Annotated in this window: 63 protein-coding genes and 1 pseudogene (2 of these 64 cut by a window edge); 17 read left to right on the top strand and 47 right to left on the bottom strand. The window is 33.5% G+C overall.

All coding sequences use genetic code 11. The features are described from left to right. Positions 1–118 carry the 3' portion of a 23S rRNA pseudouridine(2604) synthase RluF gene (locus AT726_RS08300; protein ID WP_237297041.1) on the top strand. It extends 455 nt beyond the left edge of the window, so the window shows 118 of its 573 coding nt (coding positions 456–573); its start codon lies beyond the left edge, outside the window; its stop codon occupies positions 116–118. Between the two features lie 30 nt (positions 119–148). Here the strand turns inward: AT726_RS08300 and AT726_RS08295 are convergent, their stop codons facing one another. From AT726_RS08295 to AT726_RS08275, 5 genes are all read right to left on the bottom strand, one after another. Next, a complete protein-coding gene (locus AT726_RS08295) occupies positions 149–580 on the bottom strand; it encodes a relaxase/mobilization nuclease domain-containing protein (protein ID WP_158508543.1) in 432 nt (143 codons plus the stop codon). 106 nt (positions 581–686) lie between these two features. After that, positions 687–1,376: a DNA alkylation repair protein gene (locus tag AT726_RS08290; RefSeq protein ID WP_055243274.1), complete on the bottom strand. Its 690-nt coding sequence runs from the start codon at positions 1,374–1,376 to the stop codon at positions 687–689. After that, positions 1,366–1,839: a methylated-DNA--[protein]-cysteine S-methyltransferase gene (locus tag AT726_RS08285; RefSeq protein WP_068759379.1), complete on the bottom strand. Its 474-nt coding sequence runs from the start codon at positions 1,837–1,839 to the stop codon at positions 1,366–1,368. The genes AT726_RS08290 and AT726_RS08285 overlap by 11 nt, the downstream gene beginning before the upstream one ends. Positions 1,840–1,851: 12 nt before the next feature. Further along, the gene (locus AT726_RS08280; protein WP_055243276.1) at positions 1,852–2,487 is read right to left on the bottom strand and encodes a pentapeptide repeat-containing protein; all 636 of its coding nucleotides are present in this window, start codon (positions 2,485–2,487) and stop codon (positions 1,852–1,854) included. Positions 2,488–3,163: 676 nt separating this feature from the next. Then, the gene (locus tag AT726_RS08275; RefSeq protein WP_055277472.1) at positions 3,164–3,841 is read right to left on the bottom strand and encodes a hypothetical protein; all 678 of its coding nucleotides are present in this window, start codon (positions 3,839–3,841) and stop codon (positions 3,164–3,166) included. 183 nt (positions 3,842–4,024) lie between these two features. Between AT726_RS08275 and AT726_RS08270 the strand changes: the two genes are divergently transcribed. Then, positions 4,025–4,519: a GNAT family N-acetyltransferase gene (locus AT726_RS08270; protein WP_055277469.1), complete on the top strand. Its 495-nt coding sequence runs from the start codon at positions 4,025–4,027 to the stop codon at positions 4,517–4,519. 287 nt (positions 4,520–4,806) lie between these two features. Here the strand turns inward: AT726_RS08270 and AT726_RS08265 are convergent, their stop codons facing one another. Then, a complete protein-coding gene (locus AT726_RS08265; protein ID WP_237297245.1) occupies positions 4,807–5,262 on the bottom strand; it encodes a LysR substrate-binding domain-containing protein in 456 nt (151 codons plus the stop codon). A gap of 90 nt (positions 5,263–5,352) precedes the next feature. On the opposite strand from AT726_RS08265, the gene AT726_RS08255 reads away from it, so the two are divergent. Then, a protein-coding gene (locus AT726_RS08255; RefSeq protein WP_144436946.1) for an IS3 family transposase occupies positions 5,353–6,485 on the top strand; the annotation gives its coding sequence in 2 pieces (ribosomal slippage) (positions 5,353–5,614 and positions 5,614–6,485; 1,134 coding nt in all). Here AT726_RS08255 and AT726_RS08250 read toward each other — a convergent pair. Next, on the bottom strand, positions 6,482–6,928 hold the full coding sequence (locus tag AT726_RS08250; protein ID WP_237297040.1) for a LysR family transcriptional regulator: 447 nt from the start codon (positions 6,926–6,928) through the stop codon (positions 6,482–6,484). The two genes, AT726_RS08255 and AT726_RS08250, sit on opposite strands and share 4 nt — an antisense overlap. A 107-nt stretch (positions 6,929–7,035) precedes the next feature. Between AT726_RS08250 and AT726_RS08245 the strand changes: the two genes are divergently transcribed. Then, the gene (locus tag AT726_RS08245) at positions 7,036–8,040 is read left to right on the top strand and encodes a YeiH family protein (RefSeq protein WP_055245088.1); all 1,005 of its coding nucleotides are present in this window, start codon (positions 7,036–7,038) and stop codon (positions 8,038–8,040) included. Between the two features lie 528 nt (positions 8,041–8,568). Here the strand turns inward: AT726_RS08245 and AT726_RS08240 are convergent. The 4 genes from AT726_RS08240 to AT726_RS08225 form a co-directional block, all read right to left on the bottom strand. After that, positions 8,569–8,907 carry a four-helix bundle copper-binding protein gene (locus AT726_RS08240; protein WP_055245090.1) on the bottom strand — a complete coding sequence of 113 codons (339 nt, stop codon included), beginning with the start codon at positions 8,905–8,907 and terminating at the stop codon, positions 8,569–8,571. 128 nt (positions 8,908–9,035) lie between these two features. Continuing rightward, positions 9,036–9,266 (bottom strand): hypothetical protein, encoded by a 231-nt coding sequence (locus AT726_RS08235; protein ID WP_144436963.1) that lies wholly within the window; start codon positions 9,264–9,266, stop codon positions 9,036–9,038. 301 nt (positions 9,267–9,567) lie between these two features. Next, positions 9,568–12,810, bottom strand: a complete 3,243-nt coding sequence (locus AT726_RS08230; protein WP_237297039.1) for an FtsX-like permease family protein — start codon at positions 12,808–12,810, stop codon at positions 9,568–9,570. 2 nt (positions 12,811–12,812) lie between these two features. Further along, a complete protein-coding gene (locus AT726_RS08225; protein WP_055245095.1) occupies positions 12,813–13,517 on the bottom strand; it encodes an ABC transporter ATP-binding protein in 705 nt (234 codons plus the stop codon). 155 nt (positions 13,518–13,672) lie between these two features. On the opposite strand from AT726_RS08225, the gene AT726_RS08220 reads away from it, so the two are divergent. The 4 genes and pseudogenes from AT726_RS08220 (at position 13,673) to AT726_RS12845 (ending at position 16,476) form a co-directional block, all read left to right on the top strand. Continuing rightward, entirely contained in the window at positions 13,673–14,248 is a 576-nt protein-coding gene (locus AT726_RS08220; RefSeq protein WP_055245097.1) for a TetR/AcrR family transcriptional regulator, read from the top strand. Positions 14,249–15,105: 857 nt separating this feature from the next. Beyond that, a pseudogene (locus AT726_RS13610) lies at positions 15,106–15,228 on the top strand (DUF6444 domain-containing protein); the annotation flags it as partial. Positions 15,229–15,231: 3 nt separating this feature from the next. Then, positions 15,232–16,311, top strand: a complete 1,080-nt coding sequence (gene tnpC, locus AT726_RS08215; protein WP_068759376.1) for an IS66 family transposase — start codon at positions 15,232–15,234, stop codon at positions 16,309–16,311. Then, positions 16,312–16,476 (top strand): hypothetical protein, encoded by a 165-nt coding sequence (locus AT726_RS12845; RefSeq protein WP_158508542.1) that lies wholly within the window; start codon positions 16,312–16,314, stop codon positions 16,474–16,476. A 164-nt stretch (positions 16,477–16,640) separates the two neighbouring features. Here the strand turns inward: AT726_RS12845 and AT726_RS08210 are convergent, their stop codons facing one another. Then, positions 16,641–17,114: a hypothetical protein gene (locus AT726_RS08210; protein WP_055277460.1), complete on the bottom strand. Its 474-nt coding sequence runs from the start codon at positions 17,112–17,114 to the stop codon at positions 16,641–16,643. Between the two features lie 248 nt (positions 17,115–17,362). On the opposite strand from AT726_RS08210, the gene AT726_RS08205 reads away from it, so the two are divergent. Continuing rightward, entirely contained in the window at positions 17,363–17,902 is a 540-nt protein-coding gene (locus tag AT726_RS08205) for a DNA-3-methyladenine glycosylase I (RefSeq protein ID WP_055245167.1), read from the top strand. A 63-nt stretch (positions 17,903–17,965) separates the two neighbouring features. Then, positions 17,966–18,793: an AraC family transcriptional regulator gene (locus tag AT726_RS08200; protein WP_055245165.1), complete on the top strand. Its 828-nt coding sequence runs from the start codon at positions 17,966–17,968 to the stop codon at positions 18,791–18,793. Here the strand turns inward: AT726_RS08200 and AT726_RS08195 are convergent, their stop codons facing one another. Continuing rightward, complete coding sequence (locus AT726_RS08195; RefSeq protein WP_055277411.1) at positions 18,794–19,414, bottom strand: YczE/YyaS/YitT family protein; 621 nt, start codon at positions 19,412–19,414, stop codon at positions 18,794–18,796. A 325-nt stretch (positions 19,415–19,739) separates the two neighbouring features. On the opposite strand from AT726_RS08195, the gene AT726_RS08190 reads away from it, so the two are divergent. Further along, positions 19,740–21,554 (top strand): carbohydrate-binding domain-containing protein, encoded by a 1,815-nt coding sequence (locus AT726_RS08190; RefSeq protein WP_068759375.1) that lies wholly within the window; start codon positions 19,740–19,742, stop codon positions 21,552–21,554. A 206-nt stretch (positions 21,555–21,760) separates the two neighbouring features. On the opposite strand, the gene tnpA is transcribed toward AT726_RS08190, so the two are convergent. Both tnpA and AT726_RS08180 read right to left on the bottom strand, forming a co-directional pair. Beyond that, entirely contained in the window at positions 21,761–22,180 is a 420-nt protein-coding gene (gene tnpA, locus AT726_RS08185) for an IS200/IS605 family transposase (protein WP_068759374.1), read from the bottom strand. A 203-nt stretch (positions 22,181–22,383) separates the two neighbouring features. Next, positions 22,384–23,196, bottom strand: coding sequence for a DUF4037 domain-containing protein (locus tag AT726_RS08180; protein ID WP_068759373.1), 813 nt, complete (start codon positions 23,194–23,196; stop codon positions 22,384–22,386). A 73-nt stretch (positions 23,197–23,269) separates the two neighbouring features. On the opposite strand from AT726_RS08180, the gene AT726_RS08175 reads away from it, so the two are divergent. After that, positions 23,270–23,830, top strand: a complete 561-nt coding sequence (locus AT726_RS08175; protein ID WP_068759372.1) for a 5-formyltetrahydrofolate cyclo-ligase — start codon at positions 23,270–23,272, stop codon at positions 23,828–23,830. Between the two features lie 26 nt (positions 23,831–23,856). Here the strand turns inward: AT726_RS08175 and AT726_RS08170 are convergent, their stop codons facing one another. The 6 genes from AT726_RS08170 to AT726_RS08145 all read right to left on the bottom strand — a co-directional run bounded on the left by AT726_RS08170 (position 23,857) and on the right by AT726_RS08145 (position 29,426). Next, the gene (locus tag AT726_RS08170; RefSeq protein ID WP_237297038.1) at positions 23,857–24,651 is read right to left on the bottom strand and encodes an aminoglycoside N(3)-acetyltransferase; all 795 of its coding nucleotides are present in this window, start codon (positions 24,649–24,651) and stop codon (positions 23,857–23,859) included. Between the two features lie 164 nt (positions 24,652–24,815). Continuing rightward, entirely contained in the window at positions 24,816–25,298 is a 483-nt protein-coding gene (locus AT726_RS08165) for a HugZ family pyridoxamine 5'-phosphate oxidase (protein WP_082704891.1), read from the bottom strand. 155 nt (positions 25,299–25,453) lie between these two features. Further along, on the bottom strand, positions 25,454–25,792 hold the full coding sequence (locus AT726_RS08160) for an RpiB/LacA/LacB family sugar-phosphate isomerase (protein WP_237297037.1): 339 nt from the start codon (positions 25,790–25,792) through the stop codon (positions 25,454–25,456). A gap of 101 nt (positions 25,793–25,893) precedes the next feature. After that, positions 25,894–26,274: a desulfoferrodoxin family protein gene (locus AT726_RS08155; protein ID WP_055241815.1), complete on the bottom strand. Its 381-nt coding sequence runs from the start codon at positions 26,272–26,274 to the stop codon at positions 25,894–25,896. Between the two features lie 286 nt (positions 26,275–26,560). Then, the gene (locus AT726_RS08150) at positions 26,561–27,940 is read right to left on the bottom strand and encodes an MATE family efflux transporter (RefSeq protein WP_055277399.1); all 1,380 of its coding nucleotides are present in this window, start codon (positions 27,938–27,940) and stop codon (positions 26,561–26,563) included. 157 nt (positions 27,941–28,097) lie between these two features. Further along, positions 28,098–29,426 carry an FAD-binding oxidoreductase gene (locus AT726_RS08145; protein ID WP_055277397.1) on the bottom strand — a complete coding sequence of 443 codons (1,329 nt, stop codon included), beginning with the start codon at positions 29,424–29,426 and terminating at the stop codon, positions 28,098–28,100. Positions 29,427–30,259: 833 nt separating this feature from the next. Here AT726_RS08145 and AT726_RS08135 point away from each other — a divergent pair. Next, positions 30,260–31,135: an AraC family transcriptional regulator gene (locus tag AT726_RS08135; RefSeq protein WP_068759370.1), complete on the top strand. Its 876-nt coding sequence runs from the start codon at positions 30,260–30,262 to the stop codon at positions 31,133–31,135. Between the two features lie 26 nt (positions 31,136–31,161). On the opposite strand, the gene AT726_RS08130 is transcribed toward AT726_RS08135, so the two are convergent. The 11 genes from AT726_RS08130 to AT726_RS08085 all read right to left on the bottom strand — a co-directional run bounded on the left by AT726_RS08130 (position 31,162) and on the right by AT726_RS08085 (position 42,996). Beyond that, positions 31,162–33,393 carry an alpha-galactosidase gene (locus tag AT726_RS08130; protein ID WP_055277393.1) on the bottom strand — a complete coding sequence of 744 codons (2,232 nt, stop codon included), beginning with the start codon at positions 33,391–33,393 and terminating at the stop codon, positions 31,162–31,164. 391 nt (positions 33,394–33,784) lie between these two features. Then, the gene (locus AT726_RS08125; protein WP_070099787.1) at positions 33,785–34,576 is read right to left on the bottom strand and encodes an HAD family hydrolase; all 792 of its coding nucleotides are present in this window, start codon (positions 34,574–34,576) and stop codon (positions 33,785–33,787) included. A gap of 224 nt (positions 34,577–34,800) precedes the next feature. Then, positions 34,801–37,230 (bottom strand): glycoside hydrolase family 31 protein, encoded by a 2,430-nt coding sequence (locus tag AT726_RS08120; protein WP_068759369.1) that lies wholly within the window; start codon positions 37,228–37,230, stop codon positions 34,801–34,803. 614 nt (positions 37,231–37,844) lie between these two features. Then, the gene (locus tag AT726_RS08115) at positions 37,845–38,291 is read right to left on the bottom strand and encodes a Dps family protein (protein WP_055241829.1); all 447 of its coding nucleotides are present in this window, start codon (positions 38,289–38,291) and stop codon (positions 37,845–37,847) included. Positions 38,292–38,475: 184 nt separating this feature from the next. Further along, entirely contained in the window at positions 38,476–39,063 is a 588-nt protein-coding gene (locus AT726_RS08110; RefSeq protein ID WP_055241831.1) for a hypothetical protein, read from the bottom strand. Positions 39,064–39,343: 280 nt separating this feature from the next. After that, positions 39,344–39,721, bottom strand: coding sequence for a VOC family protein (locus tag AT726_RS08105; protein WP_068759368.1), 378 nt, complete (start codon positions 39,719–39,721; stop codon positions 39,344–39,346). Between the two features lie 71 nt (positions 39,722–39,792). Beyond that, positions 39,793–39,972, bottom strand: a complete 180-nt coding sequence (locus tag AT726_RS13210; RefSeq protein WP_237297036.1) for a hypothetical protein — start codon at positions 39,970–39,972, stop codon at positions 39,793–39,795. 32 nt (positions 39,973–40,004) lie between these two features. Beyond that, a complete protein-coding gene (locus AT726_RS08100) occupies positions 40,005–40,715 on the bottom strand; it encodes a ribonuclease Z (RefSeq protein WP_237297035.1) in 711 nt (236 codons plus the stop codon). Positions 40,716–41,073: 358 nt separating this feature from the next. Further along, complete coding sequence (locus AT726_RS08095; protein ID WP_068759367.1) at positions 41,074–42,336, bottom strand: helix-turn-helix transcriptional regulator; 1,263 nt, start codon at positions 42,334–42,336, stop codon at positions 41,074–41,076. A 204-nt stretch (positions 42,337–42,540) separates the two neighbouring features. Then, on the bottom strand, positions 42,541–42,804 hold the full coding sequence (locus AT726_RS08090) for a spore coat protein (RefSeq protein WP_055241839.1): 264 nt from the start codon (positions 42,802–42,804) through the stop codon (positions 42,541–42,543). 12 nt (positions 42,805–42,816) lie between these two features. Further along, the gene (locus tag AT726_RS08085) at positions 42,817–42,996 is read right to left on the bottom strand and encodes a hypothetical protein (protein ID WP_055277181.1); all 180 of its coding nucleotides are present in this window, start codon (positions 42,994–42,996) and stop codon (positions 42,817–42,819) included. 158 nt (positions 42,997–43,154) lie between these two features. Here AT726_RS08085 and AT726_RS08080 point away from each other — a divergent pair, with 158 nt between their 5' ends. Then, complete coding sequence (locus tag AT726_RS08080; protein ID WP_055277182.1) at positions 43,155–43,415, top strand: hypothetical protein; 261 nt, start codon at positions 43,155–43,157, stop codon at positions 43,413–43,415. Between the two features lie 26 nt (positions 43,416–43,441). Here AT726_RS08080 and AT726_RS08075 read toward each other — a convergent pair whose 3' ends face one another. The 7 genes from AT726_RS08075 to AT726_RS08050 form a co-directional block, all read right to left on the bottom strand. Further along, complete coding sequence (locus AT726_RS08075) at positions 43,442–44,242, bottom strand: sugar phosphate isomerase/epimerase family protein (RefSeq protein ID WP_068759366.1); 801 nt, start codon at positions 44,240–44,242, stop codon at positions 43,442–43,444. Between the two features lie 27 nt (positions 44,243–44,269). Then, positions 44,270–44,737 carry a nucleoside deaminase gene (locus tag AT726_RS08070; RefSeq protein WP_068759365.1) on the bottom strand — a complete coding sequence of 156 codons (468 nt, stop codon included), beginning with the start codon at positions 44,735–44,737 and terminating at the stop codon, positions 44,270–44,272. Between the two features lie 342 nt (positions 44,738–45,079). After that, positions 45,080–45,280 carry a cold-shock protein gene (locus AT726_RS08065; protein ID WP_055241847.1) on the bottom strand — a complete coding sequence of 67 codons (201 nt, stop codon included), beginning with the start codon at positions 45,278–45,280 and terminating at the stop codon, positions 45,080–45,082. A gap of 298 nt (positions 45,281–45,578) precedes the next feature. Continuing rightward, positions 45,579–45,731, bottom strand: coding sequence for a hypothetical protein (locus AT726_RS12840; RefSeq protein ID WP_158508541.1), 153 nt, complete (start codon positions 45,729–45,731; stop codon positions 45,579–45,581). Between the two features lie 41 nt (positions 45,732–45,772). Further along, the gene (locus AT726_RS08060; RefSeq protein ID WP_055244437.1) at positions 45,773–46,963 is read right to left on the bottom strand and encodes an IS701 family transposase; all 1,191 of its coding nucleotides are present in this window, start codon (positions 46,961–46,963) and stop codon (positions 45,773–45,775) included. Positions 46,964–47,063: 100 nt separating this feature from the next. Continuing rightward, positions 47,064–48,323 (bottom strand): MATE family efflux transporter, encoded by a 1,260-nt coding sequence (locus AT726_RS08055; RefSeq protein ID WP_082704890.1) that lies wholly within the window; start codon positions 48,321–48,323, stop codon positions 47,064–47,066. 2 nt (positions 48,324–48,325) lie between these two features. After that, on the bottom strand, positions 48,326–48,784 hold the full coding sequence (locus AT726_RS08050; RefSeq protein ID WP_068759364.1) for a MarR family winged helix-turn-helix transcriptional regulator: 459 nt from the start codon (positions 48,782–48,784) through the stop codon (positions 48,326–48,328). 135 nt (positions 48,785–48,919) lie between these two features. Between AT726_RS08050 and AT726_RS08045 the strand changes: the two genes are divergently transcribed. Both AT726_RS08045 and AT726_RS08040 read left to right on the top strand, forming a co-directional pair. Next, positions 48,920–49,675 (top strand): threonine/serine ThrE exporter family protein, encoded by a 756-nt coding sequence (locus AT726_RS08045; RefSeq protein WP_068759363.1) that lies wholly within the window; start codon positions 48,920–48,922, stop codon positions 49,673–49,675. A 10-nt stretch (positions 49,676–49,685) separates the two neighbouring features. Beyond that, positions 49,686–50,141, top strand: coding sequence for a threonine/serine exporter family protein (locus tag AT726_RS08040; RefSeq protein ID WP_055277194.1), 456 nt, complete (start codon positions 49,686–49,688; stop codon positions 50,139–50,141). Between the two features lie 18 nt (positions 50,142–50,159). On the opposite strand, the gene AT726_RS08035 is transcribed toward AT726_RS08040, so the two are convergent. The 6 genes from AT726_RS08035 to AT726_RS08010 all read right to left on the bottom strand — a co-directional run bounded on the left by AT726_RS08035 (position 50,160) and on the right by AT726_RS08010 (position 55,365). After that, positions 50,160–50,750, bottom strand: a complete 591-nt coding sequence (locus AT726_RS08035; RefSeq protein ID WP_068759362.1) for an HD domain-containing protein — start codon at positions 50,748–50,750, stop codon at positions 50,160–50,162. A gap of 127 nt (positions 50,751–50,877) precedes the next feature. Beyond that, positions 50,878–52,293 (bottom strand): sensor histidine kinase, encoded by a 1,416-nt coding sequence (locus AT726_RS08030; RefSeq protein WP_068759361.1) that lies wholly within the window; start codon positions 52,291–52,293, stop codon positions 50,878–50,880. 2 nt (positions 52,294–52,295) lie between these two features. Beyond that, entirely contained in the window at positions 52,296–52,994 is a 699-nt protein-coding gene (locus AT726_RS08025; RefSeq protein WP_055305437.1) for a response regulator transcription factor, read from the bottom strand. Between the two features lie 15 nt (positions 52,995–53,009). Next, positions 53,010–53,783, bottom strand: coding sequence for an ABC transporter permease (locus AT726_RS08020; RefSeq protein ID WP_068759360.1), 774 nt, complete (start codon positions 53,781–53,783; stop codon positions 53,010–53,012). 12 nt (positions 53,784–53,795) lie between these two features. Then, positions 53,796–54,620 carry an ABC transporter permease gene (locus tag AT726_RS08015; protein WP_068759359.1) on the bottom strand — a complete coding sequence of 275 codons (825 nt, stop codon included), beginning with the start codon at positions 54,618–54,620 and terminating at the stop codon, positions 53,796–53,798. Between the two features lie 13 nt (positions 54,621–54,633). After that, positions 54,634–55,365, bottom strand: coding sequence for an ABC transporter ATP-binding protein (locus AT726_RS08010; protein WP_055305440.1), 732 nt, complete (start codon positions 55,363–55,365; stop codon positions 54,634–54,636). Between the two features lie 214 nt (positions 55,366–55,579). On the opposite strand from AT726_RS08010, the gene AT726_RS13605 reads away from it, so the two are divergent. Further along, a complete protein-coding gene (locus AT726_RS13605; protein WP_068759358.1) occupies positions 55,580–55,930 on the top strand; it encodes a DUF5658 family protein in 351 nt (116 codons plus the stop codon). 44 nt (positions 55,931–55,974) lie between these two features. Here AT726_RS13605 and AT726_RS08000 read toward each other — a convergent pair whose 3' ends face one another. Beyond that, positions 55,975–56,178: a heavy-metal-associated domain-containing protein gene (locus AT726_RS08000; RefSeq protein ID WP_068759357.1), complete on the bottom strand. Its 204-nt coding sequence runs from the start codon at positions 56,176–56,178 to the stop codon at positions 55,975–55,977. 20 nt (positions 56,179–56,198) lie between these two features. Beyond that, a protein-coding gene (locus AT726_RS07995; RefSeq protein ID WP_068759356.1) for a heavy metal translocating P-type ATPase crosses the window boundary here: on the bottom strand, positions 56,199–57,671 show its 3' portion. Its footprint extends 960 nt past the window's final position; only the last 1,473 of its 2,433 coding nucleotides appear in the window; its start codon lies beyond the right edge, outside the window; its stop codon occupies positions 56,199–56,201.

The following is a 57,671-nucleotide window of genomic DNA, read 5'->3' as shown; positions in this document are numbered from 1 at the left end:
TCGCATCATGAATATCCACTTAGGTAACTTACCCGTTGGACAATGGCGTGACTTAACTAAGAAAGAAAAAACACGTTTATTCCAAGACTTAAATTATACACCGCAAGAATGGTACTAAAAACTCGCACCTAATATTAGGTGCGAGTTTTTATTTATATTGAATTGTTGATAGCCCATGCTTAGCACAACAATCATTAGTAATCTTAACGACAAGTTGATGAAGTTTTTCTTCATATAGCTTACGATACATTTCATCTTCTTTCATTGAACTTGAAACAAAAATAATGTGATTATGTAAAACCTTTGAATGTGTGTGTGTAGCAACCACATAATCAGAGTAGTCTTTTAAAAATTGAGTGGCAAACTCGATTCCAATTTGGTGAGCTACCTCTGGTTTAACATACTCATCAACAGGAAATCGTTGCATAATATGATAAGCTGACTCTAGTTGATGAATAGGTTCATTTGTCGTTGTGAATTTATAAATAAGTTCACTATCCCCAGTTTTTTTCTCATCCATGATGGCATCAATTTTCTTATGGTAGTCTTTGGTGATCTTATAAATCTTGATGAATGCCATAGGCTCACTCCCTTTATCAACATGATACATACTTCTACATTAGAATACTCCTAAAATTTCTAATTTTCAAACAAATTACGACTTTTTCTCCACTTCGTGTTATTTTTTAATCTGCTTCATTTCGCTTCATTTGTTTCATTAATTCTTTTGTTTTTATATCGCTTTTCATCGATTCACTAATTTTTTGTAAAGCTTTATTGTAAGTAAATGTATCCAGTTGTGTCTGCTTTAAATAACTTAAAGTTAGATGAGGATAACTCACATAGCAAGCGGATATTGCCCATGCGATTGCCATACGAACGTAGTACCCTGAATGCTGAACCTGATCTAATTCCCGAAGAACATCTGTTACATATTGGTTATCTACATAGTAAATTAACAGCATAACAACAGCAAATCTCACTTCAAACTCTTGATCCGACGAAAGATAAGAGGTAATCATAGGCCAAAATTGTTTTTGATACTGCTTCGTAATCTTGAGTCCAGAACAAAAACTATCACAAACAGACCAATTATTAATCTGAGGCACAAAAATTTGAATGTGCTTCATCACTTCATGAATAGAAATATCTTTAATATAGCCAATGACCATCCCTCTTAGCATAATTTCTTCAAAGTAAATATCATCATTTTGGTTCAAAAATTCACGCCAATTTTCTTTTGCAATTTGCTTTGCCATTTTGCGTAAAATTGGTAAACGGACACCTAAAATATCCGGTGTTCCTGGAAGCAAACGAGATGAAAACTGCTGATAGCTTGGTTCTGCTAATTCTAAAAGTTGTGCTTTAACATTCATATGAAGTCCCCTCTAAAGTTAGTAAATGCTTTTTAACCTCTAGCCCCGCTGCAAAACCGACGAGTTTTCCATTGCCACCAATCACACGATGACAAGGGATGAGAAGTAAAATAGGATTTTTATTATTCGCCATTCCTATCGCACGCGAAGCTTTTGAGTTGTCAATCTGTTCTGCGATTTGTTTATAACTATAAGTTTTTCCACAAGGAATATTTCGAAGGGCTTGCCAAACTTTCTGTTGAAAATGAGTTCCTGCTGGAGCTAATGGTAAGTCGAAAGATTGGCGCAGTCCATTGAAGTATTCATCAAGCTGCTTGACTGCTTCTTTAATTAAGTCCGTCTCTTCTTGAATGGCATTTTCAATTTGTAAAAGATGTGCTAAGTATAAATTTGTAATTCCTCGATCATTGTGTACAATAACTAATTTTCCGATTGGACTTTCATAATAGTGATAATACTTCATTTCTTTCACCTCTTATACAATCTTTAATCCCAAGAGTTGTGCTAATTGAACAGCTTGTTCTGTTGAGACAGTTAACCCCTTTAACTGTTCCATCGGAATGATGACTTGATGAATCTCACACGTCGAGAAATCTAAAGTAGCTAATGAGGTATTAATAAATTCACTTTCAGATAAATTACAAGTATCATAACTTACCTTCCTGTAACTACACTCATTAAAACTACTATTCATCATTTGATTATTAATAAAATTCACCGACTTAAATTTACTGTATGAGAAGTTTGCATAACGTGCAGTATTATCCTTAAATAATGTATTCTGAATACTACTATTTGAAAAATCACTTCCAGTTAAACGACAATTAATAAACTCACAACGATGAATTGTTCCATCCATCAATTTAAGATGAGATAAATCACAGTTATCAAATGTCGTATCTGTTAAATCAATTCGGTCGAATTGACAACTTTCAAAGATTACATTTTTAAAATAACATTTATTTAAATACAATCGATCAATACATTGATCTGTAATCATTGTATTTTCAAATAGAGCTCCTTCAAGATACGGATCATCCATGATGGCTTCCTCAAAAATCAAATCTTCTTTGGAATATTTCATTCGCTTTGGCTTCTGAATTTTTTGCATACTTTCCTTTTCCCCTATGTTATTGTTTATTCCATCATACCATGCACTATCATGATAAAGAAGAAATTCTTTTTTAAAGACAAATTTATCTTTTCCCACACAGTATATCAGTCATTTTCTTTATGAAAATCCGTGCATATTATCTCCTCTAATATAACAGATTTTTTATATCCTCATATTTTCTATATTTACTATTACAAACTAAATGTTTGAAGTTTTTATCATTCCCCCTCCTATAGTCTCAGTAAAATTTTTGTAATGAACAAAATTTACTAAGATTTACATCTTTCTGATTGTTGAATGTTTACAGATTGATTTTCTGCTATACTAATTAAAAAATTAACTCCTTTTTGCGATTATGAGTTAGCTTATATTGTATATCTGCTTTAAAATCACTGAATAACATAACATTCAATCCCTTTTCTTAAAAAAATCCTCTCAATGCTGATTGTTCCATCCTTTCATCTCGCCTCTCCTATCTGTTAAAATAATGACATTTACCACATTATATAATCTATGACAACTTATTTTATTGAATATCTTCCCCGTATCCACTGCCCTTATTAAATGATGATTGTACACAATAAAAGGGGTTATCTGTAAATAACTAAATCTCTCTAGTTATTTTTAAGATAACCCCTCTATTTTAAGACTGTATCAAAATTAAATACTTATTTTATGTATTTGGAAACTTAACAAGTGCCTGACTTTTTATCATTGGAGCTTCCTGTGTTACCTGAATAACCGATTGTATCAATCCTAATAAATCAGCATTGTTGACTCCAATGATTCGTTGTTGAATTTGCAGACTATAATAGTTTTCGTAAGGCTGCTGAATCGGATAAATGGTATTAACAGCTGTAATCATTGGTTGAATTGGATCTTGTCGCATACCAGCATACAGATTAAGATGCCCTCTACTTTCTAGCATAAAAGTTTGCCCAGTGGCAGGGCAAGTTACACCTAATGTGCCATTCATATTAATATATCCTACTTGACAGGTTAGTTTTCTTGAGAGGTCTTCTTCATCTAAAATGAGTTTAAGTCTGTTATTTTCTAGATTGTAAAGACGAGCAACTGCATAGTCTCCACTTCCACCTGTCCGTCCTGTAATAAGAATTTGACTATGATTTGTTTTTAAAAAATCTCCTAAAAATAAATGAATATCATATCCTGTTAAATCTAGTTGAAACCTTAGCTTTCTATCATCCATATAATGAATCAACAATTCTAATTGTTGAATGTAAGATTGACCAGGACTATAAGGTGTCCCAAATAAAACGACTTTTTCACAGTTATAATCTCCATCTACATCACCATATTGAATACTAATTACAGTTTGATCAGATTGCATATCCCCATTCCTCCTCTCATATCTTTAAATTATATGATGGTATTTTAAGAAACATGTTATAGTGTGAGAAAATCAATATAAAAGGGATTATTTAAAGCAAACATTATTACTACAATCCGTCCAATAAGAGGGATGCACGTTAATATCCTCAGACTTACAACTCATACGTAGGAGGAAAATAAAATGACATTAACTATTAAATGTGAAGAAAAAACTAAATTTAAAATGATTTATGACTTTGTTAGAGAAGCTTTTGCAACAGCAGCTGTTTCTGACGGTTCTGAACAAGACTTGGTTAACATACTTGGCACAAGTGAAAACTATATTCCTGAATTGGCACTAGTTGCAATAGACAACGGACAATTAGTCGGACATATCATGCTTACAAAATTTGCGTTTGAGAAGATGCTCCTCTTAGCACGACTGGCTATTAAATTAGACTATCGTAATGAAGGAATTGGAACAAAACTTGTTCAAAGAGCTTTTGAATTAGAAAAACAAATGAACTATACGTCAGTCGTTGTATTAGGTGATCCTAATTATTATAACCGCTTTGGATTCAGACCTTCTGTTAAATTTGGTATTACTTGTACAAATGAGATTCCTTCGAAGAATGTTCAAATCGTTGAACTACAAGAAGGAGCACTAGATTCGGTTAATGGAACAATTTCATTCTAACCACGAGAAAAGGGAAATCTAACTGATTTCCCTTTTTATCTATTTTAAATCAATCCCATATTTCTCATCATTACATTATTTTCTCCAAAATCAGTTATCTCGATTTTGATGCAGACTTCTTTAAATTTTTCCCTAAGGTTCTTTCCTCAAAAACAAAATAATCATCCATGAAGAAAATATTTAGGTTTGAAGACTTCATTCCGGCTATTTGATGAGCAAGTATCGCAGTTGTTTTGACAATTCATCAAATCCTACTTAGCATCAGTGATATTCTTATTTTTTAATAGTTACTCTCCTATTTGGCTCTTAGCAAATTTTAAAAACTTCAAATATTCTTCTTTATGTATTGATGATTTTAAATAGATAAAATTGAATTCGCGACTGAGGTTAAACCCTTCTACTTGAATTTGTTTTAATTCTTTTCTTTCTAATTCCTCTTTAACGGCTTCTTTATAAATAAACGTCACACCATGATTTTGTTTGATTAGATACTTCAAAAGTTTTAAATTTCCAATTTCATCAAGCTGTTTAAATTGGTTAAGTGAACTATTCGTATTAGCTAGCAATTTCTCTAAGATGTCTCGACTTCCTGATCCAACCTCACGGATAATGAGTCGTTGCTTTTTTAATTCCTCTAGTGTGATGACTTCATCTAAGGGGCTATTAGCTGATGCAACTAAAATAAAATCATCTTTCTTAAGTAAATGATGCTCGAATTGCTCTTTATCAAAATATCCTTCGATAAAGGCAAATTGGATAGGTTACAATTAATTAGACAGTTTTTTTAAGGTCATGTAGAATTATAAATAATATCAATCTAAAGGAGCTTTAACATGACCCAAACTAAAACTCGTAGACCTCGCCGTACGTATACAGATGAATTTAAAAACCAATTAGTCCAGCTTTATTTAAATGGGAAACGTAAATGTGATATTGTTCGTGAATACGATATCTCATCGTCTTTACTCGATAAATGGATTAAACAGTCAACTTCTACAGGTTCTTTTAAGGAGAAAGATAACCGCTCAGAAGAAGAACAAGAGTTAATCCAACTTCGTAAAAAGGTTAAACAATTGGAAATGGAAAATGATATTTTAAAGCAAGCCGCGCTGATCTTAGGACGAAGATAAATGTGATTAAAAACAATACACACAAATATTCAGTTTCAGCGATGTGCAAAGTCCTTAATGTGCCTCGTAGCACTTATTATTACGAGTCTAAACCGAAGAAAGATGAAACTCAACTGGTTACTGATATCATTGAGATTTTTCGTCGAAGCCGAAATAATTACGGGACTCGAAAAATTAAGCAAGAGTTAAAAAAGATGGGACAACAAGTTTCACGTCGTCGTATTAGTCGTATCATGAAACAAGAAGGCCTTGTATCGAATTATACCGTTGCTCAATTTAAGCCGCATACAGCTAAATGTAACGAAGATAACACTGAAAATATCGTGGATCGTAACTTTGATGAACAACCACATTTAAACGTTGTTGTCAGTGATTTAACGTACGTTCGTGTAAAAAATCGCTGGCACTATCTTTGTGTGCTTGTAGACCTGTTTAATCGTGAAATTATCGGTTATAGCTCTGGGCCTAATAAGGATGCAGAATTAGTTAAGAAGGCGTTCAGTACAGTCCAAACTAACCTAAGTCAAATCAAGATTTTCCACACGGATCGAGGTAACGAATTTAAGAATAAAATCATTGATGAGATTTTAGAGGTATTTGAAATTGAACGCTCTTTAAGTATGAAGGGATGTCCCTATGACAACGCTGTTGCAGAAGCGACCTATAAAGTAATCAAAACAGAATTTGTAAACCATCAGATATTTGAAACCCAAGAACAACTAGGTTATGAATTTGCCGACTACGTTAACTGGTATAACAATCATAGGATCCACTCTTCACTAGGTTATTTGTCCCCAGTTGAGTATCGTAAAAACACCCTTAAAAAAGTTGTTTAGTTTAGTGTTGACAATCCAAATTCTATTTTACCTTTTAAAAGAGCATCGATTAAATGAGTTGTATTTTGAACTTTAAAGTTAAGTTGAATATCTGGAAACCTCTTTAGATAAGCATCTAAGATGGTCGGCATGACATAGTCTGCTATCGTTAAGGTTGCCCCAAAATTAAGTCGCACTTGTTTTGTTTTTAATTCATACATCTCTGTTTTGGTTGATTTTAATAAAGCCTGTGTTTTTAATGCATACTGTAAAAGAACCTGTGCTGATTCTGTAAGTCGCATCTTCTTCCCTTCATAAACTAATAATTTAGTATTATACGTTTCTTCTAAATATTTAATATGCTGGGTTACTGCGGGTTGGGTTAAACAAAGATGCTGGGCTGTTTTAGTTAAACTTCTTGTTTCGCACACATCAATAAATGTGAGCAATCGATAATCAATCATACTCCACCTACTATAAGAAATATTTATATTTGTATAAAAATGTATAATTTTTATTATATCAATTTACATGGTATTGTAAAGATACAATAAAAATTAGGAGGAGTTTTATGAAAAAAATTTTACCTGGTGTACTTCTTTCATTAGCAATTGCAATTATTGCAACGATTTTAAATCAATATGTTCATATCATTGGGGCGAGTGTATTTGCACTTTTAATGGGGATGGCTATTAACTTTTTCATGAAAGACACTACGACATATAAAGCTGGAATTACTTTTAGCTCAAAAAAACTTTTAAAAGTTGCCATTGTCTTATTAGGAACAAGCTTAAGTGTTAGCCAAATTATTCATGTTGGTAAATACTCACTTGTTGTTATGGTCTTCACTTTAGCGGCAGCATTTGGATTCGGTTATCTATTCGGAAAACTATTTAAAATGGACTGGAAACTTAGTTCATTAATTTCAGCTGGAACGGGAATTTGTGGTGGAACAGCAGTTGCCACTTTATCACAAGTTATTGATGCAGATGATTCAGACGTCGCGTATGCTATTTCTGCAACATTTATTTTTGATGTTGTCATGGTTATCTTATTCCCTATTATGGGTGCGGCTCTTGGGCTAAGTGATATGGCCTTTGGATTATGGGCTGGTACAGCCGTAAATGATACATCTTCAGTTGTTGCAGCGGGATATGCCTATAGTGATGCAGCGGGTGATTTCGCAACGATCGTAAAATTAACACGTACGTTATCAATTATTCCTGTCGTATTAGCATTCTCATATTTAAATGAAAAATTAAAAATGAAACAAAATGCAGGTGCAGCAGTTGAGCAAAAGAAAGTTAACCTCAAAAAGATTTTCCCTTGGTTCATTTTATTATTCTTAGGAGCTGCTTTATTAAATAGTGTTGGTATTATTCCAGCAGCATTAAGTTCAACTCTTTCAACATTAAGTAAATTCTTTATGGTTATGGCATTAGCTGCAATCGGATTAAAAACAGATATTCGTGATGTAACAAAATCTGGTTTCCTTCCTATGCTTCATGGATTCATTATTTCAGCCATTGTTGTAATTGTGGCATTATTAGTTCAAGTTTTATTAGGACAAGTCTAATAACATAATTTAAAACCTCACTGATAGTATTCTGATTTTCACATTCAGTACTATCTTGTGAGGCTTTTTTTATTATTTGAGGTAATCTATTTTACAATTGATCTAAACTCTTCTATGCTATTAACCATCTCAACTGAAATATGAGCAGAGCAGAATACAGATAAATCCATTTTCACCCTCACTCATTCAAATCACTTTTTCTGATAGTCAATTAAAATAATCCGCTAATTATTTAACAGGCTTCCCATGCGAATTTCCTTGTTTCATCATTTCAAAATGATCATACCAAGAAAAAACAATCTTAGGATTAAAGAAACTAATTTTTTATTTAATTTTTCACTTCAGTGATTTTCATATATCCTAATCAATACAAACACCTTAAAAGATTCACCTTTACATGACTCTAATTTCTCCATCAAATGACTACTTCCTAAACGAACCTTTTCTTCCTCAATTAACTTCTTATTGAATACTTTATAATTTTTTGTCTCTGATAGCTCTTTTATTTAAAAATTCATCTGACACAAATCAATAAACCTCTAGTACTTTATCGCAAGCAATAGCACATGATTCACAAGCTTGTGCACAACGTAAACAATGTTGATAAGTATGTGCATGTTTCATACATTCGACACTACAAACACGACAGATCTCTGCGCACACTTGACAAAGTTGATTCTTAAAGTTTGTTTGTGACGATAAAGCTTTTGCAACAAAAGAACAAATATCAGCACAATCTTTTGTTAAATGAATACAATGAGCAAAAGGCTCCATATGATCATCAATTAAACACGCATTAAAACAAAAGTTACACGCCTTCATACATGCTAAACATTCATCTACACATTCTTGATAACGAGTTGACATTTGATTTCCTCCTCACTCAAACAATTTTCTGTTATTTTAGTATGTGCGACTCTCTACAATCTCTATACGCAAAATTAAATGTTAATCATACAGTCTTTGCTGATTTAGTCACCTAACTATATTTAATACTAAATAAAATCTAGCTTTAAAAGCTCATAATCTTTTCTAATTTTAGTGAAGTATATATTAAGCAATTGAGGATATTTAACCTGAATAATCGCTTGAATTAATGCCTTTATGTCGACGTTTGGTATCAGTGGCATCGTTGCCCTGGTGACAATAGAATTTGGTTTAGGAATGGCAAGACTCACCATAGCAAGAATAGTTGCTGTAATCCTTTTCTGATCAACTTCTAACATTTGATTATTTTTTACTACTAAATAGCAGATTTTCACTTTTATCGCCCCTGTTCTTCAATTTACCTTTAGAATTAAATGACACTATTTATTATCATTCTATTAACTATCCCTTTGTCTGTTTATATGAAAAGTTTATGTTCTTAATAAACAATTATGCTGATAAAACTACAATCAATTGGATTTAATACGTTTTCTTTCCAAAAACAGATAAATTGTATTATATACCGGCAAAATAGTTCGATAAAATTAGTCGGCATAAAAAAGAGAGCCTATATTTTTATAAGCTCTCTTTCTTATTCAATTAATCCACTGATTTTAGGGACTCAACCATTTCTACTCGTTTTAATTTATAATACATCGCGAAGTTAACAAGTGCAGCAAATACAAAGGTTAATCCCGCTGCATACACATAACTTAATCCACGAATTTGGCGACCAAACATCATCATATCCATTTCAACTGTTGTCATAACAAATAGATGTAGCAACACCCCTAATCCAAGCCCAACGAACGTTCCAATTAAGGTTAAAATAATGTTCTCACGATAAATATAAGCAGATACTTCATTATCATAAAATCCTAACACTTTAATTGTGGCAATTTCGCGCATACGCTCAGAAATGTTGACATTCGTTAAGTTGTATAATACGACAAAAGCTAAAGCTCCAGCTGAGACAATCAATAAGATAATGACGTAGTTCAAGTTGTGAATCATATCATTAAAGCTTGATTTTAACGTTGAAACCCAACTAATACCGCTGACTTCCTCTAAAGCCATTAGCTCACTTGAAAGATCAGATTGTATAGCCTCATCCTCTAGAGAAGAAATAGCAACTAACTGATTAAAGCTTAATTGTTTATCAAATAATTGCTCATAATATGATTTTGATAAATAAATGTAATGAGAAATATAGTTCTCAGTAATTCCTGAAATTAAAACCTCGACTTTTTTTCCATCAGCATTTTCAAGTGTAATGTGATCGCCAACTTTAACATTTAACTGTTTGGCTATCTTTTCTGTCAAAATAGCTCCTTCATCAGTTAAACTAAAATCCATCGCTGTTTTACGATTTTGGAAATGAATAAACTGACTTAAGTCATCCAAATTCTCAGGAATAAAAATCGTAATATCTTTTTCTTCATCGTTGGCCAATAGTTTACCATTTTCACTCGTTGTTAAAAGTGACCCGACAATGCGTTCATCCTTGTTTAAAGAGCTTACTACATTAGCTTGATCCTCTTCCGTACTTTCACGATTAAACGTTAATGTCATATCATATAGGAATAACGTTCCAAATTGTTTATCCACAATCGTACGAATCGAGTCTTTTAGACCAAATCCTGTTAATAATAGAGCTGTACATCCTGCAATTCCAAACACTGTCATAAAGAAACGTTTTTTATAACGGAAAATATTTCGAACCGTTACCTTTCCAATAAAGCTCAGGCGATTCCAAATAAATGGAATACGTTCAAGGAAAATACGTTTCCCCTCTTTTGGAGCTTTTGGCCTCATTAAGATAGATGGGGTTTCAACAAGTTCTGAATTGACAGCAAAATAAGCTGATAAGGTTGTGACTCCAACTGCAATTAACAATGCTGTTAAAATAAGTGACCAACTAAAGACAATAATCGTTTCTGGTAACACATACATCATTGAATACGCATCAATTACAACAGTTGGAAAAACATAGTTCCCAACAACTGCTCCAATGATACTTCCGGTTACACTTGCTAAACCAGCATAAATTAAAAACTTAGAAGCAATTTTCCACTTACCATATCCTAATGCTTTTAACGTTCCAATATTCATTCGTTGCTCATCAACCATTCGTGTCATCGTTGTTAAACAAACGAGCGCAGCAACCATAAAGAAGAAAACTGGAAACACTTGAGAAATAGCATGGATACTTTCAGCTGCTCCTTTATAATCAACAAAAGAATAATGTTTATTACGGTCTAAAACATACCATTCAGGATGAGCAATATCTTCAATCTGTTGCTTGGCATCAGCTAACTTTTCTTCAGCTTCGGCAAATCCTGCTTCAGCCTCTGCTTTAGCTTCCTCATACTGTTTCTGACCTTCAGCTAAGTCAGCTTCTCCTTTTGTAAGCTCCGCTTCAGCCTTGTCAAATTGTTGATTCGCTTTAGCTATTTCATCTTCAAGATTAGCTTTTTGCGTATTTAATTCCTGACGAGAAGCCACAAGTGTTTGCTTCGTTGTCAACAACTGTTGTTCCCCGTTAATTAAAGCTTGTTCATTTTGCTCAAGTTCTGCTTTTCCAGCTGCTAACGCAGTTATTCCACTTTGATACTGTTCTTCAAGTGGCGTTAATTGAGCCTGAATACCAGCCTTTTGTTCTTCAGTAAGCATCGGACTTTCTAAACTAGCTTTCATTTGATCAATGGCTGTTTTTAATTGATTTAATTGTTCTTCACGTTGACTAATTTCTTGTTTGGCTTCCTCAATTTTTGCCCAAGCACTCTCCTTATTGGCATAAAACTCATTATAAGCTTGATTAAATTCAGTTTCACCTTTTATTAACTGCGCTTCTCCATTGGCGATTTGTTTTTTAGCGTCAGCAATGGTTTGTTCAAATTCTGCTTTCTTTAAAGCAAGTTCCGATTTTCCTGACTCAATCGTTGTTTTAGCTTCCTCTAACTCATTAGCAGCTTTTTGTAATTGTTCTAAAGCCTCTGATTTTTTCTCTTCATATTCTTGACGATTTTTATCTAATTCCTCATTAGCCTCAGTAAAAACTTCATCGTAACGTTTTTGAGTTTGCGTATCTGCTAATGTTTCAATAGAAGAAATAAGTGGTTTCAGTGCCTCCTCATATTTCTTACTAAATGTATCAAGTGCTAAAACATCACTTGCTGTGACAAAGATTTCAGTATAAATATCTAATTTAAAATCTTCCTGTGGAATCATAATGAAACTTGAGATCTCACCATTTCCGATTGTCGTACTTCCTTTATCAAATGATAAATAATAGGGCGTCTCAACAATTCCGACAACAGTATATTCTGTTGTTTTCAAGTTATCACTTAATGCTGTGTCTGTTCCTGATTCAAGGGTAATGGTTGAACCAATCTCGATTGATTCAAAATAGGCATTTCGTTCAACAACCGCCTCTCCTGATTTCTCAGGTAGTCGCCCTTCAATGACACGGACTTGATTAATATAATTCGGATCATCTAAACTTAAGTCAATTGGCAATGCATGAACTTTTAAAACTAACTCTTGATTATGATAGTTCGTTAATACATCTTGTGAATAAGTTGGAAAAATCCCTTCAATTCCTTCTAACTTGGCAAGGGCATTGACATCTTCTTGTGTAAAACCAAAGGTTGAAACAAGTCTTAAATCCATCATATTATAGTCATCATAATATTGATCAACCGTCTTTTCCATAGATAGCGGTGATGATTTAATTCCCACGAAAAAGGCAACCCCTAAGGCACAAATCATGAGAATAGATAAGAAACGACCTATCGATTTCTTAATATCACGAATGGTATCTTTTGTTAAACTCTTACTCATGATTACCACTCAATCCTTTCGACTGGAGTTGGATTTTCATTGATTTCAATACTTGAGACTTTTCCATTTCGAACATGGATTACTTTATCTCCCATTGGTGCGATGGCTAAGTTATGGGTAATCATCACAACGGTCATCCCCATATTACGACATGTATCCTGTAATAATTTCAAAATTGCTTTCCCGGTATTATAGTCTAATGCACCTGTTGGTTCATCACACAGTAATAATTTTGGATTTTTAGCGAGTGCCCGTGCAATTGCGACACGTTGTTGTTCTCCACCTGACATTTGTGCGGGGAAATTATTTTTACGATGACCAAGCCCAACTGCTTCTAATACTTCATGCACATCTAATGGATTTTCACAAATTTGTGTTGCTAACTCGACATTCTCAATCGCGGTTAAGTTTTGAACTAAGTTATAGAACTGAAAAACGAATCCAATATCATGACGACGATAAGTGATTAACTCTTTATTATTATAATTACTTATCTCATTCCCACCGACTGAAATTGTCCCACTACTTGCAGTGTCCATTCCACCTAAAATATTAAGTACCGTACTTTTACCGGCTCCGCTGGCTCCAGCAACAACGACGAATTCACCTTTATCGATTGAAAAATTAACACCACTTAAGGCTTCAATCTCAACCTCGCCCATCTTATAAACTTTCTTTACATCTTTAAAAGTAATATAGTTCTTCATCTCACCCACTCCTCTTTGTTGATTGACTTTTATCATTAACTCTATTATGATGGACTTCAAAGTGAGATACAATACTCAATGTTCATTTTCGTGTCGATTAATCAACAATAAGGCAGAATCTGTTGATTAATATTATTGGGAGGAAGGATTGAAGCATGAAATTAGAAGATCGCCGTGTACGTCGCACAAAGCAATTAATTAAACAAAGCTTAATTGAGTTGATGCACGAAAAACCATTTAAAGATATCACCGTTAAAGATATCACAGAACGAGCAGACTTAAATCGAGGAACCTTTTATTTACATTATGTTGATATCTACGATCTCCTTTCTAAAATTGAAGACGAAACATTACAAGCCATTGAAGAGATGATGCTAGATTATCGATGCAAAATCAATATGCCATCCTGTTATGAATTATTAGATGAATTATTCTCATATATTGAAGATAACCGTGACTTATTTGAAGTTTTATTACACTCACAATCAGAAGGAATTTTTCTCAATAAACTTCAATATTTAATTAAAACAATGGGACTTGATTTAATGAATATGATTTATAAGGACACTTCACGTCCTCATTACTGTTACTTTTTATCATTCGTTTTAAATGGTGTTTTAGGGGTAACTGAACAGTGGTTTAATAATGGAATGGATATGAGTTCAACTGAAATGGCAACCATGATTGATCATTTCATCATGGATGGAATTTCTATTTTAGCCAAATTATAATTTTTTCATTTTTTATATTGTTTAATCTATCAAAACATGATATTCTATTCACTCAACCCCTTGCGTTAAGACAAGGAATGTTTCGAGGTTGAAGGAAAAGAACAATTTCCACGTACTGTTCTTTATGTGTTGTTAAGATCATCGTCGGTAATGATGATCGCCGAAGCATTCACAAAAAGAAAGTAATTACCATATAAGTTAATTACGAGCGCTTTTTCATAAATAGAGCTCAGATTGCAAACATAAATGATGAGATAAAACTCTTCACAGAAACCAATATGAAGGCTAATTTCTCACCTTAATGAGAAAACGCGGCCACTAGGCTCTGTTTATTTTTCTTGTTTAAACGCAATATGCGTTTTATAGGAAGAAGGCCTGTAAAACCTTTGGGGTTAATTAAAAACACCAAAGGAGGAATTTGAAATGAAACAAATTCAAATGTTAAAAGATGCAACAAAAGGATTAGTAATTGGAACAGCTTTATTCTACATTACCCCTCAAGTCATCGAAGTCATTGCACACATGACTGCTGTTAAATAATAAAATAAAAACCTGATGAATTCATCAGGTTTTTATTTTCCCCCTCTCTTTAAATTTTTAAAGAAAAAAATTTAGTTATAGTTCATTTGTAACTATTCAGCCACCAAGTAAACGAATTCCGTTTCTTGGTGTTTTTGTTAATGATATGTAGCTCTCGTGAATAACTTACCTATTTGTAAGATTTACGTTATAATATCCTTACTATTCCAACTTTAGAAGAAGGTGTCATCTTATGTCAGAATCTGAAATCATCAAAGTTTATCAGGAGGGGATTCAATCCGTTATTAGTTTAGTTCAAGGACTTTCCACTCAAATCTCTGAAGTTATCTCAGACTGTTTCAGATTTAGATGCTCGCCTTAAGAAACTTGAAAAACAATCAAATCAAACCAGTCAAAATAGTAGCTTACCTCCGTCAACCGATGGTTTTAAAAAGACAAAAAGTTTGCGTCAACCTTCAAATAAAAAAACGGGTGGTCAAGTCGGGCATCAAGGTTCAACCTTAAAAATGGTAAAAGATCCGGATCTTGTCGTCACACATCATCCGAAAACTTGCCAAGGGTGTGGGTGTTGTTTAGAAAACGTTGAACCTCAAAAAACGATTCGACGTCAAGTTTTTGATTTACCGAGCTTAAGGCTTCAAGTGACTGAGCATCAATCCCAAATTAAAGTATGTCCTAACTGTCACTTTAAAAATGAAGGACTATTTCCGAAACATGTCACACAACCGACACAATATGGGCCACATTTAACAAGTGTATTAACTTATTTCAGTCACTATCAATTGATTCCTTTCAACCGTCTGAAACAATTGACTCAAGATATTTTCAAAGCGACCATCAGCCAAGGAACACTGGTGAATATGACGAAACGATGTGATGAGTTATTAGAAACGACTGAAGCTTCAATCAAAGAAAATCTTTTGGCATCAAATCATCTTCAGTTAGATGAAACAGGCTGTTATGTCAATGGAAAGAGACACTGGCTTCACGTGACTTCAAATCAAAAATTCACGCATTACTTTGTTCATGAAAAGCGTGGCTCTCAAGCCATTGAAGCCAATGGCATTCTTCCCTCTTTCAAAGGAACCGTCATCCATGACCATTGGACCCCGTATTTTAAATATGATGATTGTACGCATGCTTTATGTAACGTTCATCATTTAAGAGAGTTTAAAGGAATCATCGATTTTGAGAACCAACAGTGGGCAAAAAACATGACGAAATTATTACTTGAAGCTAAAACTTATTCAGAAGAGACGGAATATCCTTTACCCTTATCTAAAATACAGGAGTTTGAGAAACGATACCAACAAATCATCGAAGAGGGTTACCGTGAGAATCCTTTAAAACTGCATGAAAAGAATACGGATTCCGTTCGATTACTCAATCGTTTATCGAAACGACAAGAAGAAGTATTAGAATTTCTGTATCAAGTTGAAGTTCCGTTTGATAATAATTTAGCTGAGAGGGATAGGGTCCCCATCCTTTCTGAAAGAAAGGTATCTACCTTTGATGGGCAATGAATGACTAAAACTAAACAAAAAATATCCGGATGTTTCCGAACAGAAAAAGGTGCTCATTGTTTCGCCCGAATCAGAGGTTTCATCTCTACTTGTCAAAAGCAAGGATTAAATATTATCGAAAGTATTGAAACCATTTTAATGGGAAATACGATTCAATTTTCATAACATTCACAAGGAGTACTTCACTAAATGAGCACTCCTTTTTGTGATACTCTTTTCTACTAGGCTGAATAGTTACGTTCATTTTACTAAAATAGATTTTTTATCAGAAAAAATCACTATTTTTACGATAAAAGTAAAAGGCTACCGCTTTGCGATAGCCTTTTTTACTATTGTTCAAGATGATCATTTGGGTGTCGGATTTCATCAACAAATTCTTTTGCTTTATCAACAATTTTTTTTGCTCCATGTTCAATTTTTTCACCGACATGTTCAATACCTTCTGCTGTTTCATGGATTACTTTTTCAGTGCCCTCAGCAACATTTTTCATTCCTTTAGCAATACCATGAGCCACATCTTCTGCCACATCTTCTGCACCATTAACTACTTTTTTAGCACCATGAGCAATATCTTCTGCAACGTTTTTAACTCCATGTGCTGTTGCATGAACTGCTTTATTCGCACCATATTCCACATCTTTAGCTACATTTTCCACACCATGAGCCACTTTTTTTGCTCCGTGTTCAACATCTTCTGCTATGTCTTTGACTTCATGTGCCATTTTATGTGCAACATGTTCGGTACCTTTGACAACTTCTTCACCAAACTCTTCTTGATGAGTTGATTTATTATAGGTAGACATCTTAAATACCTCCTTTAAATCTCAACAATTGTTTCAACTTAATGAAACCAATATTAGTATTCTCAAATTCTCATCAAAATACATTCATTATAGATTTTTCTTCCAAAAATCAATCTTTATTAAAATACATTCCTAAAACTACTATCTTTACTACTCTTTCGTTCCAATTTATCCTTACCTCAAACTTCAGAGACATTCATTTTCATCAAATTGAAGATAATAAGAGAAAATCAAACTAGGTGATATTTATGCGTCAATGTACAGGATGTAAAAAAGAATTGTATCAATTATATCGTGAATCATCATTTGGAACTCCAATTTATGATGATGAGCAGCTATTCAGAGTTCTTTGTTATAAAATTTTACAAACAGGGCTCAATGAAAAAGTGATTGCTAATAAAAAACGTGAGATAGAAAAAGCTTTTGATCAATTTAATATTAAAAAAATCGCTCAATATGATGAGTCTAAAATCTTAGAGTTATTAAATAACAAAAATATGATTCGCCATGAAGGAAAGATACGCGCAATCATTCATAATGCGAACCAAATCATCCGTCTTCAAAATAATTATCAAAGCTTTTCGACTTACTTATGGCAGTTTAGTAAGAATCAAACGTTAAATTATGATATAGACGCTCATTTATTATCGCCATTACAATTTGCTACGATGATTTCTAATGCTTTAAAAAAAGAAAGCTTTAAGTTTGTCGGTCCTAAAACGATCCTAAGCTTCATCCATGAAATAGGAATTATTTATGCTAAAAAAGTTTGTATTTATAAAGAATAGATGTTTTTTATGCGCTTTCAAATGTGTTATAATAACATACATAAGGCATTGGGGGATATTTTTATGTCACATATTAGTTTAGAAGTTAACCATAAACATTTTCGTGATTTATATTTATGTTTTTGTGGAATTCATGATTGCGAACCTTCTCACTCATTTGGTCCTGCCATTCGACCTAATTATTTACTTCACTTCGTTATTAAAGGAAAAGGAAATTATTATTTAAATGATAATTGTTATGAAGTAAAGGAAAATGAATGTTTTTTAATTCGGCCAAATGAACTCACTTTTTACCAAGCAGATAAAGATGACCCTTGGACTTATGTTTGGGTTGGTTTTGATGGGGAAATGGCTCAGAAATATTTAGAGGCAGCAGGTTTTTGTGACGATCGATTAGTTCGCCAATATGAACACTGTGAGGAACTCAAAGACTATGTGACACAAATGCTAAGTTATAATAGTTTAACTCAAGCTAATGAATTAAAATATCAAGGATTATTATATTTATTTTTAGCTAAGTTAGCCGAGTCATCAGATATTAAAGTAACAACCGAGCATAAAAATGAAAATCATTATATTAGTAAAGCGATCGAATTTATTCAAAATAACTATTCTAACTATATTAAAGTAAGTGATATTTCTAATTATTTATGTTTAAATCGTACGTATTTAACATCATTATTTCAAAAATATTTAGGAATGTCTCCCCAACAATTTTTAATTCAATTCCGTATTACGAAAGCGGCTCAGTTACTAGTTGAAACTAATCTTTCAGTTGCTGATATTTCTCGATCTTGTGGATATAATGATTCACTTGCTTTTTCAAAATCATTTAAGAAAATTAAATCATTATCTCCAACAGATTTTCGTCTTCAAATGAAAAAAGTGTAGCTAGACTACACTTTTTTCATTTGAAGACGAAGCACATTTATCAATTAATGAATTAGCTAGATTCACAGCTGGTCCTATTAATACCGTCATTAAAATAGTTCCAATTCCAATTGGTCCTTTTAATAATAGAGCTATAATAATAGCTATTAGATCAATTAAAAGTTTAGCCGTCCCAATTTTCAGTTTAAAAACCTCATTTAAAGCAACGGTAATATCATCATTTGGATTAGCTGGAAATTTCGGTCTTAAATAAATAGCAATTCCAACCGAAGCACAAAAAATGGCTACAGTAAAAATAATAATTTGATGAACAATTGTATCTACAGTAATCATATCTACGACTTTTACCCATCCCTCAGTAAAAATCGCCATAAATATAGCAGTCATTAATGGTTTGAAATTCGGTTTTCCACGACGAATAACTGTTGAAATTATAATAGCCACAAACGCCATGAGAAGAATAATAATCGATAAATTTAATCCTGTACGATCAGCTAAAGCAAAGTTAATAGAGTCTAACGATCCTGTTCCTAATCCTGCCTTTGAACTAAAAGCAACCCCTAGTGTTAATAACACAATACCTCCAACATATTGAACATAATCCATTTTATTTCGTTTCACATCTACACCTTCTTCTTTCCTTTTTATCTATTGTCATTATAAGTCCTGAGCCGAATATAATACATTTCATGATGTTAGATAGGTATGGTTAAATGTCTGTTTTTTAATATCATTTATAAAGCATGTTACTTTCATTACCTTTAGAAATTTAAGGATATTTTAAGAATCACTTGTTATATTAATCTCAGATAAGGCAATCATTAGCGTAGAGATCGTGTCCCCATTCCTAAAAGCTATCATTTAGGCGTTTTCTACCTAGGTTTGTCTTATCTTCTTTATATTAAAAATCAAAAAAAGAGAGAAAATTAAACAGGAGGCGTTTACAATGAAAAAGCAACTGACTTTTTTCATTTCAGCTTTATCAATTTATAGTACATTAATCGGGTGCTCTAAGCAGCAACCTAACACCTCTGATGAGGCAATACAAGAAAATATCGTTGAATCAACGAATCAAGATCATTCAGCTGCCGATACAACGATTGAATTTGGATCAAGTATTACAGTCAATGGAACTGGTGTGACAGTCGATGAAAACATAGTCACTATCACTCAAGGCGGGACTTATAGTTTAAGTGGAACACTAGATGACGGGCAAGTTATTGTGAATGCCGGTGATTTAGATCAAGTTGAAATCTTATTAAATGGTGTTCATTTAACGTCTTCAACAAGTGCTCCTATTTACGTTATGAATGCTGATAAAACGACTTTAACATTAGTTGAAGGAACAGAAAGTGTCATAACGGATGCAGAATCATATGTTTATGAAGATGCAACAGTGGATGAACCAAATGCCGCTATTTTTAGCAAAGATGATTTAAAAATTAATGGAACAGGTTCTTTAATTGTGAATGCAAACTATAACAATGGAATAGCGAGTAAAGATGACTTAGATATCAAAAATGGAGATATTACAATTAACGCTGTTAACAATGGATTAAAAGGAAAAGATTCTATTGAAATTGATAACGGAACCTTTGTGATTAACAGCGGTGGTGACGCTATTAAATCAGATAATACAACAGATACAACTAAAGGATGGATTACAATCAATAATGGAACCTTTAATCTAACTGCAACAGGTGATGGTATTCAAGCTGAAACAGATTTATTAATTAATGGTGGAACTTTTACTATCGAAACAGGTGGTGGTAGTGAAAACAGTAGTTCGAAATCATCGAGTTGGGGCGTTTGGGGAATACCCGGACATGCTCAAACTTCATCTTCTAGTAGTGAAGAAACAACAAGTGCAAAAGCATTAAAAGCAGGTGTTAACTTAACGGTTGAAGATGGAAGCTTTAATATTGACTCTTCCGATGATTCAATTCATACAAACGATAGTATCGTCATTAATGGTGGATCATTCACTATAGCTAGTGGCGATGATGGGATTCATGCGGATACAACACTAGACATTAATGGTGGAACAATCGATATTACAAAATCATATGAAGGATTAGAAAGTACAACGATTACGATAAACGATGGAACAATTCATCTCATCGCAAGTGATGATGGAATTAATGCAGCGGGTGGAAATGATGGTTCTGCCATGAATGGACGTCCTGGACAAAATAACTTCTCATCGACTTCAGGTATGATTTACTTTAATGGTGGATATGTCTATGTCAATGCTTCTGGTGATGGACTTGATGCAAATGGATCGATTGAAATGTCAGGTGGAACCGTTATTGTTGATGGACCAACTGATGGCGGAAATGGTGCATTAGACTATGACGCAACGTTTAATATTAGTGGGGGATTATTAATTGCATCCGGAAGTAATGCTATGCTTCAAACCCCAAGTTCATCATCTAGCCAAAATACAATCGTCGTGAGCAGTAATACTTCAAGTCATACATTGGTTAATATTCAAGACAGTACGGGAACAGATTTGATTACTTATGCACCTTCTAAATCATCACAAGTTATTATGATTAGTTCTCCTGAATTTAAAACAGGTGAAACATACACGATTTCAACGGGTGGTACTTCAACTGGAACAGAAATAGATGGCTTATACAAAGGCGGATCATATAGTGGGGGCTCAAATGTAGCGACCTTAACTATCTCAAGCTCTATCACAAGCAATGGAAATTTAAATAATGGTATGGGTGGTCCTGGTGGTATGGGGAGAGCTTAAATAACCTTCAAGCAATTAATTAATAAAAACCACCCGTCAAACGGGTGGTTTTCACTAGGGCTATAAGCCCTTGTTACCGGCTAGCGTCTCAAGGCGCTAGCTTTCACTTTGTTCAAGCTACTTGCCTTTGCCGCTTTTGCTTACTCCTAAAGGAGTTTTCGTATGGCTAGCTACCCTTTAAAAGGGTCTTCATATTCTTTTACACTTCATTTATCCATGGCTATATCATGGCTTTCTTGTTCCTGTATATATTTCTTAATCGTTGCTTCATTTAATCCAACTGTACTTACGTAATATCCTTCGGCCCAAAAGTGTCTATTTCCAAATTTATATTTTAAATTTGCATGTTTATCAAAAATCATCAATGCACTTTTCCCCTTCAAATATCCCATGAAACTTGAGACACTTATTTTTGGTGGGATACTTACTAACATATGGACATGATCTAGCATCAGATGTCCTTCTATTATTTCTACTCCTTTGTAGGCACATAATTGTTTTAATATATCTCTTATACTGGTTTTATATTGATTATAAATTATTTTTCGTCTATACTTAGGAGTAAACACAATGTGATACTTACACATCCACTTTGTGTGAGATAAACTATTTGCCTTATTGGCCATAAAAATCACCTTTCTCTTCTAAAATAGTAGCCTGAACAACTCTATTATAGGAAGAAAGGTGATTTTTTAGTGGTATAACCCTTATTTCCCACCCGCATAGCAGGTGGTTTTATGTTTCGCACGCTTCGCGAGCTCAACAGGCTAAAGCCTTTAATAAAAAAAGAAGCTCTCTCCTAATAGAAGCTTCTTTTTTTGCATCTTCATTACTGTCTATTATCTAACAATTCATTGGGTAACATGTTTTGTAGTTCATCTACTAACTGATTCATTGTCTTTAATACAACTTCATCATTAATTCCTATATTTCTAATTAATTGCTCAATTTGTTTCTGAGCGTCAGGTGGATAAATAGGACAAGAATGCTCAATAATTGACAGTAATCGTTTCTCACCCGGATGCAGCATTTCATTAATTGCGAATATAATATCATAATAGCTAGCTAAAAATGCAGTCACTCGGTGATTCAGACTATTTAAATCTTGTCGCTTAATCGCCTTTTCGACTTGATGATAGTAAGATGAAAAAGCATCTCTTAAAATCGGATAATTCATGTTAATAATATTTTGTTTGAGTTGATGTGGATAGCGTCGATGATACTCTTTTTGTAACTGTTTGAGTAAGCCATTACGATCATATAAAAGCTTAGCATTAACAACATTATGAACAAAACAAGTTGTATACCCTGTACTAGCATGATACTCATTCATCACCGAATGAAGGTTATTCACAATGTCTTCTAAATTAAATAGACAAATATCTATATCAATGTTAAAATCTCTTAAAATATATTCATCAGAACTTCCAAAAAACTCATTTCCAATTTCCATTTGATCAGCAAATTTTAATGCGATGCTACGACGTTTCTCAATTGAAATTGGGCATGTAATAAATAAATCCAGATCAATATCAGAATGCTGATCATTTCGGCCTGCTGCTCGTGAACCAGCTAATGTAATGGCCTCCACTTCATCAAGTTTCTTATATTCTGAAATAATTTCCTTTATTATCTCTTCCATCCTATCCCTCCTACTTACATTATACGAACTGATTGAACATAAAATGAGCATAATCAATTTTTGAGGTGAGAATATGAAAAGTAAAAAGCAACTACGCCAAGAAATTATCTCTCAACGTCTCCAATTAAGTGCAACTGAAATCTTAGAAAAAAGTAAACAAATCCAAAAAAAGATCTGTAGTCATCCTACTTTTTTAAATGCGCCAGTCATTTATATTTATATCGATTATCGTCATGAAGTCTCCACACGTTTAATCATTGAAACAGCCTGGAAATTAAATAAGATTGTTGCTACCCCTAAAATTATTGATGGGGAAATGAAATTTTATCAGATTCACACCTTTGATGATTTAGCAACTGGTACATTTGGAATATTAGAGCCTGTGACGAATGAGTGTATCTCTAATAACGAGGGGCTTATGATTATGCCAGGTGTCGTATTTGATATTAATTGTCATCGAATTGGTTATGGAAAAGGTTTTTATGATCGTTATTTAAATCGTTATCCTACTTTAGATAAAATCGCACTAGCATTTGACCTACAAATCGTTGATCAAATAGAAACCGAATCACACGATGTAAATCCGCAATTTGTCATAACAGAATCACAAATTTATTATAAAAAAAAGGAGTAAGACATTTCATGTCCTACTCCCTAATTTTAATTTAATTTTAAATAATCCGTAGCAAAGTCTATCAATGATCGATAATCTAGTAAGAAGCAACTTCCTCCACCAACTGAATACTTTGGTACATTAGTTATTTGTTCATAAGCTGCTCCTAGTTCATTAAATTGACTAGAATCTAACGCTAAATCTTCAAACTCTACTAACGTACGTTTTCCATTTTCAAGAATTACTGCTTCATGAGTTGTTTTTGTACGACAATTAGCTAAATATTCAGCTAAATGAAGTGCTGTTAACTGAGTATAATCTACACCTAAACATAAAATTTTGGCATCTTGTGCATATAATTTTTGTAACGGTGAATTTTCCCCAAACATTGATTGTAATTGATGATTAGCCATAAACCAATCTGCTTTTCTTCCTGACGCTAAATAAGAAGCAATTGGATGTTCACTTCGACAAACGTTTCGATTTCTTGCGAAAGTTTCTGAAACATCTCCTGCTAAAATCGGTGACACTTCCGAATCAAAGGCTGGTGTGTGTTTATAAATAGTCGATTTCCATTTCTTTGGTAATGATTCATCAAAGAAAGTTGGACATGTTTGGTTAATTGAATGAGCCGGCATAATAATCGTTGTATGATAACCTGCCACCTCATAAATTGCTTCGATAATGGTTTGTGCTCCACCAATAACGTAATCAAATGATTTTAAATCTGTATAAACAATTAATAACTCTTCACTAGCAAGATTTAATTGTTTTAAAAGCTTTAACCAATCTGCCTTTGTCACTGGCTTTGTTGTTTTACTAATTACGTCTGTCGATTTCATGATGACTCCATCCTTCCCTTGTGATGATATGATTAAAATACCATCACCTTTAATTCTCTTCTCTTCTAAATCTTAATCCATCGATAAGTTTAGCTAATACCCCACTGCTAACTTATTACTGTTATTTTACATAAAAACTTTTTAATTGAAAAGAGTCTAATTACTCACAATTTTTGGAGATGTAATTGATGAGCGGTCCCTTCTCCACCGACTGGACTTAAACTTGGGATACCATTTGAATAATTAATATCAAAAGCTTGTCCAAATCCTTTGACTAATCGCCCTTTTTTTAATGTTAATTTGAAGAATCCAAAATCCATGGTACGAAGACGCTCAATCATTTTATGATCATGGGCTTCTTTAAACCATTCATAAACTTCCTCCTCCTCTTCTACTAAAGTAGCAGAAGCAACAAAAGAGACGCGTTGTCTTGCAAAAATATTTTTTGCCTCATGTTCATCTTCGATAATCATAATAGCGCAGGCTGGATTAGCCACTAGATTATGATAATGTTCTGCTGTTTGACTAATATAGATGTAGATATCATGGCCTCTCATAATATAGGGCGCATAACTAATGAATGGACTGTGATTACTCGTTAATGTACTTAACATTAATGTCTTTTGACGTGCTAATAATTCTTCCATTTAATTATCACCTTTCTTTAGTTCATCACTTCTTATTAGCCTCGCACATGTTTTTGATTAATCTGGATGACTTTCTCCACACGTGTTGTATATTCTTTGATGTTCGATAAATAGTCAGTAGAGAGCTAGGTCTTAACAATCTCGAGAGCAAGGGCCTAGCTAATAAATTTACCATCAAGGCAAATAACGTTGGGATTTGAATGCGAACGTGCCAAGCTCGTACAAAAGGGATCTTGGCAGACAGCTGCAAAAATTCCAGGAAGTTTATTTACAATCATTGCACTTCCATAGCCTAAGCCGTCTACTAAAATTTTACGCTCTACTTGCCCTTCACTAACAGCCACTGAAGCGGGATAAACGTAATCTGGTAAATCACATGATTCTTCATGATTCGTTTTAAAATCAATAACCTCATGTCCTTCATTTTGTAAATAGATTTTAATCTCTTCTTTTAATTCGATACCTGCATGATCACAGGCCATCCCTATCTTCATAAAAACACCTCACTTTAATTTCTGTCTTAGACTTTGTATTTTACAAACTTTTATACAAAAAAAGAGCCGGATTCAATCCGACTCTCATCTATTCATGAAAATTATAATGTGATTGTAGCTTTCCAGATTCCGTGTAAATTACACCAAGCGTAAACTTCAACTTCTCCTTTGAAATCTCCTAATGGGAAGATTGCTTCTGGTTTTTCAGTTGCGTTGATTGAGCGACGTAATACTAAATCTCCAGCTTTAACAGCTACAAATGGGATCCAGTGTTTTTCGATACTTGGGTGTTCAACTTCACCAACACATACTTTTAATACTCCATTTTCAGCTGATAAAACTGGCATGTGTTTTTCAACAGCAGCATTAGTTGAGTTTGGTACTAACTCTTCCATTGGTTTTCCATCACAAGTTAACGGTGCAGGTTGTCCCGCTACTACTTCAACAACTGTTTGACTTTCAGGGCAAATATAAAATTTCATTGTTATTCCTCCATTCAATTTTGAAACTCTAAATATACTTATATTATAACCATTAACTATCTCTTCTTCAAACATAATGCACTTTATTTTCCAATCTAATAGTCAGGGATTCACGAAAGTTTAAATCATGAATATATAAATCATGGTTTATTATTGGAATCACCTGTTTACTTTTATCCATTTAAATAATAAGTCACATCATATTTAGGTTTCCTTTTTTATTATAAACATTTACCTTAGAAAAAATCCAACTTCTAAATAAAAAGCTGGACTTACATCTATTTTATTAACTGTTCTCTAATTTCAATTCTTTTAATTCTATTGATTGAGCGGCATGTTTAGCTTGCAGCTTTGGCATCGTTTTAAAGTATGACCATAGTAACCAAACAGTGGCTCCTATCCATGCGAATGGACTAGCCAAACAAACCCCTTGATAACCTAATAATCCTGGTAAAGTAAAGGCGACTAATGTACGCATAATTAATTCCATGACCCCTGCAAACATTGGAACAACGGTATTCCCAATTCCTTGTAATGTAAAACGATACAAGAATAATAATCCTAAAATTGGGAAGAAAATCGAAACAGTGTTTAAATATTGTTGTGATAATGGGAGGGCATCCATATTTTCAGATGGGATAAATAATTGGACGATATAGCTACCAAATAAAACAACGATTACCCCAGCTAAAGCATTTGTAATTAAGGTAATCCATGTACATTGGCGAACTCCTTGACGAACACGTTCAATTTGTCGTGCTCCTAAGTTTTGCGCTGAATATGTTGCCATTGTCATTCCCAGTGCAATCCCTGGTTGAACAACTAACTGCTCCACTTTACTTGCTGCCGTAAAAGCTGCTACTGTTGTTGATCCAAAACTATTCACAGCAACTTGTAAAATCATTACTCCAATCGCTGTAATCGAGTATTGAAGTGCCATTGGTAATGATACAAACATTAGCTCTTTGACAAGTAATGGATCATATTTAAAGTGTTCTTTTTTCAATGCCAAAATGTCAAATTTCTTTAACATGTAGAGATAGCATAAAAAGCCGGATAGTCCTTGTGAGACAACAGTCGCAATGGCAGCTCCAGCTACTCCCATCTTAAAATTAATAATTAAGATAAGGTCTAAAACAATATTGGTAATTGATGCTAAGATTAAAAAATAAAGCGGCGTTTTACTATCTCCAAATGCACGTAATAATGAAGCTAGTAAGTTATAAACAATCGTCGCTACTAATCCCCCAAAGAAAATGATGACATATAACGAGGCCTCGTCCATAATATCGGCTGGCGTATTCATCAACTGTAAAATAGACTTAGCCCCAAGTACACAAATAATCGTTAAAACAACAGTTGCAATAGCCGATAAATAAATCGACGTTGCTGTTGCTTTTTTTATTCCTTCTTCATCATTCGCTCCATATCGTTGAGAAACAATCACTGAGAATCCATGAGTTAATCCATTAACAAATCCTTGTACTAAAAAAATTAACCCGCCTGTTGATCCAACAGCTGCTAAAGCCTGCACCCCCACAAACTGCCCAACAATCGCTGTATCAACCATACTATAAAGTTGTTGAAATAAGTTCCCAATTAAAATAGGAACCGTAAAAGCAAGAATTAACTTTGTTGCATTTCCTTTAGTCATATCCGTCATCATGACATTTATCTCTCCTTTTTAGCGTTAAAATGATTAAACTTTACACTTCAAAATTCCTTATCATCTTATCAGTCCAAGGGATGAGTGTCAATGTGATTTTGTCTTATTTTAAAACTGTCATTTTGACTCAAAAAAAGCGGATACTTTATCCGCTTTTTTATGGTTTTATGGCTTGTTCAAAGTTAAAAATCCCTTCAGGATCATACTTTCTTTTAACTGCTTTTAAAGCTTCTAAATTATCTCCATAATAGTTCTTTTCATAATCACCCGGTTGCACAATCGGGAAGTTAATGAATGATCCTCGTGTATAGGTTGCTAATACATTAAAACGTTCTAATACCCATTCATTATTAATAGCTCGGTACTTTGGATCTTCCCATACCGATTGGAAACCAAGAATAAAGGAAGCATCACGATAATAAAAAGCTGTCTCATCTTTTTCTATATCAGCAATGGCACCACCTAATCCATAGAACGTAATTGCTGTATATAATGAACCTTGTGCACGTTCATCAATTAAATCTAACATGGTTAATAATTCATCGGCACTATAATCACGATGAATAAAACGTCCACCTGAACGGTACATTTCAAACTCTGGATGGCTATCTTGAATCTCACGATTCGCTTGTAAAACAGTCATATAGTCAAAATCAAAATCAGTAGCATCTTGGAATAAGGATAGCAAGTCTTGAGCTTCTTCTTTTGAACCATAGAAAAGTCCTGTTAACTTTACGCCTTTTCCTTTCGTTTCAGAATTATACATCGCCATCTTTAAATTCAAACGACGATCTAAATTTTTAAAGAATCGTTGATAACGAAGCGCGACATCAACCACTTTGGCAAATCCAACGTGTTCATAATCAATATTGATTAATGTTGCCATTTCTATTTTTTCTGGTAAGCGATACGTTAATGACGTCACCACTCCAAAGTTTCCGCCACCGCTACCGCGAAGCGCCCAAAATAAATCTTCATGTTGATTAGCATTTGCCACGATTAATTGCCCTTCTGCAGTAATAACCTCAGCTTCAATTAATTGGTCACAGCCTAATCCAAATAATCGGCTAGAATATCCCCAGCCACCACCAAGTGTATAGCCAGCAACTCCTACCGTTGGACACCCACCACCTGGAAAAGGATAACCCGCTCCACAAACAGCCTCATACAATTCACGATTACGAACGCCACCTTGAACTTTAACGGTTGTTTCATTTAACTCAATGCGGTTCATACAACTAACATCAATGACTAATAATTGATCCCCTGTTGAATAACCTTCATAATGATGAGTTCCTGAACGAATTCGAAATGGAACTCCGTATTGCTTTGCCCACTTGATTGCCTGAATAACATCTTGATTCTCTTGGCAGTACACAATAACTAATGGGTGTTTCTCAATCGCACGATTCCAAGATAAACAACATTCTTCATAATTAGGACTTTCCTTAGTGACAACGACTCCACTCAATGCATTAAAATCCATATTTAATACCTCTCTTTAACTATGTTATAAGATTCTAATAATCATTACTCTAATTAACGTAATTAAACTTAAAATCTATATACAAACAAAAATAAAATCTACATTTACTACGACAACCTAAATATTTCATAGTTCTGCCGTGGGTACCCTGCCATGCGAAGCATGTTTCCTCCACTAGTAGGGCTTGGGTCACCTGCCATGCGAAGCATGTTTCCTCCGCTAGTAGGGCTTGGGTCACCTGCCATGCGAAGCATGTTTCCTCCGCTAGTAGGGCTTGGGTCACCTGCCATGCGAAGCATGTTTCCTCCGCTAGTAGGGCTTGGGTCACCTGCCATGCGAAGCATGTTTCCTCCGCTAGTAGGGCTTGGGTCACCTAGTGATTTCTGAAAGAAATCTATTCCTCCACTGCTAGGGCTTGGGTCACCTAGCGATTTCTGAAAGAAATCTATTCCTCCACTGCTAGGGCTTGGGTCACCTAGCGATTTCTGAAAGAAATCTATTCCTCCACTGCTAGGGCTTGGGTCACCTAGCGATTTCTGAAAGAAATCTATTCCTCCACTGCTAGGGCTTGGGTCACCTAGCGATTTCTGAAAGAAATCTATTTCTCCACTGCTAGGGCTTGGGTCACCTAGCGATTTCTGAAAGAAATCTATTCCTCCACTGCTAGGGGGTTAACTTTTTGCAATGTAAAAAACTTAGATGAACTTATATATCTTTGTTAAGCATATCATAATCATATTTTTTTCTCCAATTTTATTGTTATTTTTTATCTATTTACCATCTTTTACGCTATAATCTTAGTAAAGATGTCTTAGTAATTATGAGGGGATTGTATGTCACTAAGTTATTCATTTTTAAAATTTAAGGATCAAACATTTGAAGATTTCTATTTATTATATTGTGGACATCAAGAGTGTCCATCTTCTTATTCTTTTGGACCGGCAGTTCGACCTAATTATCTCATTCATTATGTATTGAAAGGAAAAGGCTATTACTATGTAAATGAGCGTAAGTATACGATTGAGGAAAATCAAGGATTTTTAATTCGACCAAAGGAGTTAACATTTTATCAAGCGGATGAAGAGGAGCCATGGACTTATTTATGGATTGGATTTGATGGTAGTAAAGCTGAAACGTATCTAAAATATAGTGGATTGGACGAAAAGACTTATACTTTCTCTTGCAATGATTCTGATTTGTTAAAGTCTTATCTCGATCAAATGATGAGGCACGATACATTGAGCCACTATAATGAATTTTCCTTACAAGGATTATTATTTTTATTCTTTGCTGCTCTTGCCAAATCAGCTGAAATTCCATACGAAGAAGATGTAGAAATTGATAATCTCTATATTAGTAAAGCCATTGAATACATTCAAAAAAATTATCAGAACCCTATTTTAGTTGCAGATATCGCAAATTATGTTTCACTTAGTCGAACCTATTTAACAACCATTTTTCAACAAACGATGCATCTGTCACCTCAACAATTTCTACTTAAATTTCGTATTACGAAAGCTTCCGAATTATTAATGAATACGACTCTTTCAATTAATACTATTGCTCATTCTTGTGGATACACAGACCCACTTGCTTTTTCAAAAACTTTCAAAAAAGTGACTGGCTTAACGCCAACTCAATATCGGAAATCTAATACCGAAAACTATTATAAACGAGATACAGATCCTCACCAAAAAGAAAAGATGTAGAAAGTAAATCCTTCTACATCTTTTTATTATTCCGCTGTTAAAACGTAGATACGTGATTGGTAGTCTCCATTTGTCCCATCGTATGGATTTTTATTTTCACCACATGAACCATCTGATGTAATTAAACCAGCATTCATTAACTCATCACCGTAGTGAGTTGTCTCATTAATTGAAACATGGTATTTAAAGTCAGGATTTAATCCTTGTAATTTCACACGACGGAATCCAACATTCACTTCATTTAGTGGACGATAATATCCAACTAATGCTGTTTTTTGGTCTGGTGAAACCATCATCCAGCATGTTTCATTCCCTTCAAACGGACTTACTAAGCGATAGAATGTTCCATTGAAGATTGTTTCCCGGTATTCTTTAAAGAATTTAATTTGTTCTTTTACTTCTTCTTTTTCTACATCTGTTAACTTATTTAAGTCTAACTCATATCCGAATGTTCCAAAGTAAGCGACATTTGCACGCGTCGATAATGGTGCATGACGATATAATTGGTGGTTCGGAATAGCTGACACGTGTGATCCCATACTGCTGATTGGGTATACCATTGATGTTCCGTATTGGATTTTTAAACGTTCAATCGCATCTGTGTCATCACTTGTCCAAGTTTGTGGTGCATAGTATAACATACCTGGATCAAAACGTGACCCTCCGCTTGCACATGATTCAAATAAAATTTCAGGGAATTTTGTCGTTAAACGATCATATAAATCATATACTCCTAAAATATATTTGTGGAATACTTTCCCTTGATCGGCAGCATTAGCTACTGCTGAGAAACATTCTGTAATGTTACGGTTCATATCCCATTTTACATACGAAATTGGAGCTTCCCCTAATACCTTTGCCATGGCTTCATAGATATAGTCTACAACTTCTTGACGTGAAAAATCTAAAACGTATTGGTTACGTCCATGACAGGCACGACGGTTTGGTGTTGTTAAAATCCAATCTGGATGGGCACGATATAAGTCACTATCTTTATTTACCATTTCTGGCTCAAACCATAATCCGAATTTGATCCCTAATTCAGTGACACGATTTGCAAGTCCCGTGATTCCGTTAGGTAACTTTTCAAAATTTTTAACGTACCAGTCACCTAATCCTACTGTATCATCTTCACGGTTACCAAACCATCCATCATCTAAGACGAATAATTCAATCCCTAAATCTTTTGCATCTTTGGCAATTGACACAATTTTATCTTCATTGAAATCGAAATATGTGGCTTCCCAGTTATTCACTAGAATTGGACGCACACGATCTCGCCAATATCCACGGCATAAACGTGTACGATATAACTCATGATAAGTTTGACTCATTCCATTTAAACCATTTTCACTATATACCATGACAACTTCTGGTGTTTGAAACTCTTCACCTTGACTTAGTACCCAGTTAAAACGATTTGGATGTAATCCCATCATTACACGAGTTGTGCCATATGTATGAACTTCTGCTTGTGCTAAGAAGTTTCCACTATAAACTAAGCTAAACCCATAAACTTCTCCATCAAATTCAGTTGTATGTGGACGTTTTAAGGCTAGAAATGGATTATAGTTTGAACTACTAGCTCCACGCATACTATACACAGCTTGGATTCCATGTTCTAATTTACGATTTTTAACATAACGCTCTCTTGACCATGCCCCTGTTAATTCAATCATTTCATAATCATAGTCTGGTAAATCAACAGATGCGCTCATCGCACTTGTTAATGTGATTTGCTCTTCTCCTAAATGTTTGAAGCGGGCATTACGAGTAATAACCGGACGTGTTTCGTAAATAGTATAAGTTAATACTAATTTAGTTTGAATTAGTTCATCTTTTAATGTAACTTCTACTGTTGTTGCTTCTTCATCAACTTCAACATATGTTGCAGGTAATTTATCTGAAAGTCTTGGTTTTCCATTATAAATACAGTGTGAAACATATTCAAAGTTTGTAATGTCACTTCCGTTTTGTTGTAAGATTTCATAGGCAGGATATTTGAAATCACCTGTTCCATAGCAAGGATACTCTTGTTTAATATGCTCCATTGAGAAGCTCATATTTCCTTCGAACGCACAGGCTGATAATGGACGTGGACGTTCTTCTAATAAATGTGCAAATGAGTCATTATGACGAATTTTTTTACCGTAGTATAATTGCCCTAATTGGTGATTTGGTAAGATATTCATGATATAGCTTACTTCATCATTGTATAAATGAAACTCTTTCGTTTGCTCGTTAAATAAAATCGGCATGGTTCCCTCTCCTTATTCTTCATTCATCTAATCTTTCAGATTGTCCTGAACATGCCTTCATTATAAACGAGGAACCGTTTTCTTACCATGTTTAGATGTTATAGATATATGGTTAAATGTATGGTCTTTTATAGTAAAATTTACTTTTTTACACAATTCCAAGCCAATATCTTTAAGAACAAAAAAAAGATCCAGTTACAAAAGGTAACCGGATCAAGTTTTTGAGGTTATTAATAATTATTTGAGGGGGTAATTATTAAATACTCTTGAGGGGATAAATTACTGTTTAAAAAAAGTCTTGGCAAGGACTTTATTGTATTGTTTTACAGTTGTCTCTCTGAGACATTTTCATTATCTCACACGACTTTTTTTTAGACAAATAATATGCTTTTTATTTTTTTAAAAAATGTTCTATTGTCGTAATCACTCCAAATTCATCATTGGATGGGGCATTGAAATTACAAATAGCTTTTAAATCTTCATGGGCATTTTCCATAGCATAACTATAATAACAAGTTTGCATCATCTCATAATCATTTAAGTAATCTCCAAAAGCCATTGTCTCATCATAAGAGATATTATATTTCTTTTGGATTAGACGCATGGCTTCACCTTTATTAACCGTCGGATTCATAATATCTACCCATTGATGTCCTGATAGCGAAACTTTAAAGCTATCATTCAAATGTTTAACATGCATGTAAGTATTTATTTGCGCATCCTCTGTATCAAAAATAGCTATTTTACAAATTCTATCTCTCTTTGCAGCTTCAAGTAAATCATCCACACGTTCACAACGAGCATAATACATATCTGCATTTTCATTAAATTCTTCATGAGTATCCTCAATATAAGCTGATTCTACTCCACATAGAATTGGATAAGCATTTTTGATTTGACGAATCATTTCAATCAATTTCACAATATCTTCATATGCCATTGCATCACAGAAAATATTTTCTCCTTTATCAAAGACAAGCGCTCCATTCTCACAAATAAATGTTACTTCATCTTTTACAGACTCGAAATCTTTTAATAACGTATAGTATTGACGTCCACTAGCTACCGCAAATTTAATCTCACGTTCATGCAACTGATCAATTATATTAAACATATGTGGAGGAAACTTCTTTTCACTTGTTAATAATGTTCCATCCATGTCTGTCGCAATTAATTTAATCATTCTTATTCTCTCCTTTTTTATGAATCCTTCTCAATCAAACTGTATACCCTTTCTCTTTATACCATTTTTTTATAACGAATTGTCAATATAAATGCGACAGTTTTTGCGATAGTTATACATGAAATTAAAGTCTCATGCTATTTTAGAGGGAAAAACACCACAATTTAATCGTGAAATCAAAAAACCTTAGAAATGAATTTCACTTCATCTCTAAGGTTTTAATCTTATTTTTCGTCATCCATTTTTGCTTTCAATAAGATAGATAGTACAGCTTGTTTGACTTCTTCATGAATTGGCATAGCTAGTGTACGTATCATTCGTTCATTGATCGTCAAGTTCTCATCTAAAATTCCGTAGAAATATGGTTCAAACTTTTGTTTATCCGTCATTGGGATCGTTGAATCTTGAACTAGCTCAATAATTGCTTCATTCACATCATGATGATAACCATATAAATCTTCACTTGTGATGAAAACTTCAACTACATCCGTATACGAATAATTTGGTAACTCTACACTTAGTGTTGAAGTGACTTTATCGTAAGAGGCTTCTGCCTTGATGATTTCATCATTGATCTTAACGACAATATCTGCCTCTTGACTCACACCTCTAAATTTTAAACAATATTCACGCTGTGTTGGTAAAACGGATACGTCTCCCGCTACCGGTAAGATGTTAAATGTTAAATCATTTCCTTTTGCATCCACAGCAAACGTTGTAATTGCATAAGCCCCTTGTTCGTATTGACGACTTTCTCCATCATCTTCATATAAGTTAAATGAATTTTGACTTTTTCCAAAAATTAAGATATCCATCTTAGCTGGATTTTCAATGGAATTATCATCATGTTTTGCTAACGGAATAATCGCTCCTGCTTTCGCAAATACAGGCATCTCCTCTAATTTCCCATACATCGGATAAATATTATTTCCTTTATAAGGCTCTCCTGTAAAGAAGTTAAAATATTCTCCACTTGGTAACCAAACTTCTGTATAACTACGATTTGTCACATTTGAGCGTTTTGTTAAGTGTGGAGCCACTAATAATTCACTACCAAAGTAATACTCATTTTTATAATCATATGCTTTTTGCTCATGTGGATGATCGTAATAAAGTGGTGTAACTAATGGAAGACCTTCCTGTTCATTTCGCCAAGCCATTGAATAAAGATACGGCACTAATTGATGACGTAGATTTAAATACTGTTTAGCCGTCTTGAATGCTTCATGAGAATGTTTCCATGGTTCACGGCGATTGAAAATCCCACTTGACGTATGCAGGCGGTTAATTGGACTAAAGACTCCATATTGAACCCAACGCGCATAAAGTTCAGAATCATCTAACCCTTGCATATGTCCACCAATATCATGACTCCACCAACCGTAACCTACATTAGCAGCGGTTGCTGTAAAGTATGGCTGATATTGAAGAGATTCCCATGTTACAATCGTATCGCCTGAAAATCCAATAGGATAACGATGTCCACCAAGACCTGGCCAACGTGAAAAAGTAAAGCCACGTTTAGATTGGTCACGTCCTAAGTCAAGATAATGTAAATGATTTAAAAAGAACAGTGGATCTAACCCTTTCATACTTGAATTTTGACCTTGTTGCCAATCTATCCACCAAAAATCTACCCCATCAGCTTCCATTGGATGATGTACCTTTTCAAAATAAGCTTTCATAAATTTTGGATTTGAAATATCAAACTGAACGGCTTGTTCTTCCTCAACATTCACGCCCATAAATTCAGCCACATCTTTATAACAATCTTCATGGCCTCGAATTCCATCAGCTGGATGTAAATTAAGAGACGTTTTTAACTTTTTATCATGTAATTGTTTTAAAAATTGCGTTGGGTTTTTAAATAAGTCACGATTCCATGAATAACCGGTCCAGCCACTTCCGTATTTCGGATCAATGGCAACTTGATGCCAATCCATGTCAATAATACAAACCGACAATGGAATTTCCTCCGTTTCAAAGCGAGTCATTAATTTTAATAACTCTTCATCAGAATAACGCCAATAACGACTCCACCAGTTTCCAAGTGCAAAACGTGGAATTAAAGGAGTTTTTCCTGAAACTTTGGCATAATCTTTTAGACATCCTTTAAAATCTGTTCCGTATCCAAAGAAATAACAATCAACTCCTGATGCGGTGCGTGGCTGTAGCCAACCTGATTCGTTAAAAACAAGTGATTTTGAATCATCAATAATAACATAACCATCTCTTGACATTAACCCTTTTTCAAGTTGTAACATCCCATTCACTTCATCTAATGTTCGAGCCGTTCCTTTTAAATTTTGACCTTCTTCCGTTCCATAACGCCAAATTTTACATGAATATTTTAACTCAATTGATAAAGTATCCACGCTAAAAGGTTGATTTTTCACATATCGTAAACGTAAATGTTCAGTTGATGCTTCAATGATATCTTCTGTTTCTTTAATCTTTAATGCTGGTACCTCTTGTTCACGATACCAAAACGCTTGACTGGCATGATCTTCAAAACATCCATTCTCCTCATATTCTAATCGAATTAAACGCGAGGTTAAAAAAGAAATTCGATATCGCTCTCCTTCGATGACCGCCCCTGAATTTGCCATCGGTTTAAACGTCACTTTAAACTGCTCACTAATGTACTGTTCCATTTTTACTCTCCATTCTTCATATTCAATCTCTCTCATTTAACGGCTAATACCGCCATCCCTCAAATAAATCGTTGTAGTAATAAGTCGTCACATCATCTATTTTTTATCGTTCATTAACTAATCGAATTGCAATATTTTTCTTCAAAATTCCATAAAGATATTTATCAATGATGATGATTATATCAACGACTTAAGATAATAAATCCTTCTTTAAATCTTAATTTATTTATCCCCTCCGATTTCATCCTAATTAAAGTTTAATACTATACCTAATAATACCAGTTAAATCAACTTTTGGAAATAGCGCTTTCTAAAAAATTTCCACTTAACATCTAACTTATATTATTGAGTTACAGTAGCTTTAAAAGTATTTTCTAACAATAAAAAGACATGGATGCTCGCCCTCATTCATTATCAACTAAATGAAAGGGGGAACATCCATGTCTTAACCTCATCTTAACTTATGAAAGATAGATACAATTACTCATAAAAAATAAAATAATAATAAACTGCTTTAGGAAACTATCAACTAAAACAACTGTAAAAAGTAACGCGATGAGATGCTTTGAGTTCAATGAGTTCGTTTACAATAAATTAACATATAAAACTAAAGCTTATTTTTCTAGAGAGCTTCTTAAGAAATATAGAACTTTATCATAGTAAACCACCTGTGCAGTAAAAACATCAACAATATCCCAATATTTATTTTCATCGGCATAAGTAATAATATTATTTGTAAATGCTTTTAAATACTCAAGATTCGAAATTGTAATAGTAATCGCTTCTTGGCTAGAATAAGTACGCTTTGAGTCAATGCTATTTAAACGAGTATGGGAAGTAGCCTCTTGTAATGTTCCTTCGGGCAATGCTTCTTGAAAACGGATTTGTTCAGCGGTAATATCAATATACTCAAAAATTTGATTATAAACATCGCCCAAATAAGGATGTAAATAGATAAAACCTTCAGCAATTAAGTTCCAGTGAAGAATATGAACATTTCGCTCTGCCACAGTTAAATCTTGTAACAGTTGATTCAGTGCACGATAAAGATTTTGATCCATTTTAAATCCCTCCATCTAATCAATTAAATAACCCAATTTATCTTATGTTTAAAAGTAAATTTGGTGATTCTCAATACATTTACCCAGTTAAATGAGGGGTTTTTTTATGTGTTACACTTAATATTACAATCTGTCTTATAAAAAAAGCTATTTTGATTGTTATAATCAAAATAGCTTTCTATTTCTACTGAACTTCACGAAGTAGATGTTCGAATGTAATCTCATCAGATTGATATCCCATAACCGCTTTAAAAAAAGCTTCATTATCCTCTAGTACCCAAATTCCGTCTTGTTTATGAAGTGTTAGCTCAATATCTTGGCTGACATATTCTTTTTTAATCGATGGATCATCAATTAAATTAACTAATAAACTAATCTCAAAGTCGTCAATCTGTGCAGTTGACTGTAAATTTTGATCTTGCACAGGTTTCAATGTTTGTTTAACTAAACTAGCTTGATAATCATTAAGCATATGATCCAAATTAATATTACTTATTTGTAGAGAAACGATTGCTGTATCTCCATCAATATGACTCTCTAAAATTTTATAGTTCATGTTTGGTAACACTTTATTTAAAAGAACTGTTTCGACTGATGAATCAGTAGATAATCTAATCGCAACATTTTCTGAATCATAATGTAATGATTTATAATTATCCAATAACTCCATTACATTTCTTTGTGGAAGATAATTTTGATAAGTAGTAGTAAATAAAACAAACAATACTGCTGGTACAATAATAGCACTAATAAGTCGCACTTTTTTTTCCATATAATCTACCTCCTCAAGCGGTACCTTATTAGAATTACCAACTTATCTACTTATATTCCAAATACTAAAAATATGTTATGCTTTTCCCCCCTAACAAATTCTAAGAAAAATAAAAAAAGACTAGCACCCTTTAAGATAACTATATACAAACAGAAATGTTTTCTACGTTTAATACAGCAACCGAAATATGGGATGATCATGCCGTTCAAGGCAGACTATAGTCCAGCTAAAAGTTTTTACGATGTAAAAAACTTATCTAGACTTATATAGTCTATATAAATTATTTATCTTCACGAAGTAAATAAGCATTCCCATCTTGATCTTTAAATGAGAACATTTTACCATATGACATGACTTGTAATTCGCCAACTTCTACTCCATTTTCTTTCATTTGATCATAAGCTTTTTCAATCTCTTGAGTGCTTAAAATAACATTTGGATGTCCTACATTAGCAGTTGGGTTTTGTTTTTGCATTAATTCTTTTTCATAAATAATGAATGATGTAACTGCTCCTTCGTTTGGACGAACTTCCATCCATTTAAAATTAGGTCCCATTGGTTGTTCATGACAAACGAATCCCATTTTCTCTGTCCAAAATTGCTTTGCTTCTTCTTGATTGCTTACATAGATTGTAACTTTTCCAATATAATTAATCATTATTCTAACCTCCATCATTTGGAATATCTATTATTTTACCACATCCTTTTCACAAATCCCAAACATATGTTCTAGTCTTTGAAATTTAATTGTATGGAGTAGTGATCTTCTCCTATAATGGTTTGTTCAAAAATTGAAGTCGCATTTTCTTTGTAATCCGCCGGATCAGTCACAGCAGCGCCAAAGTGTGTCAGTAATAGTTGATCAACTTCCGCTTTTTTAGCTAAAGTTGCCGCTTCTTCAAAAGTCATATGCTTATTTTTAATGGCTTTATCAATATCTGTTAAACTTCCATATGTTCCTTCACAAATGAATAAGTCACTTTTTGGATAAAAGGAATAATTTGATTAATTGGACGAGTATCAGTAACTACTGTCACTTGAATGCCTTTTCGTTGTTTACCTAGCACCATCTCTTTAACGTAGGTTACTCCCTCATATTCAATTATATCTTCGCCCTGTTGAAGTCGATTCCATAATAAACGAGGGACTTGATTCATTATTGCTTTCTCCACATCAAACTTTGGCCGTCTTTTAATATGAATTTTATATGCTAAGCATGGGGAAGAATGCTCCACCTCTAACGTTTCAATGACAACTTGTCCCTTCAATTCATCAGTTAATCCTTCAATAAGAGTTCGAGGATTCTCAATCACGATGATTTCATAAGTTAAATGCTTAGCAATAACTCTTGCTGCTGCAACAGCTTCTTTGATTCCCTCTGGGCCAATAATATATAATGGCTGTTGACGACCACTATTTCCAATGGTTCCCAACATTCCAGGAAGACCAATTATATGATCACCATGGATATGCGTAATACAAATAAGATCTATTGACTTAAAACCACTATTAATTTCTCGCATTGATACTTGCGTGCCTTCTCCACAGTCAATTAAAATCTTTCTTCCTTTATATTGAAGCAAAGTTGCTGATAAATATCGAGTTGGTAAAGGCATTCCTCCTCCACATCCTAACAGTGTTACCTCAAGCATAGCCCGCCCTCCAAAATAAATCTAAAAGTTGTTAACCATATATATATATGTTCTCCTTTAAAATAAAAAAAATCCGTTTAATTCCCACATTAAACGGATTTTTTAGATTCAACCACCGTACCCCTACGATGATTTAAATTTCATAAAAAGAATGAGAACAATCTCTACCCATATATAACTTATTTAAAATTCCCACCTTTTAAATAAGTCTACTTATCTAAGCTATTTACTCCCAAATTAAACAACTCAGAATTAGTCCCTGTGTACATTACCCTTTGTACATGTCTATAATACTATATAACTATAGTAAAAGAAACAAAAAAAATATCACATAAGTATGTGATATTTTGTGATATTTTTAAGAGGTAAAGAAATTATATAAAAAAAGATATTCTTCTCTTCGAAGGGGTGATAACCCTTCAAATCTTTTATACATACTTGTCTTTAGCTCATATAACATTGATTCTGGAAACTTATCAATATCTACTAAGGACTTTAACTCAATAAACAATTCTTTAACTTGATGGATTTGATTTAGTTTGCAATATAAATCTAATTGTTCATCTATCCATAATAGCTTCGTACGAAGACTTTCTGACATCAGAATAGTCTCTTTCGTTTCACTATAATATTTTTGTGCTTCTTCATACTGACCTATTTCAAAGTAAATACGACCAATTAATAAAGTTGTTATGGCCTTATCTAATTGTTTAGGCCGCAACGGTAATGCTTTTTGCAAAGCCTCCAATGCTTTCTCATATTTTTGAGACTCAAGATAATTCCATCCTAAACTATGATACACATAATGAGAGAAACTAGGAAATTGATTTAGTATATCAGAATCTAATAACTCATATAAGTATTTTCTTGATTTTTCTGCACCTTCTAAACGTCTCATACATAACTCTTTAACAATCAAAGTTCCTACATATCGACCTTCTTTTAAATTATCTTTATTCTTCAATAACTCATTAACAACTTCAAGTCCTAATCGATACTCTTTCATACGATGATATGTTAGCGCTAAATAAATTTGTGCATCGCAAACTAACAGAGAATCAGGCGATAATTCTTTAGCTACTAAGAAGGCTAAACTTAAGACCAATACAGCTTCGTCATATTTTCCAATCTTTCTTAGACGCCTTCCAAATTCAAAATATAAAGACGATGGATTTAGGCTAAACTTCCTCGAATTACCAATGGCACGACGATAATAATAGGCCATCATTGAATAATCTTGGGCTTTAAAATAATATTCACCCATTCGCTCATCAATAAATATCATATACTCGCCTAATGAATATTTTTCAACAATTAGCATAAGTTCTTCATACCTTTGGGGTAATGTTTCTGAATTCAATTGTTGATCTAACCAACGGCTAACTTGTAGTTCAATAGGTAAACAAAATTCTTCAAAGGTATAAAAAGATTCTATTTCACCGTTCGTTAAATTGATGAAAGCATCATAGATATCCCTTAGCGTCTGCTCTGGTGCTTGACGCTTATTTGTTTCAATCATGCTCAAATAATGTTGCGTAATCCCAAAATTACGAAAGCTCCCCTGTTTCAAATTAAATTGTTGTCTAGCTTGACGTATTTTTTCTCCAACTGTTAAGAACAACGAATTCACTCCTAAACTATTTAATTTTTCACTAGGTCGTTTCTACATCATTAATAAAAATAACATACTTTCTAAATTTTTACCAACAATTATTCTTATATTTCCCCTTTATTAGACCATATAATCATTAAAATTAAAAACTATAATGATTACTATTTACTCTTTATAAAAAAAGATTCATTATTTTAAGATGAATCTTTTTGGTTAGTTTTGACCTTGTCCAGCAGCTTGAGCATATTTTTGTTTAACTTGATCAATTTGTTGTTGCTCAGCAGATTGTGTCGGATACCAACCCTTTTGTGCCATTAAGTTATAAATTTCATTTTGCATACATAATGTATCATTTAAAACTTTTTCGAATGTTGAATGAACATTTAATGTTGATGACTCAATTGTTCCGTGTAAATAAAGGTCAGCTGCACCCTTTACGACTAAAAGTACATCTTCCATTAAATCACGATCGTTCATACTAATCCCTCCTTACTGATTTAATAGTTGATAAAATTGATCAAAGATCATTTTATGTTTATTAGCTAAACGCTCTACTACTACTTTTAACTCTTCATCTTGAATTTGAGTCGCACATTGACGACATTTTTTCTCCATATGCTGAGCATGTCCTAACGCATCTTGAATATATAAAAGTTCTTTTGGACTCATTGTTTCACCTCCTCATGGATTATCTTTAGTATTTATCAAATAACTCTAGTTATACGCGATAAAATCATTGTCTTTCAATAACACCTTAGATTCTCCTCGCATAACATAAAATATAAGTATCTTTAATTTTTAACAATCGTAATAAGGAGGAAATTTATATGTTATCGTCTGATCAATCAAATCACAATCAAGCAATTAATAATTTGATTGCCTCTATCGCTTTACAAGAATCCTTTTTTTCAGATGTCATTTACAATGAATCACAACGATTAAATAATATCGTTAATTCCCAGGGGATAACCCCAGATGAGTTATACAATGCAAAACTTTGCTTAGATGAGATTTCTCAAGCAATTTCGGGACTTGAACGAATTTTACAAGCTAAAATCGAATTTTTTGAATCAGAATTTTCACAATGAAAAAAACCTCCAATATGGAGGTTTTATTATTTAAAAATATGCTTTTCTTTTAACTTCGCCACTGAATGAATTAATGACTCTTTTGTCTTAACCTCGATTAAAACACTTGCCTGATTTTCACTCGCTATTTGTAATTTTTCATTTAAATCAACTTCTCCTGTATAAAGTTCTAAGTGATCATTTCTCTCTTTTGCGTCATGAAGATGAATATGCTTAATAGATGAACGATGATTTAACATAAATTCTCGATCCGCGTGTGATGAAATATAATCATGACCCACATCCCATGTTAAACAAAAACGCCCGCTTTTAAGCAATTGATTGACAGCTGTTTGAATGTGAGGCCGATGTAACAAACCGGTATTCTCAATTGAGATATGAACGCCTGTTCCCCCTAGCCAAATATCAATCAATTCTAGACTAGATTTAATATTAGATAAATATTGCTGTTGATATTTACCGTATAACTCAATTTTTTCTGTTGGAAGTGTAAAATGAATGCCTGGATTCATATGAATATTCAAAATTTTACATCCTAAGCGATCAGCAACGCCAATGGCCTCCTCTAAAACCTTCAAATGGGCTTCACGAACATGACGATTAAAATGTCCTAAGTCTAAATCTTCAGGTAAATGAAGAGTAAACTCTACCCCATATTGACCTTTCAATAAGTTTAGATAATGAACATTCATCGTTTCAGGTTGGCACGATGGTAAATTACAATTTAACTCAATAAAATCAAGCCCCAACTGTGAGCAAAGTCGAACATTTTCTTCAACCGAGTTTAACTCGATGAGTTGGGGCATACCATAACTCACCCTTTGCATAAGATACCTCCCCTCCTTTATACCTCCTTAATAGGGTACTTTATTTTCCTTTTGATACCAAATTTTAAAGGCTTCTAGCGCTTCATCTCTTAATAATTCTTCAAGAATAATAGGTGGTTCAGTTAGTGATTTATTTTTTAAATAATGATAAATAAATTCATCTGCGAATCCTATTTCTTTTGCGTCATGAACATTACATCCGTAATAGACCTTTTTAATTCCTGCCCACATAATAGCAGATAAACACATTGGACACGGTTCTGATGAGGTCACTAAAATACAATCACTTAAATCAAACCTTTGTAGTTTTTGTGAAGCTTGACGAATCGCATGGATTTCAGCATGTGCCGTTGGATCATTTGTTTTTATGACCGTATTATGAGCGACTGCTATCAGTTCACCATCTTTTAAAATAACGGCACCAAATGGACCTCCTTCACCTTGATTAACGCCGTTCACCGCTTCTTCAATACATAATCTCATAATATTTTTCATTATTTCTCTGTTCCTTTGATATATAGACATCTCTATTTGTCGAAAATTGTCAATAGTAGCCCTTTACAAGTTGACGATTCACTTATTCAGCTCATTTAAAAGAGTTTATTTCCCTTTCGTCAATCATCAAGGAACAGCCCCTCCCCTCTCTTTGTTATCTTATATAATGAAAATAAAGCTCCATTATTTTCAATCCCATCAAATCTTCCAATATCTATCACTGTATTTATTGCCCTATATTAAATATATACACATAACTCCAATTTTAGACTAACCAAATCAAATAAAAAAAGGCTGTGAATAGATTCTCTATTCACAGCCTTTAAGCTAATGAGTTAAAAATTATAATTTAACGATGTTAGCTGCTTGAGGTCCACGGTCACCTTCAACGATTTCGAAAGAAACTTTTTGACCTTCTTCTAAAGTTTTGAATCCTTCACCTTGGATAGCTGAGAAGTGAGCGAATACATCGTTTCCACCTTCAACAGTGATGAATCCGAAACCTTTTTCTGAGTTAAACCATTTTACTGTACCTGTAGTCATAGTCAAGTACCTCCTGAGATATTTTATTTCTTAATGCCATATTTCAAAAAATTTCAATCAATGTTCGAGTTCAACACTACCACAGTGGTTCAAATTTAAATAAAAAAAGACTATTAAGTTAAATTAATTGTATCATACACAGAAAAAATAAGCAATCTAAAAAGATTTCCTCAACAATAAAGCGACCGTCATTTTTCGACAACGGTCGCTTTTAATTAATCTCTTATCCACTTTATATATTCTATATATTATATGTCCATTCAACTGATTGGTACCTATAACACTCACAAGCTTAATCTTAAGATTGCCCTGATTCTTGTTGATCTAACTCTTTAAACGTTGCTCTTAAAAGAATAGTTGACATCAGTAAAGTAATTAGATCACTAATAGGTTGAGCAAAGAAAATCCCTTCTACTCCAAAGAAAATTGGTAATATACTATTAATGTGCAATTTTAAAGAAAAATTTTCCATCATATGAAAATACACTGATCCTACGCAATTTTCAACTCTTCAAAAATGGTTTTTAATGCCACTCCATTTTGGGCTTTACGATAAATTATTTTTACTAATTCTTGCTTTTGTTTTCGTTGACATTGGCGTAAACTTTCACCCAGACAACTGTTGTTCGGAGTCATGCGCTTTAAATAAAGGTAAACGAATTGAATCATTAACATCAATCGTTTAATTCCTTTCAAGGCTCGAATCTGATACTGTCCCATTCCAAAATTTTGCTTCACTTCTCGGAAAAAGATTTCAATGGGCCAACGTTTAGTATAGTGTTTAAGCAGTTGCTTGGCAGACATTTTTAGATCATGACTCACAAAACAACGTAAAGCTTTTTCTTCCAAAGGAGCCGTGTGAGGCCAACTTAAAATGATTTGAACGACATGTCCCCCTCTTATCCTTCCTTGATATAGATAAGTATAATAACGCTCAGATCCGACAGTCACTAAGTCGAGATCTTTGAGGGATAAGGTGTTCGCAAATTGTTTCAGTTGAATCCCTTTCGGACGATAGCCTTTAGGCAGAATGATTCGATTCGTTTTGATACCTCCTAAGTAATAAAAGCCTAATTGATTAGCGATTTGGAATAAGGCTTCACACGAATACCAACTATCAGCTAGGATGTATCCTTTATGAGGTGGTTTAGGTAAAGTGGTGAGAATCTCTTTAACGAGTTCAATTTTACTCTGTTTATCTTTCTCATACGGAATGATTTGATACGGTAAGATGACATCATCACATTGAAGCATCACAGTAACAAATTGATGACCATAAACGGATTGATGATGAAGATGAGAGTAGTGCCAATCACATCCTTGAATAGGATAAGTCGCCTGTGACGAAGGCTTCGTTTTAACACATGTTGTATCATCTACTAATACGTAAATAGGTTTTCCTGTTTGATGTGAACGATTGTAAAGGCAAGAGAGAAGATAGGCTTGAATTTGATTAGAAATCGCCCCATCATCCCAGGGACTATCATTTAAAAATCGTCCAAAAGTTGTCCGATGACAATGCTTAACGGCAGAGATTTTCCCCTGATAATTTTCCTGAATCATCACGTTTAGAAACTGGTTAAGATGATTAAACTGAGGTTTAGATAAAAATAAATCTAAGTCAAGCTGTTTTAGAAATTTGAAAATTGAATTTGAATCTGATATAATACTGTCCATGAACATTAACTCAATTCCCCCTTGTTAATTGGTTGTGCGAGACTTAATTATACAAGGATTTGAGTTAATGTTTTTTCTTTTTGCATTGGTATTTTATAACTGGAAATTAATTGGAAGCAGTTTTGCACATTAATAGTAATATAATAATAAATGGAACTAAAGCAATCACTTGTCTTACAAGCGTTAAAATAATAGAAGGTTTAGCCTTTCCAATCGCTTGGAAAAAGGTGATGCATAAGAGCACAAATCCCACAATCGGAATCAAACTAAAGTTCACTCTCAAGGCTGTTACCCCTAAAGACATTAAATCTTCATTTTGTCCACCACCAAATAAATAAACAAGTTGAGAGGGGAACAGTTGAACGAGTACCCAAATAATCGTTGTAATAAGAATGGAAATTAAGCACCCTGTTTTCATCATATATTTGACACGATGATATAATTTAGCTCCGTAACAATATCCTAGAATCGGTTGCATTCCTTGACTTAGTCCACTCGCCGGCATTAGAACAAAAGTCATGATACTTGAGATAATCGCATAAACAGAAATGGCTAAATCTCCACCATACTTTCCAAGATACACATTATAAATTAAACTGATGAATCCAAAGGCAAACTGTGCAATGAATAAAGCAACCCCTAATTTCGTAATTTCTTGAATGATTGACGGATCTAATTTAAAATCATTTCTTTTCGGCTTTAAAATCGTCTTTCTTCCAAAGATGACCCATAATCCAATTAAAGTCGAGATAACTTGTCCAATGACTGTTGCTAATGCAGCACCTTGAACACCCCATCCAAAACCAATAACGAAAATCGCATCTAGAATAATATTAACAATCGCGCCACTTCCAGTAATCAATAAGGCTAAAAAAACTTTTCCTGAAACACGAGTAAAATCATTCAATACAAATGTTAATCCTTGAAAAACAGACCCAAAGACAACAATGTCATAGTATTGTTTAGCCATTGGGTACACAACATCACTTGCACCAAGTAGTCGTAAAAATTTTTGACCTATTAAAAGTAATAAAACAGTCACAACTAATTCTAAGATTAACACATAGCTAAAGGCATTTCCAAATGCTCGATTTGCCCCTTCCATATCTTTTTCTCCAAGTTTTAAAGCAAACAATGTTCCACCACCGGCACTTGCTAAAAGTCCAATTCCAATCATAATAAAAGTTATCGGAAAACAAACTGATAAGGCGGCTAAACCTAAATCTCCAACATAATTTCCAACAAACATTCGATCGACAATGTTATAAATCGCACTAATCAATAATGCAATAATAGCTGGTGTAGAATAAGTCATAATAAGAGGAAATGCTTTACTTTCCTCCATCGGATTATTCATTACCTTCATTTTTATTCCTCCCCAAATTTAATTGAAGCTTGCTTCATTTCTTTTGATATTTCCTTCATGGTTTCAATCGTTAATTGACAACGTTCAGCTCCAACCTTCTCAATCAATTGATCTAAGTGCTGATGATAATTCATCACATAATGTGTTAATGTCGCCTTCCCTCTTTCCGTTAAGTCAACTTGAACAATACGTTTGTCTTTTAGAGATGGACATTTAGTTACCATGTTCATTTTCTGAAGCTCATTCACCAATTTCGTAATATTAGGTGAACTAATCTTTAATCGCTTACTTATATCAGTTACTTTGACTTCCTCTTGAGTGACTTTTAACTTTTCAATCATTTGTAAAACTTGCAAATGACTTTTTCGAAGAGTTCCTGGTAACGTTGGTAAATACTCAACAATTTTTTTAGCTTCGAAAAACATATCAACTAAATCACTGATTAACTGTTCATTTCTCATCAAGTTTCTCCTTTTTTACTTAATCTAAATATATATGTAACATATATATTTAGATTAAGTACTAGATTTGTCAATTTCAAAGATTTTTGTCATTATTTCGTTTGCTTGTGTTATACTTTCCGTGAGGTGTTAAATATGGATTTTAATAAATTATTAAATGTAAGTACTCAATTAGGAAAAATGCTTCTTGAAAATGGAGCTGAAATATATCGCGTCGAAGAATCGATTCAACGGATGGGACTAGTTTACGGTGCTAAAGAGGTCGATGTCTACGCTGTCCCAACGACCATCATTATCACGATTACAACGCCAGAAAATATTAATATTACAAAGACAAAAAGGATTCATGATCGCTCAACTAACTTAGATAAAGTTGAACGATTAAACAATTTATGTCGACAAATTTGTCAAACAACACCAGAGTTGAAATTAGTTAGAGAAGAATTAGAAGTCATTGCAAATCGTCCTATTTATAGCTTCAGAGTTCAATTATTAGCCTATGCCATCACGTGCTCAACTTTTACCCTCTTTTTCGGTGGAACACTTCTGGACGCTTGTTGTGCACTTTTAATTGGACCACTCATCAAGATTGTTTCATCTCATCTGAGTCGATTCCGAACAAATCCATTTTTCATTACCATCTTGTGTAGTTTAATGTGCGCCTTTTTAACAACATTTGCTTGTGATCTTGGAATAGGACAACAAGTGGATAAGATTATTATCGGTCTTGTCATGACATTAGTTCCAGGAGTAGCGATTACTAATTCAGTTCGTGACGTCATTGCGGGTGATTTTATTGCTGGACAAACAAAAATGACAGAAGCGTTACTAACAGCTACCTCTATTGCACTCGGAACTGGGATCGCTTTATCTTTAGCATCATACTTCTAGGAGGAATTCGATGAAAATCTTGCTATCTTGTTTATATTCATTCGTAGCTACGATTGGTTTTTGTGTCATCTTTAATATTCGTGGAAAAATGGTCTTCTTTGCCTCATTTGGTGCAGCTTTAGGGTGGCTTGCGTTTGAGCTATCAGCATTTTTTGGAACTGATTTAAGTCAATATTTCATCGCAACCGTTGTAATTGCTCTTTATGCTGAAATTATGGCTCGTCTGCATAAAGTACCTGTCACAGTTTACTTAATTGCTGCTTTAATTCCTCTCGTTCCAGGTAGCGGAATTTATTATACAATGGAACACTTTATTGACGGAAACATCGATGCCTTTTTATCCACATTTGTTCATACAATTGCCATTGCAGGATGTTTAGCCTTCGGTATTCTACTCGTTTCATCCCTCGTTCGTCTAACAAATCGAATCAAATTAGATAAAAACAAAAGAAAAGTCGCTCGTTAATTTAACGGCGACTTTTTTCTATTTAATATAACCTTTAGCTACACACTCTTCAACAATATGATGAATTAAATCTTTAAAGGCTTGTGGTCCTTTTTCAAGCGTAATTTGATTTCTTTTATAAACTTGCTCCACAGAAATTTCATGCTGTGCCCAAGTTCCACCCTCATTCACATAATTCATAATTAATGGCTGTAGTCGATCAAGCATAGCTGCATATTCAGCTTCAGGTGTTTCACATGCTTCAAACTCTTCCCATAAAATACGCAACTCTTGACCTTGATCAGTTTCTAATAAACCAAAAATTTTATCTGCTGATGCTTGTTCACGTGCTTCTTTATCCTGCATTCCCTCTTCATCGAAGCAAAAGGTATCACCTGCGTAAATTTCAACTAAATCGTGAATTAACACCATCTTTATCACTTTTAAAAGGTCAACATTTTCATCCACATACTCTACAAATAAAAATGCCATGATTGCTAAGCTCCATGAATGTTCTGCGTCATTTTCACGACGAGATCCGTCTGCAATCGAAGTCATACGTAAAATATTTTTAACCTTATCAATCTCCAAAAAGAAATCTAACTGCTTCTTAAAACGGTCGGTCATCATATAAATCCTCCTTTTATTTTAATTATTATAACACAATAATTACTGAAGCTATTGAGAGAATTTACAATCTGTTATTTGCTTTATTGATAAGAACTAAAGCTAAAACAATTGATTCCAATTAAATAATTCAAATAGGTAACGTAATTATAACCCGTGCTCCACCTGTTAGCGTATTAGTTAATTTCATCGATCCATCATGTAAATCAATAATGCGTTTACTAATATATAGTCCTAATCCACTACCTCCATCTTTAGTTCGTGCTCTATTTCCTCGGTAAAACTTGTTGATCCCATATTTTAAATCATAATCAGAGAACCCCTCTCCTTCATCAATTACTTCAACATACAAATTATAATCATCTGAATCAAGATGAATTGTAATAGTAGATGAATGTGGAGCATATCTAAAAGCATTCATCACAAGATTATCAAGGACACGTGCTATTTGATTTCGATCTATTTCTACTTGTAAACAAGGATTAATATCTTTTAAATTGAGCGTTAAATTTATATTCCGCTGTTTAGCTAATCCTTCATATAAGCTTACTTGACTTAAGAAAAAGTCTTTCACTAGGACACCTTCTTTTGTCAATTTAAAGTCAACTTGTTCAACTTGAGATAATAGATTTAAATCTTCCACTAACAGTATCGCCCGAGATGTAGCTCCTTCTAACACATTTAAATATTTAACACATCGATCTTCATAACGATAAGCTCCGTCTTGAAGCATTTCAACATGACCTTTTATGACCGTTAATGGACTTCTTAAATCATGAGCTAAAGAACTAATTAACTCCTTTTGTTGTTGCTCAATCTTCCATTGTTCATTTAATGACTCTTTTAATGTTTGGCGCATTTGTTCAAATGAAACAATAACATCTTGGAATTCATTTCGATAGTCATAAGAAAGCTCAAACTCTAAATTATTATTGTTAATGTTTTTAGCGGCCCATGTAAGCTTTCGTATAGGAACTAAAATATTGATTCTAAGTTTACGACCAAATAACCACATATAAAAGCCTAAGAACAAAAATGGAAGAGATAAGAAACATAAAGAAAAGAAACTATAAATCAATGAGTTATTTTGGATTGAAATCATTCGGATTGGATACGTGATGATGATGCATCCACCTAGCTCGTCCGTACTTGTTAACAATGGAATATAGTGCTTCGTATTATTATAAAAATCAATGTCACGAGTATTTATTTTTAAAAGTAATTGTTGTTTTGTCCATTCCTTAACTTCACTATTTCCATAACTTTCATTCTTTTCAAAATTAATAACCTGATATGTCACATCTTCAAAGTCGAGCAATTGATTTAACTCTTCTTCTCCATGTCCATTTAACAATTCACTCGAATGATGATTTACATAATCAATCCATTTAGGAAGTTGCTGATCATAATAGTTCGCTGGGTAAAGAAAATGAAGTGCAATAACAAAAATAATAAACCAACCAGCAATAGTACTAATAAATGTACAGCTAATAATGGCAAGAAAGCTTAAATTAATTTGTTTTGATAACGAATATTTTTTAAACAATATTAAAACTTCCCTTCTTGATCCTCACTCCACTTATAGCCAATTCCCCATACCGTTTTTAAATAATTAAAGTGTTGGTCTACTTTTAAAAATTTAGCTCTTATTTTTTTAACGTGTTCCGCAATCGTTTGTGAATCCCCTTCTGCCTCTAATCCCCAAATTTTCTCATAAATTTTTTCTTTTGAAAAAACTTGGTTTCGATTAAGTGCTAATAATTCGATAATTTCATATTCTCGCTTTGTAAATGAAATCAACTCTTCCTTATATAAAATTTCTTTACTTTTTAAATTAATTTTAATATCTTGAAACATTAAATAGCTTGGTTCAACTTCTGAACGACGATTCACTTGACGAAGATGAGCAGTAATTCTTGCTTTTAATTCTCTTAAACTAAATGGCTTCTTAATGTAGTCATCTCCTCCTATCGCTAACCCTTCAATCAAATCTGATTCTAAAACTTTAGCCGTTAAAAATAAAATAGGACATGTCACAGAGTCTCGAATAGCTTTGCATAACTCAAACCCATTCTGTCCAGGCATCATGACATCTAAAATGATTAAATCAGGATGCTGTTTTAATTGCTTGATAGCTTCGCTACTATTTTGAGCTCGATAAACAAGATAGCCCTCATCACTTAAAGCATCATATAACATCTGTAAAATTTCTAAATCATCATCAACGACTAATAGCTTTTGACTCATTGTTCTCCCTCTTTCCTAAGATAAATAATCGTTTCGTTTAAACATGACATATGAACTTCCCATGCCTAGTCCTAAAATAACTATTAAACTTAGTATAACATGACCTCCTGCTTCTATGCCTAATAACAAATCAAAAATTGAACGTGTCGAAGTTGCTAAAAATTCAAATGGTACTATTGAAAACCCTATTCCATACAATAAGAAAATAGATGCTACATAACTTAATAACGGACTTGATAACAATAAACTAATGCTACTAATCACACTAATTATTGCAAGCAACATAAAATATTCGACTAAATAAAACTTGAAATTAAAAAAGATAGCTTCAGACATCGTATACGAAACCTCTGGGTTAAAAAAGGAAGTAGCCGGAGTCTGTGGCAATAATACACCTCCTAAAATCATCGCTAAGATCCATAGTATGAACATTAAGATTCCCATGATGATGGCTAAACTAATGATCTTTGCACTATAAAACTGTGTTCTTGAGTAAGGGCGAATCATGACCATTCGATATTCACCACTTGTACGCTCGCGATTAAATGATTCAACGACTAACAATGGACAAAGGACTAACACGAGATAAAAATGATAATCTCTTAGAACAAAGGGGGCAAAATTTAATGCATCTAATTTTGCTGTTTGGTTAGGATCATAAAATCCAATCCCAAAGGAACTATTAAAAAAGGCTAAAAATAAAAAGGCTAAAACACTTAAAATTAAAATAATAATTGTTCGTCGCCTCATAACTAAACGCGACAATTCACTTTGTATTAATATTTTCAAACTATCACCTCATTAAATAAATTGATCTTGCTTTCCTGTTAAGTAATAACTTAATCCTAAAAAAACACTTAAATAAACACTTAAAACGATGACACTCTCACGTAACATCTCTTGATGTCCGGTAATCATTGAGTAAATTCCTTTTAATTGCATCATAGGTAGTGACCACAAACTAAATAGACTGGCGTCTAAACTGAATAGATAAGGTTGTATCACTTGAAGAATTAAATAAAACCCAAAGCCACCTAAAATAAATAACATTCCAAACACGGTCGTTGTCACAACAGAACAAACCATTATCGCTAGCAAGGAGATTCCCAATGTAAAAACCGATAAAATCAGTAAAACCGCTATATAATATTTAACCGTTAATAATAAACATTGAGTTGGATTTAATGCTTCATGACTTAAAAAACTAATGATCTGATTTTCTTTAGGAAACATGATAAAACCAATAATATAAGAACAAATCAGATAAGCTACAATGAAAAGAAATAAGCTAAGTAGGAGAATCAAAAGCTTAACCAAATATACTTGTCTCGTACTATATCCTCTAATTAAAATCATCCGAATTTCACTATTTTCATACTCAGAAGCAATACTCATTCCCGTCATAATAACAGGAATTGCAAATAGATAAAACGTAAAAATCTTATGTAACGGCATATATAAAGCAAATGTATGAAAGGTTGCGACTTTTTCAACTGAGACTATTTCATTTGCCTTTACTGCTTGTGACACCATGAGTGCTACCATTAAAGGGATGGATAAATATAAGCCCCATAATGACTTCTTTTTAAAATAGCGCATGGCTTCATTTTTTATGAGTAATTTCATCTTTCGTCCCTCCTCATTGAATGAGCTGAATAAATACTTCCTCTAGTGAGGCACCTTCTTGACCTAAGTTTAAAAAATCCTCTTTTGTTCCTTTCCAAGCAATCTCACCCTTTTTAATAATGACGAGTCGATTACAAATTTTCTGAAGTTCATCTAGAAGGTGACTTGAAATAAAGAAAGTAATGTTATGTTCCTGATTTAATTTCAAAATTAACTCTCTTAACTGAACTATTCCGATTGGATCCAATCCATTAGCCGGTTCATCTAAAATAATAACTGTTGGATCATTTAGTAACGCCTGTGCAATACCTAAACGTTGCTTCATTCCAAGAGAATACGTTGAAATCTTATCTTTTTTTCGTTCACTTAACCCTACAATCTCAAGTACTTCAGATACTTTTTGCTGACGCTTTACTTTAGATTGATTGGGAATCAATAATGCTAAATTCATTAAAGCTTCTTCTCCACTCATATGAGAAAAGAAAATAGGGGACTCTACAATGGCACCTAAATGCTTTAGTGCTTCTTTTCGATTTTTTATCACATCGTATCCATTTAAACAAATCTCTCCTGATGTTGGTTTCACAAGCGACGTCAGCATTCGAATGATCGTTGTTTTCCCAGCTCCATTTGGTCCGATAAATCCACAAATATCTCCTTTAGATACTTGAAAATTAACATCCTTAATAATCTCACGTCGTCTAATCTTTTTACTTAAGTCTTGAACAACTAACACTTCATTCATTAATAATCACTCCTTTAACTTCTTAACTGAGCGGATCTTATAATAAAATTTTAAAGATTTTATAAAGAAACTTTCACATAAAAAAGATGAATTTATTCAAAGGTAAATCATATATACACTTACTTCAAATTATTATAAATAACTTATCTCCCAGAATAATATACTGATTTATAACCCAAAACAAAGAAAATAGTAAAAAAATAGATGATTAATCATGTTTAACTTTATTCGGCGATACCAACTCCCAAATTTAAAAATTAAACTCCTACTGCTGTATCTTCTGAATATTAGTGATATTAGCTTAACAATTATCCTGGTCAATACCGGCCTTATTATTGAAGCCAATCCATTAATGGCAAATATTATTACGAATTCTATGGCCACATTTTTTATTAAGATTTTTTTACCTGCGGTCCTATTTGTATATCTTTATATTCGTTTAAAAACAGCAACAGTAAAAATGATTAAACTTACTAACTACTGTCTTATTGGCTTAATTGGATTTTATCTCATTATTAATGTTCTTCATTTAGTTTGGTTTCTGATGTTACCTTTCTTTGTATAAAAAAGAAAGCTATCTCATTCGAGATAGCTCATCAGTTTCTTCTATTAGTCAATTCCAAGTACTGTATACCCAGCTTCATCAATGGCTTGTCTGATTAATTCATCAGTTGCACCTGTCTCAACTAAAACAGATTGAGTTCCTAAATCAACTTGGATATCTGTTGTATTTTCTAATGCTTCTAAAACCTCTTTAACATGTGCGACACAATGCCCACAACTCATACCTTCTAATTGAATTTTCTTTTTCATTTGAATACCTCCTTTTAAGTTTATGCTTTAAATCGGCGTAATCGTAAAGCATTTAATAAAACAGAAACTGAGCTTAAGCTCATGGCAGCTGCTGCGATCATTGGGTTTAATAATGGGCCACCAAATAAGTGTAATAATCCCATCGCAACTGGAATTCCTAGTACATTATAAGCAAATGCCCAGAATAAATTCTCTTTAATATTACGAATGGTTGCTTTACTTAACTTAATAGCTGTTGAGACATCCATTAAATCACTCTTCATTAAAACAATATCAGCTGATTCAATCGCAACATCTGTTCCACTACCAATGGCGATTCCAATATCAGCTTGTGCTAAGGCTGGCGCATCGTTAATTCCATCTCCAACCATTCCGACTTTCACACCAGTTTCTTGTAACTTTTTCACTTCATTTGCTTTATCAGCGGGTAAAACTTCTGCTAAAACTAAATCTATTCCAACTTGACGTGCAATAGCATCTGCTGTTTTTTGATTATCACCAGTAATCATAGCAACTTTAATTCCCATTTGATGTAGCGTTTCAATTGCTTTTTTACTGCTCTCTTTTACTGTATCTGCCACTGCAATAACTCCTGCTAACTGACCATCGATTGCCATATACATTGGTGTTTTCCCATCATAAGCAAGCTGATCTGACGTTTCACTTAATGAGGATACATCAATAGTCTTTTCAATCATTAACTTTTTATTACCAAGTAACATCTGTTTACCTTGGATACTCACTTCAATCCCATGTCCAGGGATTGCATTGAATGATTCTAATTCACATAGTTGATATCCACGATCAATAGCTGCACGTACAATTGCTTCTCCAAGTGGATGTTCAGAACCCTTTTCAGCACTCGCCGCATAAATTAATAACTGTTCTTCTGAAAGATTTGTGGTCACGATATCCGTTACCTTCGGTTTCCCTTCTGTGATTGTGCCTGTTTTATCCAAAATGAGTTTTGATAATTTATGAGTTGTTTCTAACGCTTCTCCACCTTTAATTAAAACACCATATTCAGCACCTTTTCCTGTTCCAACCATAATGGCTGTAGGAGTTGCTAATCCTAACGCACATGGACAAGCGATGACTAATACCGAAATAAAAATCGATAAGGCAAAGACACCTGTTTCACCAGCTAATAACCATGCAACGGATGAAAGAATTGCTAATCCAATAACAATCGGTACAAAGTAAGCTGAAATAATATCAGCCATTTTTGCAATCGGTGCTTTTGAACCTTGAGCATCTTCTACTAACTTGACGATTTGTGATAAAGCTGTATCACGTCCCACTTTAGTCGCCTTGTATTTAATAAATCCAGTTTTATTAATACTTGCTCCAATAACTACGCTACCAACTGTTTTCTCAACTGGAATGCTTTCTCCCGTTAACATTGATTCATCAATCGCTGTACTTCCTTCAATAACTTCACCATCAACCGGTAACTTTTCACCTGGTTTCACTAAAACAAGATCCCCAACCAC

Source organism: Turicibacter sp. H121 (assembly GCF_001543345.1).
GTDB lineage: Bacteria > Bacillota_I > Bacilli_A > MOL361 > Turicibacteraceae > Turicibacter > Turicibacter bilis.
This window is presented reverse-complemented; position numbering and strand designations above follow the sequence as displayed.

Excerpts from the sequence above, each read along its gene's own strand:
- AT726_RS08010 (WP_055305440.1), bottom strand. The coding sequence starts at position 55,365 with ATGAATGAAGTGTTAGTTGTTCAAGACTTAAGTAAAAAGATTAGACGA.
- AT726_RS08150 (WP_055277399.1), bottom strand. The coding sequence starts at position 27,940 with ATGATGACGGATATGACTAAAGGAAATGCAACAAAGTTAATTCTTGCT.
- AT726_RS08090 (WP_055241839.1), bottom strand. The coding sequence starts at position 42,804 with ATGAACGATCGTGATTTAATGGAAGATGTACTTTTAGTCGTAAAGGGT.
- AT726_RS08085 (WP_055277181.1), bottom strand. The coding sequence starts at position 42,996 with ATGAGTCCAAAAGAACTTTTATATATTCAAGATGCGTTAGGACATGCT.
- AT726_RS08280 (WP_055243276.1), bottom strand. The coding sequence starts at position 2,487 with ATGCAAAAAATTCAGAAGCCAAAGCGAATGAAATATTCCAAAGAAGAT.
- AT726_RS08170 (WP_237297038.1), bottom strand. The coding sequence starts at position 24,651 with ATGAAATCGACAGACGTAATTAGTAAAACAACAAAGCCAGTGACAAAG.
- AT726_RS08040 (WP_055277194.1), top strand. The coding sequence starts at position 49,686 with ATGAAAATCTTGCTATCTTGTTTATATTCATTCGTAGCTACGATTGGT.
- AT726_RS12845 (WP_158508542.1), top strand. The coding sequence starts at position 16,312 with ATGACTAAAACTAAACAAAAAATATCCGGATGTTTCCGAACAGAAAAA.
- AT726_RS08285 (WP_068759379.1), bottom strand. The coding sequence starts at position 1,839 with ATGAAGTATTATCACTATTATGAAAGTCCAATCGGAAAATTAGTTATT.
- AT726_RS08240 (WP_055245090.1), bottom strand. The coding sequence starts at position 8,907 with ATGTCAACTCGTTATCAAGAATGTGTAGATGAATGTTTAGCATGTATG.
- AT726_RS08115 (WP_055241829.1), bottom strand. The coding sequence starts at position 38,291 with ATGGATCAAAATCTTTATCGTGCACTGAATCAACTGTTACAAGATTTA.
- AT726_RS08110 (WP_055241831.1), bottom strand. The coding sequence starts at position 39,063 with ATGGAAAAAAAAGTGCGACTTATTAGTGCTATTATTGTACCAGCAGTA.
- AT726_RS08180 (WP_068759373.1), bottom strand. The coding sequence starts at position 23,196 with ATGGAAGAGATAATAAAGGAAATTATTTCAGAATATAAGAAACTTGAT.
- AT726_RS08230 (WP_237297039.1), bottom strand. The coding sequence starts at position 12,810 with ATGAGTAAGAGTTTAACAAAAGATACCATTCGTGATATTAAGAAATCG.
- AT726_RS08200 (WP_055245165.1), top strand. The coding sequence starts at position 17,966 with ATGTCACATATTAGTTTAGAAGTTAACCATAAACATTTTCGTGATTTA.
- AT726_RS08025 (WP_055305437.1), bottom strand. The coding sequence starts at position 52,994 with ATGAGTCAAAAGCTATTAGTCGTTGATGATGATTTAGAAATTTTACAG.
- AT726_RS08175 (WP_068759372.1), top strand. The coding sequence starts at position 23,270 with ATGAAAAGTAAAAAGCAACTACGCCAAGAAATTATCTCTCAACGTCTC.
- AT726_RS08165 (WP_082704891.1), bottom strand. The coding sequence starts at position 25,298 with ATGGAAGAATTATTAGCACGTCAAAAGACATTAATGTTAAGTACATTA.
- AT726_RS08060 (WP_055244437.1), bottom strand. The coding sequence starts at position 46,963 with ATGTTCATGGACAGTATTATATCAGATTCAAATTCAATTTTCAAATTT.
- AT726_RS08120 (WP_068759369.1), bottom strand. The coding sequence starts at position 37,230 with ATGGAACAGTACATTAGTGAGCAGTTTAAAGTGACGTTTAAACCGATG.
- AT726_RS13605 (WP_068759358.1), top strand. The coding sequence starts at position 55,580 with ATGTTTAACTTTATTCGGCGATACCAACTCCCAAATTTAAAAATTAAA.
- AT726_RS08135 (WP_068759370.1), top strand. The coding sequence starts at position 30,260 with ATGTCACTAAGTTATTCATTTTTAAAATTTAAGGATCAAACATTTGAA.
- AT726_RS08270 (WP_055277469.1), top strand. The coding sequence starts at position 4,025 with ATGACATTAACTATTAAATGTGAAGAAAAAACTAAATTTAAAATGATT.
- AT726_RS08295 (WP_158508543.1), bottom strand. The coding sequence starts at position 580 with ATGGCATTCATCAAGATTTATAAGATCACCAAAGACTACCATAAGAAA.
- AT726_RS08190 (WP_068759375.1), top strand. The coding sequence starts at position 19,740 with ATGAAAAAGCAACTGACTTTTTTCATTTCAGCTTTATCAATTTATAGT.
- AT726_RS08080 (WP_055277182.1), top strand. The coding sequence starts at position 43,155 with ATGTTATCGTCTGATCAATCAAATCACAATCAAGCAATTAATAATTTG.
- AT726_RS08125 (WP_070099787.1), bottom strand. The coding sequence starts at position 34,576 with ATGATTAAATTAATTGCGACAGACATGGATGGAACATTATTAACAAGT.
- AT726_RS08065 (WP_055241847.1), bottom strand. The coding sequence starts at position 45,280 with ATGACTACAGGTACAGTAAAATGGTTTAACTCAGAAAAAGGTTTCGGA.
- AT726_RS08105 (WP_068759368.1), bottom strand. The coding sequence starts at position 39,721 with ATGATTAATTATATTGGAAAAGTTACAATCTATGTAAGCAATCAAGAA.
- AT726_RS08275 (WP_055277472.1), bottom strand. The coding sequence starts at position 3,841 with ATGCAATCTGATCAAACTGTAATTAGTATTCAATATGGTGATGTAGAT.
- AT726_RS08160 (WP_237297037.1), bottom strand. The coding sequence starts at position 25,792 with ATGAAGATAGGGATGGCCTGTGATCATGCAGGTATCGAATTAAAAGAA.
- AT726_RS08205 (WP_055245167.1), top strand. The coding sequence starts at position 17,363 with ATGCGTCAATGTACAGGATGTAAAAAAGAATTGTATCAATTATATCGT.
- AT726_RS08290 (WP_055243274.1), bottom strand. The coding sequence starts at position 1,376 with ATGAATGTTAAAGCACAACTTTTAGAATTAGCAGAACCAAGCTATCAG.
- AT726_RS08210 (WP_055277460.1), bottom strand. The coding sequence starts at position 17,114 with ATGTCTACCTATAATAAATCAACTCATCAAGAAGAGTTTGGTGAAGAA.
- AT726_RS08050 (WP_068759364.1), bottom strand. The coding sequence starts at position 48,784 with ATGAGAAATGAACAGTTAATCAGTGATTTAGTTGATATGTTTTTCGAA.
- AT726_RS08245 (WP_055245088.1), top strand. The coding sequence starts at position 7,036 with ATGAAAAAAATTTTACCTGGTGTACTTCTTTCATTAGCAATTGCAATT.
- AT726_RS08035 (WP_068759362.1), bottom strand. The coding sequence starts at position 50,750 with ATGATGACCGACCGTTTTAAGAAGCAGTTAGATTTCTTTTTGGAGATT.
- AT726_RS08155 (WP_055241815.1), bottom strand. The coding sequence starts at position 26,274 with ATGAAATTTTATATTTGCCCTGAAAGTCAAACAGTTGTTGAAGTAGTA.
- AT726_RS08130 (WP_055277393.1), bottom strand. The coding sequence starts at position 33,393 with ATGCCGATTTTATTTAACGAGCAAACGAAAGAGTTTCATTTATACAAT.
- AT726_RS08055 (WP_082704890.1), bottom strand. The coding sequence starts at position 48,323 with ATGAAGGTAATGAATAATCCGATGGAGGAAAGTAAAGCATTTCCTCTT.
- AT726_RS08075 (WP_068759366.1), bottom strand. The coding sequence starts at position 44,242 with ATGCAAAGGGTGAGTTATGGTATGCCCCAACTCATCGAGTTAAACTCG.
- AT726_RS08235 (WP_144436963.1), bottom strand. The coding sequence starts at position 9,266 with ATGTTAGAAGTTGATCAGAAAAGGATTACAGCAACTATTCTTGCTATG.
- AT726_RS08000 (WP_068759357.1), bottom strand. The coding sequence starts at position 56,178 with ATGAAAAAGAAAATTCAATTAGAAGGTATGAGTTGTGGGCATTGTGTC.
- AT726_RS08045 (WP_068759363.1), top strand. The coding sequence starts at position 48,920 with ATGGATTTTAATAAATTATTAAATGTAAGTACTCAATTAGGAAAAATG.
- AT726_RS08015 (WP_068759359.1), bottom strand. The coding sequence starts at position 54,620 with ATGAAATTACTCATAAAAAATGAAGCCATGCGCTATTTTAAAAAGAAG.
- AT726_RS13210 (WP_237297036.1), bottom strand. The coding sequence starts at position 39,972 with ATGACTTTTGAAGAAGCGGCAACTTTAGCTAAAAAAGCGGAAGTTGAT.
- AT726_RS08220 (WP_055245097.1), top strand. The coding sequence starts at position 13,673 with ATGAAATTAGAAGATCGCCGTGTACGTCGCACAAAGCAATTAATTAAA.
- AT726_RS08145 (WP_055277397.1), bottom strand. The coding sequence starts at position 29,426 with ATGGATTTTAATGCATTGAGTGGAGTCGTTGTCACTAAGGAAAGTCCT.
- tnpA (WP_068759374.1), bottom strand. The coding sequence starts at position 22,180 with ATGGCCAATAAGGCAAATAGTTTATCTCACACAAAGTGGATGTGTAAG.
- AT726_RS08225 (WP_055245095.1), bottom strand. The coding sequence starts at position 13,517 with ATGAAGAACTATATTACTTTTAAAGATGTAAAGAAAGTTTATAAGATG.
- AT726_RS08100 (WP_237297035.1), bottom strand. The coding sequence starts at position 40,715 with ATGCTTGAGGTAACACTGTTAGGATGTGGAGGAGGAATGCCTTTACCA.
- AT726_RS08070 (WP_068759365.1), bottom strand. The coding sequence starts at position 44,737 with ATGAAAAATATTATGAGATTATGTATTGAAGAAGCGGTGAACGGCGTT.
- AT726_RS08250 (WP_237297040.1), bottom strand. The coding sequence starts at position 6,928 with ATGATTGATTATCGATTGCTCACATTTATTGATGTGTGCGAAACAAGA.